The organism is Sphingomonas oleivorans (assembly GCF_003050615.1).
Lineage (GTDB): Bacteria > Pseudomonadota > Alphaproteobacteria > Sphingomonadales > Sphingomonadaceae > Sphingomonas_H > Sphingomonas_H oleivorans.
Genome location: NZ_NWBU01000004.1, coordinates 1,014,976 through 1,065,876 on the forward strand (window position 1 = coordinate 1,014,976; position 50,901 = coordinate 1,065,876).

The following is a 50,901-nucleotide window of genomic DNA, read 5'->3' on the forward strand; positions in this document are numbered from 1 at the left end:
CGGGAATCTTGTCCATCGAAAGCCAGTTGTGCGCGCGATAGTAAAGGTCGGCGGTCAGCCTTTTGGGCAGGCTGTCGGTCATCCGGTTGCGCCGGACGCCATAGACCACCTCATATCCTTCGCGCCATTTGGCGAGCATGTCGCCGATCACCTCGGGCGGGTCCTGCAGGTCCACGTCGATCGGCACGACGGTGCGGCCGCGTACATGGTCGAGGCCCGCCGAAAGTGCTGCCTCCTTGCCGAAATTGCGCGAGAGGGAAAGGCCGCGCACGCGGGCATCGCGCGCATTGGCGGCGCAGATGGCGGCGAGCGTTGCATCTTGGCTGCCATCGTCGATGAACAATATCTCCCAGCTCTCGCCGCCGCCATCCGGCGCGCGCAGCGCATCGAGCACGGCCGAAACGCGCGAGACGAAGGGGCCGATCGCGGCCTCCTCATTCTTCACCGGCACGATCAGGGATAAAGTGAGCGACGCCTCTTCCATAGTCTCTTCAATCGAAAACCCAGACACGGTTCAGCCAAAAGACGATCACCGGCGTCACCGTCGCGATCGGGATCAGCGGCAGCAGCGGCGGCAGATGCAGCAGTCCCGTGATCAGCCACACCCACAGGCTGTTCAGCCCGAAGCTCAGCAACGATACCGCCACGAATTTCCCGCCCGTCCGCGCGACATTGTCGCGCCGGCCATGCCCCCGGAAGCTCCATCGACTGTGCAGCACATAGCCCAGCACAACGGCCACCGCATAGCCCGCCACATTGGCGATCAGCGGCGCCACATGCAGCGCCTGCACCATCGCGGCATAAACCAACGCATAGACGCCCGTGACGAAGCCGCCCGTCAGCCCATAGCGGATGAATTGGGCCAGCATCTCGCGCCGTGCGGCGTTGCCGCCGCCGATCATGTCCGCCATCCGTCCAGCCTTCCGCTTGCCCTTTGCGGCGCACGCCCTAAAGCGCGGGCGGGCTTATGGGAATAGCGTGGGTGAAAAGGCTGTTCGACGATCGCCAGGCGACACATTGGCGGCGCTGGCTCCTTCTCTGCTGGGTGGCGGCCGCCATCTGGATGCTCGTCCAGCGCTGGCCGGGCATAATATGGCTCGCGCTGCCCGATACGGACGACAATGTTCGTCTGGCGCAGGTCCGCGCGCTCATCGCCGGGCAGGGCTGGTATGATCTGCGTCAGTACAAGCTCGATCCGCCGCTCGGCGCCAATATCCACTGGTCGCGCTTGGTCGATCTGCCGATCGCGGCGGTGATGCTCATCGTGAAGCCCTTTTTCGGAGGGCTCGTCGCGCAGAAGGCGGCGGTCGCGGCGGCGCCGGTCATGGTGTTCGGCGCCGCGCTCTACGCGCTGGGGCTGGCGGTGCGCCGGTTGGTGGCACCTTGGGCTTTCCTGCTCGCCGCTGCGATCCTCTTCTGCGGCCAGAATGCCATGAACATGTGGATGCCGCTGCGCATCGATCATCATGGCTGGCAGCTCGCGACCTTGATTCTGATGGTCGCCGGATTGGCCGATCCCAAGCCGTTTCGCGGCGGCATCACCGCGGGCCTCGCCACCGCCGCCTCGCTCGCCATCGGGCTGGAGCTCTTGCCCTATCTCGCGCTCGGCGGCGCGATGACGGCCTTATGGTGGGTGGTCGATCGCGGCCAGGCGGATCGGCTGCGGGGCTATGGCATCGCGCTCGGCGCAGGCAGCGCGATCGGCTTCGCGCTCTTCGCTTCCTATGACAATCGCCAGCTCGTCTGCGATGCGCTGTCGCCCGTCTATTTGTCCGCAACGCTCGCCGGCGGCGCGTTGCTCGTCCTCCTGGCCTCGTTCCGGATCGAGGCGCGCGGCCTCCGCCTCGCCGCCGTGCTTGCCGCCGGCGCGCTGCTCGGCCTCGCCTTCGCGCTCGCCTGGCCGCAATGTCTCGGCCGGCCGGAGCGGCTCACGCCCGAGCTGGAACGGCTCTGGTTCGCCAATGTCCGCGAGGCCAAGCCCGTCTACCAGCATGGCTGGCGCCTGACATTGCAGATCGTGGCGCTGCCCGTGGCGGGCGTGATCGGCAGCCTGGTCGCGCTGTGGCGCGCGCGCGCGACCGATCGGCTGATGCCCTGGGCCGCGGTCACGCTGCTCTGCACTCTCTCCGCCGCGCTGCTCCTGTGGCAGACGCGCGCGGCGCCCGCCGCCCAGCTCCTCGCCGTGCCTGGCGCGACCGCGCTCGGCTGGCTGCTCCTGCCCTGGCTGATGCGCCGTTCGATTCCCATCCGCCTGGCCGCCGCCGTCGCTTTGTTCGTGGCGCTTTCGGGCTCGGTCGCGGATCTCGTCGTCCGCGCCATCCCCGCGCAGCCGGCGAGCAAGTCGCGCAGGGTGATCAATCTCGCCAACCGCCGCTGCCCTACCCTGCCCGCGCTCCGGCCGATCGCGCGCATGCCGGCGACGACGATCCTCACCTTCGTCGATTTCGGGCCGCGCCTGATCGCCGTCACGCATCACAGCGCGATCGCCGGCCCCTATCATCGCAACCAGCAGGCGATCCTCGACGTGCAGCACAGCTTCCGCGCCAAATCGCCGGAGGTCGCGCATGAGGTGATGCGCCGCCATGGCGCAACCCTGCTGCTGCTCTGCCCGGGCATGTCCGAATCGACGCTCTATGCCAGCCAGAATCGCGACGGTTTCTACATGCAGCTTCAGCGCGGGCAGGTGCCGGGCTGGCTGGAAGCCGTGCCGCTCCCCGAAAAATCGCCCTTCAAGCTTTGGAAGCGGATCGACTGACCGTTTCCCGTCGCCCCTGCGAAGGCCCCGCCTGCGCTGGGACGATGGAGAAGGTCTTGAGGAGAAGGTCTTAAACCCCGACGCTCGCCTTGATTCCGTCGATCACGAATTGCGCCGCCAGTGCGGCCAGCAGCACGCCCAATATGCGCGTGATCATCGCCTCCAGCTTCTGCCCCAGCACGCGCATGATCGGCCCGGCCGCGAGCAGCGCCATCGCTGTCAGCATCAGCACCGCGGCGAGCGCCGCCAGCACGATCGCGGTCTCCATCGTGCCATTGCTGCGCGAGGTGAGCAGCATGGTGGTCGCGATCGATCCCGGCCCCGCGATCATCGGGATCGCCATGGGGAAGACGGAGATATCTTCTATCTCGCGCTGTTCCTCGCTCGCCTGCTTGCTGATCTTCTCGGCCCGGTCTTCGCGCTTCTGGGTGCGCTTTTCGAACACCATCTCGAGCGCGATCAGGAACAGCATGATGCCGCCCGCCGTGCGGAACGCGTCCAGGCTGATGCCCAGCGCGCCCAGCAGCGCCTCGCCCGCCAGCGCGAAGATCAGCAATATGCCGGTCGCCACGCCCACCGAGCGCAGCGCCATGGCGCGCCGGTGCACCGCCGATCCGCCGCGCGTCAGGCTGGCGAAGATCGGCGCGCAGCCCGGCGGATCGATCACCACGAACAGGGTGACGAAGGCGGAAAGGAATAATGTGATCACAGATCGGCCGGGGCCGCGAATCCGCTGCGTCGATGCGCCGCCACCAGCGTGTTGCGTAACAGCACCGCAATCGTCATCGGTCCCACGCCGCCCGGCACGGGCGTGATCGCGCCCGCCACGGCTTCGGCTTCGGCGAAATCGACATCGCCCACCAGCCGGCTCTTGCCCGCTTCGCCCGCCACCCGGTTGATGCCGACGTCGATCACGGTGGCGCCCGGCTTCAGCCAGTCGCCTTTCACCATTTCCGGCCGGCCGACCGCCGCCACCACGATATCCGCGCGGCGCACCACCCCGGCCAGGTCGCGGGTGCGCGAATGGGCGATGGTCACGGTGCAATTCTCGGCGAGCAGGAGCTGCGCCATCGGCTTGCCGACGATGTTGGATCGGCCGATCACCACCGCCTCCAGCCCCGAAAGATCGCCCAGCCGGTCCTTCAGCAGCATGATGCAGCCGAGCGGGGTGCAGGGCACGAAGCCCGGCTGCCCCACCGCCAGCCGTCCGGCATTGACGACATGGAATCCGTCGACATCCTTGGCGGGCGAGATCGCCGCGATCACCGCCGCCTCGTCCATATGCGGCGGCAGCGGCAGTTGCACGAGTATGCCGTCGACATGCTCGTCGCGATTGAGCGACTCGATCAGGTCGAGCAGCTCCTCCTGGCGTGCCGTGGCGGGCAGGCGATGCTCGATGCTCTCCATCCCCGCCTCGCGGGTCGCCTTGCCCTTGGAGCGTACATAGACGGCGCTCGCCGGATCCTCGCCCACCAGCACGACGGCCAGCCCGGGCGCACGGCCCGCCTTGGCGACGAAGCCGGGCACGGCCGCCGCGATCCGCCTCCTCAGCGAAGCGGCGAAGGCCTTGCCGTCGATGATGTCAGCGCGCATCGACCGCCTCAGTAGAGCGAGGCGATGAGATTGGGCAGGATGATGCTGCGCACGATCTGGATCAGCAGCAGCACGACCAGCGGGGAGAGGTCCAGCGATCCGAAATCGGGCAGGATGCGGCGGATCGGCCGGTAGAGCGGCTCGGTCATCCGGTCGAGTCCCTGGAGGAACTGGCGGACCAAATCATTGTGGACGTTGATCACGTTGAATGCGACCAGCCAGGAAAGCACCGCCTGGATGATGATGATCCACGACAATACCCGCAGCAGCAGGTCGATGATCTGGAACAGGGCGATCATGCAATTCCCTTCTCGACGATGGCGTCAGCCCTAGCCGAAATGGCGGGGGCGGAACAATGGCGGGCTTCCCTGGGGTTCTCTCCGGTCCTTGGGCCGGCTTCGCCCCGCCGGGCGCGGTACAGGAATTTATCCCAGCCGCACGAGCGTGCCCGCGCCCTGCTTGGTGAATATCTCGATCAGCATCGCATGCGGCACCCGCCCGTCCAGGATCACCGCCGCGTCGACGCCGCCTTCCACCGCATGAACGCAGGTTTCCAGCTTCGGGATCATGCCGCCGCTGATCGTTCCGTCCTCGCGCAGCCGGTCGATCTCGGACGGGGTCAGGTCCGTCATCAGCCGCTTCTGCTTGTCGAGCACGCCCGCCACGTCGGTCAGCAGGAACAGCCGTTCCGCGCCCGTCGCGATCGCCAGCGCGCCCGCCATCGTGTCCGCATTGATATTATAGCTCTGGCCGTCGGGCCCTACGCCGATCGGCGCCACCACCGGGATCATGCCCGCCTTGGAAATCGTGTCCAGCACGCGCGTGTCGATATCGTCGGGCTCGCCGACGAAGCCCAGATCGGTTTCGCGCTGCACCTTGGCGGCGGTGACGAGCCGTCCGTCCTTGCCCGAAATGCCCACCGCCCGGCCGCCCGCCTGGCCGATCCAGGAGACGAGCTCCTTGTTGATCGTGCCGCACAGCACCATCTCGGCTACCTTCATCGTCGCCGCGTCGGTCACGCGCAGGCCATCGACGAAGCGGCTTTCGACCCCCATCGTCTTCAGCATCGCGCCGATCTGCGGGCCGCCGCCATGCACCACCACAGGGTTGATGCCCACCGCCTTCAGCAGCACCACATCCTCGGCGAAATCGCGCGCCAGCTCGGGATCGCCCATCGCATGGCCGCCATATTTCACGACGAAGGTGGATCCCGCATAGCGCTGCAGATAGGGCAGCGCCTCGGTGAGCGTTTCGGCCTTGGCGAGCAGGCGGGGATCGGGGGCATGATCGGTCATGCGCCGCGCCATAACCTGTCGCTGCGCATGCTCAAAACCAAACCTGCAGCATTTTTTGCGCGATAATGCCGATATTCCGGCATCAGCCCGCGCGGATTGGCGGGAAAAGCCTCAGCCTGCCCGGTCGAGCCGCCTTCCCAGCGCGACGAACAGATAGATTAGCGGCGGCACCATCACGGCGGACAGCACGACTTTCGACAGGGCTTGGCCGGGCAGTATCTGCATTACCGGTTCGACGCCATAAAAGGCGATGGTGATGAACAGGCCGGTGTCGACGAGCTGCGATATGATGCTCGCCACCAGCGCGCGCAGCCATAAGAGCCGCCCCTCGCTGCGTTTCATCGCGGTGAAGATCGTCACATTCAATATCTGCGAAATGCCATAGGCGATCATGCCGGCCAGCATCATCCGCGCGGACTGGCCGAGAAGCCCCTCGAAGATCGGCTGCTTTTCGGCCCAGAAGGGGGCGGGCGGCAATGCTATCACCAGCCGGATCAGGATCATCGCGGCGACCAGCGGCACGAATCCGAACAGCACCAGCCGGTTCGCCGTGTCGCGTCCGTGCAGTTCGGCGGTGGCACTCGACGTCACCACCAGCACCAGGAAGGCGAAGATCCCGGCCTCGACCGCCAGGGGGCCCAGCGCCACCAGCTTCACCCCCAGCACGCCCGCAATGCACACCAGACCCCCGTAAAGCGTCGCGAACACGAACAGCGAACGGGGGATTCCGCCGATATTGGCGGCCGGGGATGTGGACATGGAATGAGCGACCTTGGCAGAAGCTGAAGGACCGCTCGTATCAAGCGGGCGCGCCCGGCACTAGCGGCAATATAAATCGTTTCTTTGCCGAAACTGGCCTCGGAAAGGTTTCATAAGCCGTAACGCGATGCTGAACTTTCAGCGCGTCGGAACCGGCTCGTCGCCCGAATAATCATAAAATCCCCGCCCCGTCTTCCGCCCGAGCCAACCCGCCTCGACATATTTCACGAGCAGCGGCGCCGGCCGGAACTTCGGATCGCCGGTCGTGTCGAACAGGACGCGCACGATGCTGAGCATCGTGTCGAGCCCGATGAAGTCGGCAAGCTGGAGCGGCCCCATCGGATGGTTGAGTCCGAGCCGGATCCCGGCATCGATGTCCCCTATATTGGCGACGCCCTCGCCCAGCGCGAAGCAGGCCTCGTTGATCAGCGGCGTCAGGATGCGATTGACGATGAAGCCCGGCGCGTCATTGGCATGCACCACCTGCTTGCCCAGCGCCTGGGCAAATCCCTCCACCATCGCCACCGTCGCGTCGGACGTCGCGAGCCCGCGGATCAGCTCGATCAGCCCCATCAGCGGCACCGGATTGAAGAAATGCACCCCCACGAAGCGGGTCGGATCGGGGGCCGCCTGCGCCAGGCGGGTGATGGGGATGGAGGAGGTGTTGGAGGCGAGAACCGCATCCGCCGCCAGCACTTTGCCTACTTGGCCGAAGATCGCGCGCTTCACCTCCTCTCGCTCGGTCGCCGCCTCGATCACCAGCTCGGCAGGCGCAAAGCCGGCGACGTCGCCGATCGGCTCGATGCGGGCGAGCGCCTGCTCACGCGCATCCGGCTCGAGCTTGCCCTTCTCGACGAGCTTGGCGAGCGCCCTGGCAATGCCGTCCTTGCCCTTGGCGGCGACCTCGATCGAGACGTCGGAGAGGAGGACATGATAGCCCGCCTGCGCGCTCACCTGGGCGATGCCCGCCCCCATCTGGCCCGCGCCGATCACCCCCACGCTCTTCATCGCCACTCTCCCCAGCATCCTCTCGGGCTTGTGATAGGGGCGGGCGCGGAAGGCCGCAATGTCAAGGCGCGGCAGGCTCGACGCGCGCTTCCGCGAGGATCAGCGCGAACAGGCCCTGGGCATCGGTCCATTCGGCAAGCGGCGTCCAGCCGCCGGCGGAGAGGAGCAGGCGGGCGCTGCGCGGATCATATTTATGGCTGTTCTCGCTGTGGATCGTCTCGCCCGCCGCCATGGCGAAGCGTCGGCCGGACACGGCGAAGGCGATATCGCGCATCGCCTCCAGATGCATTTCGATCCGTGCTTCGGCGTCGTTCCAGATGGCGCGATGGCGGAAGGCGTCGACGGGAATGTCGCCGCCCAGCTCGCGATTGATCCGGTGCAGCAGGTTCAGGTTGAAGCGGGCGGTGACGCCGGCGGCATCGTCATAGGCCGGGATCAATATCTCCTCGCTCTTCACCCGATCCATACCGATCAGCAGCATCGCGCCTTGTCCCAGCGTTTCGGCCATGGCGCGCAAAAGGTCCACCGCGGCGCGCGGCGCCATATTGCCGATGGTCGATCCGGGAAAGAAGCCGAGCTTGGGCAGCCTTGCGATCGCCCAGGGCAGCGGGATCGCGCGGAGGAAATCGGCCTCGACCGGCAGGATCGGCAGATCCGGAAAGATCCCTGCTAGGACGGCGGAGGAATCGCGCAGGAATTCGCCCGAAATATCGATCGGCACATAGGCGGCCGGCGCCACCGCCGAAAGCAGGTGCGGCGTCTTGGCAGACGAGCCCGAGCCGAATTCGATCACCGCCCGTCCCGCGCCTGTTATCCGGCCCATCTCCCTGCCATGAGCGGCGAGCAGCGCGGTTTCGGTACGTGTCGGATAATATTCGGGAAGCTCGGTGATCGCCTCGAACAGTTCCGAGCCCGCACGATCATAGAGCCAGCGGGCGGGGATCGCGCGGGGCCGGGCGGCGAGGCCGGCGAGCACATCATCCCGAAAGGAGGCGATGTCGGCGCTGCGGGGCGGCCGGGCGAGATCGAGCAGCATCGTCACAGATCCTTCGCCAGACGAAGCCCGCTGAACTGCCAGCGCTGCCAGGGATGGAAGAAGTTGCGGTAGGATGCGCGCGAATGGCCGCGCGGCGTGGCGCAGCTTGCACCCCTCAGCACGCACTGGCCCGACATGAACTTGCCATTATATTCGCCGACCGCGCCTTCCGCCGGCCGGAAGCCGGGATAGGGCAGGAAAGCGCTGCCGGTCCATTGCCACACATCGCCGAACATCTGGCGAAGCCCGGCGCCGGGCGGGGCCGCGCGCGGACGGACGGGGCCTGCCCTGTCGAGCTGGTTGCCCGATGCGGGATCGATCGCGGCGGCGGCGCTCTCCCATTCCGCTTCGGTCGGCAGCCGCGCCCCGGCCCAGCGGGCATAGGCGTCGGCTTCGTAGAAGCTGATATGCGAGACGGCGGCGGCGGGATGGAGCGGGTGCAGCCCGTCGAGCGCAAATCCCTGCCAACCTCCTTCGTCGTCCTGTCGCCAGTAGAGCGGCGCCTCTATCCGCTCATGCTGCCGCCATGCCCAGCCGTCGGACAGCCAATATTCGGGCCGATGATAGCCGCCATCCTCCATGAACATCCGCCATTCGGCATTGGTGACGAGCCGGTCGGCCAGGGCATGGGGATGCAGCAGCACGGCATGGCGCGGGCCTTCGCAATCGAAGCCGAAGCCCTGGCCGTCATGGCCGATCTCCACCACACCCTCCCGCCCTTTGATCCAGCCGAGCGGCGGGGGCAGGGGGGCGGGCTGCGCGCGGGGATGATCCCAGACGGCGGGCGCCAGCGGATTTTCCGCGAACAGCGCCAATATGTCGGTCAGGATCAGCTCCTGATGCTGCTGCTCATGGTGGATGCCGAGCGTCACCAGATCGCGCGCCGGCTCCGCCAGGCCGGGCAGGGCGGCCAGCAGCGCCGAATCGACATGAGCGCGCCAGGCGAGCAGCTCGTCCAGCCCCGGCCGGGTCAGCATCCCGCGCCGGTCGCGCGCGTGGCGGGCGCCTTCGGCCTCATAATAGCTGTTGAAGAGATAGGCGAAGCGCGCGTCATAGGCGCGATAGCCCGGCACATGATCGCGCAGGACGAAGCTTTCGAAGAACCAGCTCGTATGGGCGAGATGCCATTTGGCCGGCGATGCGTCGGGCATCGGCTGGACGGTGGCGTCGGCGTCGGAAAGCGGCGCCACCAGCGCTTCGCTCAAGCCCCGCGTCGCGCGATAGGATTGTTCGAGCCCATCGTGCCCAGCCGTCGGCAGCGCGCGTGCAGCCATGTTCGTTCCTGTCCCGCTAGCCCCCGGCAGCATGTCAAACCGCCGTCCGTGCAGAAGGTTGCACCGGCGATTCGATCGGGTCCGTGGCCGCGCCGCTCAGCGCGTGGCGCCGGGCTTCCAGAGTATGTCGCCGGCGCCGCCCGCATTGAGCAGCCGGGCGAGGACGAACAGATGGTCCGACAGCCGGTTCACATAGGCCAGCGCCTGGGGATTGAGCGATACCGCCTGCGATGCGGCGACCATCGTCCGCTCCGCGCGGCGCACGATCGCGCGGGCGAGATGGAGATAGGCGGAGGCGGGATGGCCGCCGGGCAGGATGAAGCTGGTGAGCGGGCTCAGCCCCTCGTTCATAATGTCGATGTCATGCTCAAGCCGCTCGACCTGACTCGCTATGATGCGCAGCTCCATTTCGGAGGGCGTGAACTGCTCGCCGGGGGTCGCGAGGTCCGCGCCCAGATCGAACAGCTCATTCTGGATTCGCACGACCATCTCGCGCTCGGGCCCCTCGTGCAGATGGAGGAGCGCGAGGCCCAGCGCCGAATTGGCTTCGTCGACATCGCCGATCGCGGCGATGCGCGGATCGGATTTGGCGACGCGCGATCCATCGACCAGCCCCGTCGTGCCGGCGTCACCCGTGCGGGTGTAGATCTTGTTGAGCTTGACCAAGGGGCTCAGCCGGAGCGGGCGAGCAGCAGGAACAGGATCACGAGAATGATCGCGAGCGCCTGAAACTGGATGCGCCGCCACATCATCCGGTTCTGCCGCTGGCCGGAAAGATTGGGGCCGGTGCCGAGCAGGTCCTTCTCGCTCGTCTTCAGGAAGATCACGATGCCGCGTACCAGCGCAACCAGCGCCGCGATGGCGGCGAGGATGATCAGGACGAGGAGGAAGGTCTGCATCCTTCCAATCTAGGCATTGGCGGATGCAAAGCCAATGGGAAGGACCCCGCGGCGAATATCCGCGACGAGCCGCTGCGGATCGACCCCGGCTTCACGCAGCGCGGCAAGCGTCGGCGCGCCGTCGCGTTTGGCGAGGCGGCGACCATCGGGGCCGGTGAGCAGCGGATGATGATGGTAGCGCGGGGTGGACAGGCCGAGCAGCGCCTGGAGCAGGCGATGCACATGGGTGGCCGCGAACAGGTCCCGCCCGCGCACCACGTCGGTCACGCCCTGCGCCGCATCGTCGATGGTCACGGCGAGATGGTAGGAGGTGGGCGCATCCTTGCGCGCGAGGACTACATCGCCATGCGCCTGCGGATCGGCATCGACCGTTCCGGCAAATGCGTCCTGCCAGCGGAGCGGCCCGGCGCGCGCCACGGCCCGGGCCATGTCGATCCGCCAGGCATGAGGTTCCTGCGCGATGCGCCGCTCCTGCTCCTCCTGCGGCAGCATGCGGCAGGTGCCGGGATAGATCGGCCCGTCCGGCCCCTGGGGAGCGGATGCGCTCGCGGCGATTTCGGCAGCAATCGCGGCGCGGGTGCAGAAGCAGGGATAGAGAAGGCCCTGCCGGTGAAGCGCATCCAATGCCTCGTGATAAGCGGGGAGGCGCGTCGACTGGAGAAGGGGCTCGCCATCCCAATCGAGCCCGATCCAGCGTAAATCCTCAAGGATTCCCATGATATGTTCGTGACGGGCGCGGCCAGGATCGATATCTTCGATGCGCAGCAGGAATCGGCCGCCCGCGCCGCGTGCGAGGTCGTAAGCGCTGAGCGCCGAGAAGGCATGGCCGAGATGCAGCCGGCCGGTCGGGCTCGGGGCGAAGCGGGAAACGATGCCGTCCATCAAAACGGGCCTTGACCGCGAGTCGGCGGCCATGCTGTCATGGCCCCGTCACGCTCTTCGGGCAGGGGCGGGATCGACGGAGACGCGGCCGGTTCGGCATCGCGTTCCGAGTGCGACGGGACCGGGCGGTCGATAAGCTGGACGTGGGCTCCGCAAAGCGGAGGCCTTGGTCGTTCATGTATCATCCCGATCTCATCCGACATCCGGACAGTTGCCCGGCGCTGGTGCTCAACGCCGATTATACGCCGCTCAGCTATTATCCGCTCAGCCTGTGGCCATGGCAGACGGCGGTGAAGGCGGTATTCCTCGAACGGGTCGATATCGTCGATCATTATGAGCGTGAGGTGCGAAGCCCCACCCAGACGATCAAGCTCCCTTCGGTGATTGCGCTGCGCCAATATGTCCGTCCTTCGGAATATCCCGCCTTCACCCGTTTCAACCTGTTCCTGCGTGATCGCTTTCAATGCCAATATTGCGGCTCGCCCCATGATCTGACCTTCGATCATGTCATACCGCGGGCGCAGGGCGGGCGCACCACCTGGGAGAATGTGTCCACCGCCTGCGCGCCATGCAACCTCCGCAAGGGCGGACGCACGCCGAAACAGGCCCATATGACGCTGGCGGAAAGGCCGATCCGCCCGACCAGCTGGCAGTTGCAGGAAAATGGCCGCAGCTTCCCGCCCAACTATCTCCACCAGAGCTGGCGCGACTGGCTCTACTGGGATGTCGAATTGGAGGCTTGAGAAATAGGCTGCATTGCCGCACGACGGAATAATGAATCACGTCCCTCCGATCGCCCAGAATCCCGACATTCGCTTCCTCGGTCGCCTGTTGGGTGACGTGATCCGCGCCTATGACGGGGAGGCGCTGTTCCGGCGGATCGAATATATCCGCTCCTCCTCGGTCGACCGGGCGCGGGGCGTGGCGGGCGCGGACGCGATCGATCCGGGCCTCGATGCCCTGTCGCTGGACGATACGCTCGCCTTCACCCGGGGCTTCATGCTCTTCTCGATGCTCGCCAATCTGGCCGAGGATCGGCAGGGCGTCACGGCCGAGCCGGGGGCCGATGTCGCCGCAGCGCTCGAACGGCTGGAGGCGGAGGGGATCGGCCGCGATCAGGCTCTGGCGCTGCTCGATGGCGCCCTGGTCGTTCCCGTGCTGACCGCGCATCCCACCGAGGTGCGCCGCAAGAGCATGATCGATCATCGCAACAAGATCGCGGAGCTGCTCCGCATGAAGGATCTCGGGCGGGAGGAGACGCCCGAAGGCGATCTGATCGATCAGGCGATCCTGCGCCAGATCGCGCTGCTCTGGCAGACGCGCCCCCTGCGCCGCGAGCGGCTTTATGTCGCCGACGAGGTGGAAACGGCGCTGTCCTATATGCGCGATACCTTCCTGCCCGTGCTGCCGGCGCTCTACGCCCGGTGGGAACGCGCGCTCGGGCGGCGGCCCAGAAGCTTTCTGCGTCCCGGCACCTGGATCGGCGGCGATCGGGACGGCAATCCCAATGTCACGGCGGAATCGCTCCGGCTCGCACTTTCGCGCTCCGCCGAGACGGTGCTCGCCCATTATCTCGAGCAGCTTCATGCGCTGGGCGCCGAGCTGTCCATTTCGACCGAACTCGCCGCGATCACGCCGCAGATCGAGGCGCTGGTCGATACCAGCCATGATGACAGCCCAGCGCGCCGCGACGAGCCCTATCGCCGCGCGATCACCGGCATCTATTCGCGGCTTGCCGCGACCTTCCGTTCCGTTACCGGCAAGTCGCCTGCCCGTCCGCCCTCGACCGAGGCCGAGCCCTATTCAGATCCCGCCACCTTCCGACGGGATCTGGTCGCCCTGGCCCGTGGCCTTGCCTCCGCCGGAGGCGGCGCGCTGGCGTCCGGCGGCGCGCTTGGCCGGCTGATTCGCTCGGTCGAGACGTTCGGCTTCCATCTCGCCACGCTCGATCTGCGCCAAAACGCCGATGTGCATGAGCGTGTCGTGGCCGATCTGCTCAAGGTGGCCGGCGTCGAGGCGGATTATCTTTCCCTCGACGAGGAAGCGCGCGTCGCGCTGCTCCGCCGGGAGCTTGGCGGCGCGCGGCTGCTCGCCAGCCCCTATGCGGATTATGCGGAGGAGACGCTGTCCGAGCTCGCCATTGTGCGGGCGGCGGCGGAGGCCCATGCCAAATATGGCAAGGGTTCGATCACCACCTACATCATCTCCAAGGCGGCGACCGTCTCGGACCTGCTCGAGGTCAATATCCTGCTCAAGGAAGCGGGCCTCTATCATCCGGGCGAGCCGCCCCGCGCCGATATCATGGTCGTGCCGCTGTTCGAAACGATCGGCGATCTCGAGAGCGGCCCGGCCGTTATGACCGAATGGTTCGGCTTGCCCGAGGTCGAGGCCGTGGTTTCCGCGCGCGGCTATCAGGAGGTGATGGTCGGCTATTCGGATTCGAACAAGGATGGCGGCTATCTTACCTCCGTCTGGAGCCTGCATCAGGCCAGCCGGGCGCTGGCACCGGTGTTCGAGAAGGCGGGTGCCGCGATGCAGCTGTTCCACGGCCGTGGCGGCGCGGTGGGCCGGGGTGGCGGCTCCTCCTTCGCGGCGATTCTGGCCCAGCCGCCGGGCACGGTGCAGGGCCGCATCCGCATCACCGAACAGGGCGAGGTGATCGCCGCCAAATATGGCACGCGCGAGGGCGCGGCTGCCAATCTGGAGGCCATGGCATCGGCCACGCTGCTCGCGAGCCTGGAAAATGGCAGCATCGGGCGCGCGGATTATGAGCGTTTCGCCGGCGCGATGCAGTCCATTTCCGACGCGGCCTTCGGAAATTATCGCGAGCTGGTCTATGGCACGGAAGGCTTCCGCACCTTTTTCCGCCAGTTCACGCCGATCGCGGAGATTGCCGATCTCAAGATCGGCTCCCGCCCCGCGTCGCGTACCAAATCGGATCGGATCGAGGATCTTCGGGCGATCCCCTGGGTGTTCAGTTGGGCGCAGGCGCGTGTCATGCTGCCCGGCTGGTATGGCGTCGGCCATGCCTTCAAGACGTTCGGCGATCGCACGCTGTTGAAGGAAATGGCGGAATCCTGGCCCTTCTTCCAGGCGACGCTCGCCAATCTGGAGATGGTGCTTGCCAAGTCCGACATGGCGATCGCGGCGCGCTATCTCGCGCTGGTGGAGGATCAGGCGGCAGGCGAGGCGATTTTCGATCGCATCCGCGCCGGCTGGATGGATGCGCATGATTGCCTGCTGGAGATCACCGGCCAGTCGCGCCTGCTGGAGAAGAATCCCACGCTCGACCAATCGGTCCGGCTGCGCCTGCCCTATATCGAGCCGCTCAACCTGCTCCAGATCGAGCTCATCAAGCGCCATCGCGGCGGCGAAAGCGATCCGCGCGTCCGCGAGGGCATTCAGCTTTCGATCAACGCCATTGCGACGGCGCTTCGGAACAGCGGCTAGGCGCCGCGCCGTCGTGGCGCGGAGCCTAGCGGGACGTCACAGTGGGACGTCACAGTGGGACATGGGCCGCGCGGCGCGCCAGCCAGCCGGCGATGAGCGGCAGGGTCACGCCCGATGCCGCCATCCATACGGGGTGCGGAATGGCGCTGATCGTCACCAGCACGGCCAGCACGACCAGCCCGGCGACAATCCAGCCCGCCAGCCCCCGGCCGGCGATGAAATTGGCGATATAGCCGCCGACAAAAGCGGCCAGCGCCCAGCCGCCGACAACCATCAGCAGCCCTTCGACACGCATCCGCATCGTCAGCTCCGCCACCCCCGCCGCTTCGCCGGCCGGTGGGGTGCTTTCGGCCAGCGGAAAAAGATGATGGGCGCCGATCTCCATCAGCATCACGCATAATATCGCGAATATCAGCCCTATGATCACGCCTGTCATGATCCGCATCGTTTCCTCCCCCGTTGCGGCCCGATGCTAGCATGAATGGAGTCTTGTCGCCGGTCATCGTGACGGGGCGGGACGAGCGTTAGCGGGGCCGGTCGGTCGCGATCAGGCCGATGATGAGATAGGCCAGCAGCATCGCCGGGCCGAAGGCGCAGAGGGTGAGGAGGACGGTGACCAGGCGCACGATCAGCGGATCGAGCCCGGTATAATCGCCGATCCCGGCACATACGCCCATCAGCCTGGCATCGGATTTGTTGAGGCGGAACTGCTTGGCGGACATAGCTGGTTTCCTTCCCGAAAGGCAGGTCAGAGGATCGCGACGATGTGGACAAGCTCGACCTCGGCCGCTTTGGCCGGCTGGGGCTTGGCGATCGCGGCATTGGCGGGCGCGACCGCAGCGCCGATGCAAATGGTGCTGAAGGCCAGCGCGGCCGCAAGCGACAGCATGACCCGCTGAAGGTCGGAAAGTCCGAAGTTGGACATGGCGTAACTCCCTGTTCTCGATTGCCGCATTGATTGCAGCCTTGACGCCGGGAGTTAAGCAGGGTCCGTGCCAAATCGGCTGACCCTTCGGGAATGTTGGGAATTTTTGAGTTAGATCGCTTGGCCTACTTCATTCTGTTGCCAAGAGGAGGGAATGTGCGCCAATTTATGGCGTAGACTGCTAGCGTGGCCCGTGGCGCAGTTCGATCAGCTCACGATTGTGCGAAACGATATGAGTATCGAGATCCTCGGGCTCGCCCAAGGATTGGAACCAGGCCTGATAGAGGGCCGCGAGCAGCATCGGGAAAGCGCGCGGCCACAGGCCATGATGATCGCCCGCCAGATTGGTTGGCCAGCCATGATGGCTGATGCGGATGCCGCCCGATCCGGCGACAAGGCGCGTGCGACCCCAGCCAAGCTGTCCCCAGATCATATTGGCCTGCGCTTCGAGCGCAGCGAGCGTGTTCGGCCGATCCAGCGGATGCGCCAGGGCGATGCGCTTGCCGAGCGCGCCGAGAAAGGCGCGTGCCTGCTCTTCGCTGGCGACTTGGGCAAGCTCCTCGAGCAGGGCGACGAGGATCGGGCCGCCCGGCGCGGGCGATGCGGCGCCGGGAAGCGGCATGCGGGCTTCCACTTGATCGTCCGGCATGGCGTCCTCGGGATCCGCCGGATCCGCAGCGCGGTTCATCTCGTCCCGCCGGCCGCCAATGCTCGACAGGATCACCTCGTCTCTCCAAGCGCCTGCCGCAGCCTGATCATCGCCTGCCCCTCGCTATATTGGCCGAAGGTGTTCAGCCTGAGATCGCCGCCGATGCTCGTGCCCATGCTCAGGCGATACCAGGCGGCACCCTGTAGAGCGATGCCGAAGCCGTTTTTGTTCCGCTCCGCATAGCGCGCCAATATGTTGGCATTGCCACGATTCTGCGCGTCGAGCTGGCTCTGGAGCCCCGGCTGAGTGGGGAAGACGGGTGCCGCATCCTGCCGGAAGGTCTGGAATCCCGGCGTCGCGCTGAGATCGAGGCTGAGCGGGCCGGACAGGCTCTTGAACCGCACGGGAAAGCCAATGCTGATATAGCTTTGCGGGCTGAAATAGCCGCCATGGCCGAAGGAGAAGAAATTCTGATTCTTGTCGAAACGTTGGAAATGGACGTTCAGGCCCGTGGTCACTGAGCCGGTATCGTTGCGCCAGGCCGTGAGATAGCCGCCGACATTCGCCTGGACGCTGCTGTTATCGGGCACGTTCGTGCCATTGTAGCGATAATAGGCGCCATCGACATAGAAGCCGGCGCCTTCGCCCCGATCATAGGAGAAGGAAAGGCCGCCGCCGGTTTTTTCCACCCGGCCCCAGAAATTATTGGTGACGGGATCGTTGGTGCCGGCATAGGCGACGACGCTTTCGGCCACCGGGCGCCTTTCCAGCCAGAGGCGCACCTCCGTTTCCGGGCTGGGCTTGGGGGACCAGCGCACGCCGCCCTGGAAATCGGTATTGCCGAAGCCGATCGGCGTGGTGCCGACGTCCAGCGCGAAATTCCCGGTCTCATAGGCGAGGCGGACGATCGCGCCGGATTCGCGCTGCGAACGGGCGGGCGCCAGATCCGGCGGATAATCGCCGGCGACGGCATCCGCCTGTCGCTGCGGGTTATTGCCGAACCGCCGCAGGCCCTCGCCCGAAGGCGTTCCGGCATTGATCGTGAGCGGCGACACGCTGAGCTCGACACGGCCTGGGCCGAAGCCCGTCGAGACGGCAGCGGTGGCGCCGGCTTCGTCGAGCTGGCTCAGCCCGCCTTCCCCCGAACGCGTGCGGAAATTGGCCGAGACATCCACACGGGGCGCCGAATTCTGGGCTAGCGCGGCGATTTCGGCATTGATCCGGTCCATTTCCGGATCTCCGCTGCTGACGGGATTACGGCTCGGGCTGGCAGCCTGGGCCTGCGGCGCAGCCCAGCCGGGCGCATAGCCATAAGGCGCCGCCTGCCCCGCATAAGCGGGCGGGGCGCCGGCCTGCGGAGCCGCATAGGGCGCGGGCGGATAGGCGGGAGCCTGCTGCGCATCGGCCTGGGGATAATAAGGCGATGGATAGGCTGATTGCGGATATGTCGCCTGCGGATAGGGCGCGGGAGCCGGCTGCTGATAGCCTTGGGGGTAGCCCGCCTGCGGATAGGCATATTGCGGCGGCGCCTGCTGATAGCTTTGCGGATAATTAGGCTGCGGCGTCTGTGCGTAGGGCTGCGCCGGCTGCTGATAGCCCTGCGGGTAGGAATAGCCGCCATAGCCGGGCTGCGCGGCATAGCCCGGCTGACCATAGGGCGCAGGCGCTTGCGAGGGTTGGGGATAGGCTGCCTGCGGATAGCCGGGCTGGGCATAGACCTGCTGCTGCGGATAGGTCGATGTCGCGGGCTGCTGATAGCTGGGCGAGGTGACGCGCCGCTTCGCCGCGGCCGGGCGATAGGTCGCCTTGGGGAAGGGATTCGGATCCTGCGCCATCGTCGCGGCCGGATAAGGCGCGGCGGGATAGGCCTGTTGCGCCGGTACCGGATATTGCGGCGCGGGCTGGGGATAGGCTTGCGTCGGATAGGCCATGGGCGGCGCGCCATAGCCGGGCTGCGCATATTGCCCCTGTGCCTGGGGGGCGGGGGCATAGATGCCGGGTGCGAACGGATTCTGGGCGGCGGCCATCTGATAGGCAGCCGCCGGGGCAGGCGCCTGCTCCACCACGGGCGGCGGATAGGCAGCGAAGACGGTCATCCCTGGGCCCCCTGATCTAGCGACATCCCCCCGTATATACCGGGTGTGGAAGAGGGCGTGATAGGCGCGGGAAAAAATTGCGGAAGCTGAGTGGGGGCCGCGCCTCCCGGCCGTGATGGCAGCGCGAAGGGGTTTAAGGTCGTAGCCGGCGGCGCTGTCCGTGCGAAGGGATTGGTAGGGGAGAATAGCCCGCTCGCTGCCACGCTGGTTTCCCGTGCCCGCAATTCGCGTGCGCGCTTCAGATAGCGCAGTGCCGCTCCCTTCTTGCCCCGTGCCTGCTCCATGCGCGCGGCGGCGAGATAGACGTCTGGCGCCGCCGGGGCGAGGCGAAGCGCCGTTCCGATCGCCTGGGCGGCGCGGTCATGATCGCCGATCGCATTTGATGCGTCGCTGAGCCCAATCAGCGTGCCGACATCGTTCGGCCGCTGCTGGAGCAGCATGCCATAGACCTGGGCAGCCTGCCCATTGAGATTGCCGCTCTGATAGAGGCGGGCGAGCGAGGCGAGGATATCGATATCGCCCGGTGCACTGGCCCAGGCCGCCTGCAGCACTTCGAAAGCCGTCGCATAATCGCCCGCCAGCCGCATCCTATCCCCTTGCGAGGCGCCGAGCAGCGCGCTCAGCCGGGCGATGCTGCGATTATCGAGCGGATTCTGCCGGGCCTCCATCGCGAGCCGCTGAATGAGCGAGGCGGCCATCCCGTCCTGCCCGCTCTTGCCGAGCACGACGATGATGCCCTGATAGTTGTCGGGCCCGCCGAGCGGCTGGAGCAGCGCCTGTTGCACGACGCCGAGCGCGGTAGGCACATCGCCGAATGTGTAGAGCGTATCCGCGACCGCGCCTTGGGCGACCAGCGGAAGCGGCTGGGCCGCCAGTTGGCGCAGGCCGTTGATCCCTTCGGCCGTCCGCCCCCGCGCCTGGAGCGCCCGGGCCTGCGCGATCGCGTCATTGGCATGGAGTTCGATCAGGAAGGCGTTCATCGGCGGCGTGCGCTGCGCAGGCGGGATAAGCGTCATCAGGGCCCTGGCATCGCGCCCACGACCGACCTGCGCCGCGAACAGCGCCGCCGCATAGAGGCCATCGGGCGCGGTCGCGCGGCTGAGCGGCGCCATCAGGGCATCCGCGGCCGGGCCGCGGCCCTGGGCAAGCAGGAAGCGCGCATAATCGTAGCGCAGCCAGGGATCGGACGCACCGGCGATGAGCGCGGACTGGAACAGGCGTTCGGCGCCGGCAATATCGCCTGCCGCGACGGCCTGCATCGCCTGGATCCGCATGGCTCTGCCTTGAAGCTCGGCGACGGAGGCGGCGCCCGCCATACCCGCCTCGCCGGCGATGGAGCGATATATTTGCTGCGCTTCGGCATAGCGCCCCTGCCGGGCGAATATGTCGCCCAGCAAGTTGCGGGCGAGGCTGTCCTGCTGCGCATCATTCGGTGCGAGCGCGCGGGTGAGCGTCTCGGCATCCTGCAGTCGCCCCTGGTCGCGTGCGGTCTGCGCCGTCCGCAACTGGCCGTAGAAGGTCGCCGCCTGAAGCGCATCGGACCATTTGCCCGCCGACCCGCCGCGCGAGGCCCGGGTCAGCAAGGTGCGCGCTTCGGTGAATTGGCCGCTGCGCAGGCGCACGAGGCCCAGCCCGCCCAGCGCATCGCTGTCATTCGGATCGATGCGCAGCGCCGCCTGGAAATGGCGTTGCGCAAGGTCGAGCTTGCCATCCTCGAGCGCGGCGAAGCCGGCGACGCGCGCCTGGCCGGCACGGTCCGCCGTCTGCGCGGGCGTGGCGGCGGCACGGGCCTGTTTGGGGATGTTGGCGCGGGGTGCGGCGGGGGACGCCACCTGCGCCTGCCGGGGAGGGGAGGAGGAGGCTGCAGGCGCCTCGCTCGCAGCCAGCGCCCGCCGGGCGGCTTCATTGTTCGGATCGATCGCGAGGACGCGGCGCAGCGCCTGTTGCGCGCGATCGTTGCGCCCCCGCGCCTTCCAGAATTCCGCCTGCCGCAGCAGCGCGGCGATGCCGGCGGAGACTTGCGCCAGCGCGGGCGGCGGGCTGGCGAGCGGCGCGGTCGCCAGCAGCGCGGCGATCAGCACCCTATGAAGCGCATTTTCCAGCAGGGGCAATCGCGCGATCATCAATCCTGCGTCCGCGCGAGCCGTCGGCGCTCCTGGCTCTTCAGGAAGCCATAGGCCGGGATCGAGATCATGAGCGCAGCCAGCACCGCGCCCAAGCCCATTAGCAAGGGATGGCGGCTCAGCCAGAAGCCGATGCGCGTCCAGAAGGGCAACTCGCCTACCCAATAGCCTGGCATCACGTTGAAGCTGGCCATGCCGTCGGGCGAGCGGACCGAAAGATCGCCCCGTACCTGTGCATTGAGCTTGGGATTTTTGAGGGCGTAGACCAGATCCGGCAGCTCTGCCGGCGTCGTGCCGAGCACCGCCACCACCGAATGCGATGCATCATAGGGGGAACGGAATCCGCTGAAGCCAGCGAAGCTCTGGCCGCGCACCAGGAACTGGTTGACCCCGTCAATCTCGTCCTGCGGCGTGGAGGACAGCCAGCCGAACAGCCGGTCGATCAGGCTGTTTGCCGCGACGTTCAGCCGGCCATTGTCCAGCCTGAGCGGTGCCTGCCGGAATAGCGGCGAAATCGCGACGAGGTCGATCGGTCCGATGGCCAATATGTCCTTGTCCGAAAGCTGCCGCGGCTCGGGCGCGCGCATCAGCGTCACGCCGGTCGTCGGCACGCCGGTGGAATCGCCGAAGCGGCCCATCAGCGCCAGAAACGCCTCGATCCCCGGCAGGCCCGCCTGGGACGGAAGGATGACGGCGGTGTCGCTCAGGTCCGCACGCCGGGTGAAGGGAAATCCGGCATTGGCGAAATAGGAAAGATTGGGCAGGCGAGCATAATGCCAGGCGCCGGTCGCATCGATGCGGCTGTCGGGATCGATCGCCACGCGCACGTCGGTCGGAATGGTGCCGGCGCAGGCGCGTTTATCGGCAAGCTGCAGGTCATAAAGGAAGGTCAGCCTGTTCTGGCCGAACAGCGCATAGGTGGGCAGCAGCGCCTGTCCGTTCGATATGTGCGAGGTCGTGCTCTCCGCCTTGCCGAGCAGCCGATCCCATAATGTCGGCCCTTCGAGCGGATAGGTCTTCAGATATTGGCCGTTGAGCGACAGATCGAGCCGGGAGACGCCGCGATCGAGCCAGGGCGCGGTCGGATAGCGGTAGCGCAGATGGAGCTTCGCGCCTTCGCTGGGCCAGAAGAACAGGTCCGGCGCGACGCGGAAATTGGTGGTGAGCGCGCCCGGCGGCAGGCCGGCGCCCTGCAGCGTCTCGGGATCGGTAAGCTCGCCGAGCGCGACCGGCCGGTCGGTACGCAGCCAGCGCGGCGCCGAATAGAGCGGCCGCGGCGCGATCCGGACATTTTCGACCGCGACGGACTGTCCGCCAAATGCGCGCGATCCGGTCGTCAGCGCGGCGGCCGCCCGTTTGAGCTCGGCGCTGTTGGTGCCCGTCACGACGAGCAGCATGCCGAGCGGATCGCGGGGATTGGGCAGGAGCGCCAGGCCCGGCCCCGAAATAGTGAGCGGAATCCCGGCTATGGATTTCCCGGCCAGCGCGAAGACCACCGCATTGCCGCGCGGCAGTGCGCCGATCAGCGGCTTGAACGTCGCGCCGCGATAGCTGGCGAGCGCGCCGAACCAGGAGGCGACCGTGCCTGCCGCCTCCAGCTCGCCTTCGGACGGGGCCCCGGCAAAGACGAACGGCAGGATCAGCCGCGCGGCGGACAGCCTGTCGAAAAAGGGCAGCGGAAGCTGCGCCAGATCGGGCTTGGTCGGCAGCCGTTGCAACGTCACGTCCATATAGGAACGGCTGTTGCTGACATTGGCCCAGAGCGAACTGTGCAGCGGATCTTCGCAGTCACGCGTATAATGGGCGAGGAAGCGCAGGTTCAGCCGGTTGTCGCCCGGCACGATCAGCGCCGGATCGATCGGCATGGTGACGGTCACGCCATTGGCCCTGTCGCGCGTCAGCTCCATCGAGCGGACGACCTCGCCATTGACCAGCACGACCATCCGGCTGAGCTCGGGGATGAGCAAGGGCGAATAAGCGAAGTTGAGCGTCAGCCGCGCCTCGGTCGCGACCTCGTCGCGCCGCAGGCCGAAAGGTATGCCGACCTCGCCCCGCACGGTGGCGAGACGGATCGGGCTTTCCACGCCGAAATCCTTGAGCGTCGCCCGGATCCGGCGCACGCCGTTCGTCGCGGATTGCGTCGGCGGCGCGGCCGTGACGGATCGCGCCCCACCGCCGGCGCCGGCAAACGCGCCCTGGATATTCTGTGCCTCGGCGCGGCCCGCGCCCAGCAGGACCAGCATCGCGCCGGCCAAACCGATCGCGAGCAGCGATGCGACGCTGTCGCGCAGCTTGGGCGCATGGCGGCGCGGCCTGGCCTTGGCGATCGTCGACCCGCCCGCTCTCACCACGTCCCATAGCGAGCGGAGGCTATTGTCGGGCTTCGCCTGCGCTTCCTCTTGGTTCGGCTGCCACGCATCGGCGCGCGTCATCAGCGCATCGACCATGCCGCGCTGCTGCTCCGGGGTGAGCTCACCGAAGCTCACGCGGGCGTCGGGTCCGTTGATCGCGACCGTCTTCACCGGCAAGGAGACGCGGTCATAACCCGTGGCCAGCGTTACATCGGTGATTTCTCTGGCCTTTGTGTCGAATTCCTTGTTCAGTCGGATGGCGAGGCCACCCGTCGAGATGTTCACCGTGCGCCCGTCGGCGACATGCCCGTCCGCGAAATAGACCGTCACCGGAAGCGCGCGTTCGACGCGGACATCCTGGCGGACCTGCCTCGATTCCCGCGCGACGGCGATCGCCGCCGTCAGGATCAGCAGGCTGAACACCGTCCATGCCGTGTTGAGCAGGAGCGTGCCCGTCTCCGCGTCATAGCCGCCGGGAAACAGCAGCTTGACGATGCCGATGAACAGGCCGAGCGCGAGCAGGCAGGCAGTGAAGACATGCGGCTTGACGCTGTTCATGTCGAAATGGTCCCGCTCGAGCAGCCCGCCCTTGTCCGTCACGTTGAATTTGCCTTTGCGTGGATTGAAGAGGGGGATCACCGTCGGCTTGACCAGATGGAAGCAGAGGATCGTCTCGTAGATCTCGCTCCAGAACATCCGCCTTTCGCCCCCCTGGACGCGGATGGCGGAGCGCAGAGAATTGAAAAGATGGGGCACGGCATAGGCGAAGATCATCACCGCCGGCGCATGAATGATGTTGTAGCCGAACAGGAGATAGGCCAGCGGCGATGTCAGGAAGGCGATGCGCGGCAGCGAAAACTGGAAATGCAGCATCGCGTTCAGGTAACAGAGCCGCTGCATGAGCGTCAGGCCGGGCCCGAACAGCGGATTGTCGATCCGCAATATCTGCGTCATGCCGCGTGCCCAGCGCGCGCGCTGGCCGATATGGAGCGCGAGCCGCTCGGTTGCCAGGCCGGCCGCGAGCCGCACGTTGATATAGGCGGTATCCCATCCCTTGCGCTGCAATTTGAGCGCGGTGTGGGCGTCCTCGGTCACGGTCTCGCCCGCGAAGCCTTGGGTTTCGAGCAGCGCCTCGCGCCGGATCACCGCGCAGGAACCGCAGAAGAAGGTCGCGTTCCACAGGTCGTTGCCGCTCTGCACCGTGCCGTAGAACAGGTCGCCTTCGCCCGGCAGGTCGTCGATCATGGCCAGGTTGCGTTGAACCGGATCGGGCGAATAGAAATGATGCGGCGTCTGCAGGATCGCCAGCCTGGGCTGGCGCTGGAACCAGCCCATGGTGAGCTGCAGGAAGGCGCGGGTCGGGATATGATCGGCGTCGAACACGCAGATGAAGTCGCCGCGCGTCTGCTTCAGCGCATTGTTCAGATTGCCCGCCTTGGCATGCAGATTGTCGGCGCGCGTAATATATTCGCAGCCGACCATCCTGGCGAATGCCTTGAATTCGGCGCGGCGTCCGTCGTCGAGCAGATAGACCTTGAAGCGGTCCCGGGGGTAATCCATCGCCAGCGCCGCGAAGACCGTATTGCGCACGATCGACAGCGATTCATTGTAGGTCGGGATATAGATGTCCACGGTCGGCAGGTCGCGATCGCTGCCGCTGAGCTCCACCACCGGGCGGCGCAATGGCCAGCCGGTCTGCAGGAAGCCGAGCACCAATATCACCCAGGCATAGAATTCGGCGAGATAGAGACCGATGCCGAGCAGGCCGCCGACGAACGATTCGAATTCGAGCGTCTGCGTCGTGCGCCAGTAAAGATAGCGTGTGGAGGCGAGGAAGGAGAGGACGAAGATCATCACCGTCGCCCGGCGCGATTTCCACCGGCCGGCGATGAGCGAAGCGAGGATCACGGTGATGCCGAACATCCATTGCTGCCGCAGGTCCAGCGGCGTCACGATGACGAACATCGCCGCCGATGCGAGCGGCAGCCCGGCGAGGATCAGGAAAAGACCGGCGATCCTGGTCTGCACCCCCTCTTTTCCCATGTCAGCTGGCCGTCTCCTGCGCGGATCGCTCTATGTCGAGCGATGCCGCCACCCGGTCGGCAAGACCCGTGAGGTCGAGCGCGGCCGCGCTGGCCGGTGCATGGTCATGGACGGGCATTAGCATCGCCAGCGCCTCGTTGACCGCTTCGTCCCGACGGATGACGGCCACCAGATCCTCTCCGGCCGCTGCGCCCAGCAGGCGGTGGAATTCCCGCGCGACCGAGCGGCGTTCGTCAAGCATGTTGAGCACATAATGGATCCGCGCTTCGTCGGCTCCGGCCGGCGCGGATCGCAGCAGCGACGGCAGCAGGGCGGCCGAGCCGGCATCGGCTGCCAGCACGCACAGCCGGATGAGGCAGCGGCCCGCCAGCGCGTCGAGCGTCGCCTGATCCCCGGACGGAATGTCCGCGATCATAAGCATATCGTCGACCCTCTCGTCGGTGAGCATTTCGTCGATCCGCGCGATCAGCCGATCCCGCCCATGGCCCTGGGCGCGGGACCAGATCTCGACGCCGGACGGCTGTTGACGCTGGCCACGCTCCAGATGCAGCGCCAGGCTTTCATAGGGGCTGAAATCGATCGCGACGATCGGTCGCCCGCCCCGGGCGAGCCAGGCTGCGAGATTCGCGGCCACGGTCGTGCAGCCGACGCCACCTTTGGGCGAATGGACGATCAGCAGCGGCATCAGCGCTTGCTCGAATAGCTCGCCAGAAGCGCGCCCAGATCCTGCGCGGCGGAGGGCGCGGGCGGGCTGGCCTGCGGGGTGGCCGCGCCATAGCCGGTGAACAATGTCCGGCTGGCCGGCAAAGGGGCGGCCATCGCCGGCCGCGGCGCTGCATCGGGCTCGCCATGCCAGGGATTTGATGGGGCCGGGGAAGGGGCCGCGATCAGCCGATGGACCAGATCCAGCAGGGGCCAGGCATAATCAGTCCCGGAGGAGGGCGCATCGAATTCGCGATAGGCGAAATCAGCCTGATCGAGCTTTGCCAGCAAGCTCCTTGTGTCGTCGCGCACTGCCAATGTTCTCTCTCCCCCTCGTCACATCAGCGTCTTGGTCGTAAACCATAATCCTGCCGCTTGCACGCCTTTCCGGGGCGATGTGCAGTTGATGATCGGTTTGTTCTTTGCCGTAGCGCCGCGAAATTTCGTTCTGCTGGCCGGTCAGTTCTTGCCGCTGTTGAATGGACTGGATCCGGCCGAGATTATCGGCCTTCCTGTGCGTGATTCGGTGCCGATCCCCAGCCAGAAGATAAGGCCAGCGTACAGTCTTCGCGCCCGGCAAGAGGATTTGGCCTCTATGCTGGCGCGCCATGCGCATCATCATTTTCTGGAAAATTGGAGCGGGCGAAGGGATTCGAACCCTCGACCCCAACCTTGGCAAGGTTGTGCTCTACCCCTGAGCTACGCCCGCTCTGGCGTCCCGTCCGGTTATGTCCCCGGCGGTGAGGCGCGGCTAATAGCGGGGATGATCTGACTCGGCAAGCGACATTTTCACCTTTCATGAGACCGTGCTGGCGCCGGTTGAAATGTCCCCGCGATAGCGGCTGGCAGGCGCTGCGGCGCGACATGGCGTTTTGCAAGCGGCGCGCCGGCATCCTAAGAGCGCCGGCATGAGCGATCTCAGAGATCAGCCCTATCGAGGCCATTTTCAGGGCGGTGAGCATCGCTTCGCCCTGCGCGTCTATTATGAGGATACGGACGCCGGCGGCGTCGTCTATCATGCAAGCTATCTGCGCTTCATGGAGCGGGCGCGATCGGACATGCTCGATGTGGCGGGAGTCGATCAGCGCGCGGCGCTGGACGGCGGGCTCGGCCAATATGTCGTGGCCGAGGCGGCGATCCGCTATCTTCGGCCCGCTCGCTTGCATGATGCGCTGCTTGTCGCCAGCCGAATGACAAAAATCGGTGGCGCTTCGTGCGTCATTCATCAGAGAGTCATACGGGACTCGGAGTTACTGGCCGAAGCGGACATTACCGTGGCCTTCCTCGCGCCCGATGGACGGCCCCGGCGGCAGCCGCGCGCATGGGCCGAGATTTTCGAGCGGCTGAAAGGGGAAAGCTGACCGCATGGAGGGTGTCACTATTGCCGTAAACGGGGCGTCCCTGTCGCCGCTGACCTTGTTTCTCCAGGCGGACATTGTCGTGAAGGCGGTGATGATCGGGCTCGTCCTGGCGAGCGTTTGGACTTGGTCCGTCATTCTCGGCCACGGTTTCCGGATCAGGCGGATCGCCCGGAACAACGAGGCGTTCGAGCGCGATTTCTGGAAGGCCGAGGATATAGACAGGGTCTATGACGGCCCGGGCCGCGCCGATCTGCCCAGCGCGAAGGTATTTTCGGCCGGCGTCGCCGAATGGCGCCGCTCGACCGGCGGCAAGCGGGTCGATCGCGAAGGCACGCGCGCACGCCTGTCCACGGCCATGTCCGCAGCGGTCGCGGCCGAAATGGACCGGCTGTCCGATCGGCTCAATATCCTCGCCACCATCGGCAGCGTCGGGCCCTTCGTTGGCCTGTTCGGCACGGTGTGGGGCATCATGCGGGCCTTCACCGATATCGCCGCCTCGCAAAATACCAGCCTGGGCGTGGTGGCGCCGGGCATTGCGGAGGCGCTGTTCGCCACCGCGCTCGGCCTGTTCGCCGCCATCCCGGCCGTGATCGCCTATAATCGGCTGACGCATAGGCTGAACCTGATGGAAGCGCGGCTCAACCGCTTCGCCGACGGCTTCCACTCGACGCTCAGCCGCGCGCTGGAAAGCGAGGCCTGATGGGCCCGCTATCGTCCCGGGGCGGCGGCGGCCGGCGCGCGCCGATGGCGGACATCAATGTGACGCCGCTGGTGGACGTCATGCTGGTGCTGCTGATCATCTTCATGGTGACGGCGCCGTTGCTGGTGGCCGGCGTGCCGGTGAACCTGCCGGATAGCCGGGCGGGCGCGCTGGAGCAGGAGCAGAAGCCCATCCAGATTTCGCTCGACAGCGCGGGCACGATCTTCCTCGACGATGCGGAAATATCGCAGGCGGCGTTTCCGGCCCGGCTGCAGCAGATTGCGGCGGGCCGCAAGCCGGAGGATAGCCCGCAAATCTTCCTGCGCGCCGATCGGGAGCTGGATTATGGCCGGGTGATGGCCGTGATGGGCGAGCTCAACCATGCCGGCCTCAACAAGGTGGCACTCGTCACAGTGGGCGGGGAGGACATGGCGGGCGGCGCGGTGGCCGGACTGGCGGCGGCCGGCGGCCGATGATGCGCGCGGATCGCGACGATGGATAAGGCCGAACGCATCGGGCTCGGCGTCGCGGCCGCGGGCCATATTCTGCTGTTCGCGGTGCTGTCGCTGGGTCTGTTCACCAGGCCGAAGCCGGTGCCTTCGCTGAGCGATCCGATGGACGTGCAGCTTGTCGACAATATCGGCCTGCGGTCGGCCATGCCTCAGGCGGCGGTCGAGCCGCCCGCGCCTTCCGTCGCGCCGGATCCGGGGCCGCCGGCCGACGCCGCGCCGCCCGAGCCGGTTCCCACGCCGCCCGCGCCCGAACCAACCCCTCCGCCGCCTGCGCCCAAGGCGGAGCCAAAGCCGGCTCCGGCACCGAAGCCGGTCGCGAAGCCGGCGCCTGAAAAGGCGAAGCCGGCCCCGGCGAAGCCCGCGCCCGAAAAGGCGGAGGCGCCGGCAAAGCCCGCCGCATCCAAATCCCGCCTGTCGGCCGATATTGTGAAGGGATTGCGCGATCCGGCGCCCGCGCGCGGCAATGGCAGCGATGCCAAGTCGGACAAGCCCAGGGCAACGGGATCGCGGCTGGGCAAGGATTTTCTAAAAGGCATCTCATCCGCCTCCGAAGGCAAGGCGGCCACGCCGCCGGCCGCGACGATCAGTGCGACCGCCATGGCTGGGCTTTCGGCCGCAATCCAGCGCCAGATCCAGCCCTGCGCCGACAAGAGATCGAGCCCCGGCCCCGGATCAGAGCGGATCACCTCGGTGCTCAGGCTGCGTTTTCGCAAGGATGGCGCGCTTGCCGCGGTTCCGCAGGTGACGCGTCAGATGGGCGTAGATGCCGACAATCAGCGCTATGCCCAGCGGGTAGGCGAGCTGGCGGTGGGAATCGTGCAGGAATGTTCTCCGCTGGATCTTCCAGCCGATCTTTATGATGTCGGAAATGGTCAGGGCTGGAACGACATATTGTTTCGGTACAGGCTGCCTGGATGATGCGGCCGAACATGGATGGAGAATATATGGTCGGGAGCGGCAGGATGCGCTGGGCCGCAGCTTTTCTGGGAGCGGTGATCGCATTCGCCGCGCCCGTGCATGCCCAGATCGAGGTGGATGTGGTCGGCGGCATATCCGCGCCGATGCCGATTGCGATCCCTGTCATGCCGACGCCCGCGCAGGCCGGCACTCCGGCCGGCGATACGGGCTCGCTGGGCGCGCGCGTGGCGGAGGTGATCACCAACGACCTTCGGAACTCGGGCCTGTTCAGGCCGCTCGCCGAGAGCGCGCTGCGCCCGGTGACCTTTCCGCAGGTGACCGCGCCCGATTTCGCGGGATGGGGCACGACCGGCGCGCAGGCGCTGGTGCAGGGCTTCGTCCAGGCCAATGGCGACGGGACCCTGACCGTCGGCTGCTATCTTTACGACGTGTTCGCGCGGAGCGAGCTCACCCGGCAGGGTTTCGTGGTGCGGCCGGCGGATTGGCGGCGGGCCGCGCATAAATGTTCGGACACCGTCTATACCCGCCTATCCGGCGAGGGGCCCTATTTCGACAGCCAGATCGTCTATGTCTCGGAAACGGGCCCCAAGCAGCATCGCACCAAGCGGCTGGCGATCATGGACCAGGATGGCGCCAATCACCGCTTCATCACCAACGGCCAGTCGATCGTGCTGACGCCGCGCTTCGCGCCCAATCAGCAGACGCTGGTCTTCATGTCGTTCGAAAATGATCGGCCGCGCGTCTATGTCTATGATGTCGGCTCGGGGCGGAAGCGGCTGGTGGTCGATCAGCCGAACATGACCTTCGCGCCGCGCTTCTCGCCCGACGGGCGCTACATCGTCTTTTCCATGGCGGTGAACGGCAATACCGACATCTATCGCGTGCCAGCCTCCGGCGGCGGGGCGACCCGGCTGACCAGCTCGCCGGGCATCGACACGGCGGCCAGCTATTCGCCCGACGGATCCAAGATCGTGTTCGAGAGCGACCGTTCGGGCGGGCAGCAGCTCTATGTGATGAACGCCGACGGATCGAACCAGCAGCGTATCAGCTTCGGTGGCGGCCGCTATGCGACCCCGGTGTGGAGCCCGCGCGGCGATCTGATCGCCTTCACCAGGATCGGCGGCGGATTCGCCGTCGGGATCATGTCGCCGGACGGATCGGGCGAGAAGATCCTCACCAACGGCTGGCAGGATGAGGGGCCGAGCTGGTCCCCCAACGGCCGGGTGATCATGTTCTTCAGGACGGCGCAGGGATCGGGCAAGGCCGATCTCTGGTCGGTGGACCTGACCGGCGTCAACGAGCGCCGGGTTCCTACCCCGCTCGATGGGTCAGATCCCGCCTGGGGGCCCCTGCGTCCATAAGAGTTGTCGTCCGTAAGAGTTGCATCGCGCCAACCATTTAAAAGGGAGAAATATATGGCCAACACCACCGCCAAGCTGCTGCTGACCGCGGCGCTGATCGCGACCGCGGCATGTTCGAAGAAGAAGCCCGCGGAACTTCCGCCCCCGCCGCCGCAGGAGACGACGGCGCCGGAGCCCGCGCCGGAGGGCCAGACCGGCGAGGTCGGTACCACGGTGCTGCCCGGATCGCGGGCGGATTTCGTGCAGCAGGCGGGATCGGACACGGTGCATTTCGCGACCGACAGCCATGATGTGGACGCCGAGGCGCAGGCCATTCTCGCCAAGCAGGCCGAGTGGCTGCAGCGCTATCCCAATGTGGCGGTGACGGTCGAAGGCCATGCCGACGAGCGCGGTACCCGCGAATATAATCTCGCGCTGGGCGAGCGGCGCGCCAATGCGGCGAAGGACTTCCTCGTCAACAATGGCGTTGCGGCATCGCGCATCTCGGTCATCAGCTATGGCAAGGAACGGCCGGTGGCGATCGGATCGGACGAGGCCGCCTGGGCGCAGAATCGCCGCGCGGTGACGGTGGTGCCGATCGGCGGTTGAGATCCACCCATCCCTAGCGGGGCATTGCCCGGCCTTCTGATCTGATATAATTCTGATATCAGATTAACGGGAGGCCGGGATGAGTGACATGAGGACGGCGGCGGGACAGATGCTGTCCGTCAGCCGGGAGCGGCCGACGGCGAGCGCGGACGGACTGACACTGCTGGGCGCAGCGGCGCTGCTGCTGGTGCTGGGCGTGACGATGATCGCGCGGCTGGCGGGCGATGAGGGCGGGCTGGGCGAAGCCATGATGGCCTTTGCCTGCATCGCTGGCATCGTCTTCATCGTCCCCGGCTTCTACATGCTGCAGCCTAATCAGGCGGCGGCGATCATGCTGTTCGGCGCCTATCGCGGCACCGACCGGACGACGGGGTTGCGCTGGGTGCTGCCCTGGCTGATCCGCCGGACCATATCGCTGCGCGCCAACAACATCATTTCCGAGCGGCTGAAGGTGAACGATCTTCGCGGCAACCCGATCGAGATCGCGGCGCAGGTGGTATGGCGCGTGACGGACACGGCGCAGGCGTTGTTCGACGTGGACGATTATAAGGCGTTCGTCCGCGTGCAGATCGAAAGCGCGGTGCGATCGATCGGCTCGCGTTACGCCTATGACGATATCGAGCATCAGGAAGTGACGCTGCGCGGCAATCATGAGGTGGTGAACCGCGAGCTGCGCGCCGAGTTGATCGCGCGGCTGGCGGTGGCGGGAATCATAGTGGACGAATGCGGGCTGACGCATCTGGCCTATGCTCCCGAGATTGCCGGCGCGATGCTCCGCCGCCAGCAGGCCGAGGCGGTGATCGCGGCGCGGCAGAAGCTGGTCGAGGGCGCGGTGGGCATGGTCGAGACCGCGCTCGACATGCTGAGCGCCAAGAATGTCGTTGAGCTGGACGATGAGCGGCGCGCGGCGATGGTCTCCAACCTGATGGTCGTGCTCTGCGCCGAACGCGACACCCAGCCGGTGGTGAACGCGGGCACGCTCTATTCATGACGTCATGACCGCATCGCCGCCCAGGAAAGCCTATGTGCTGCGCATCGAGCCCGAGCTGTTCGCGGCGATCGAGCGGATGGCGGCGGCCGAGCTGCGCAGCGTTAACGGCCAGATCGAATGCCTGCTGCGCGAGGCGCTGGCGCGGCGCGGCGTGAAGCTGGAGACGGCCACGAAAAGGCCACGCGGGCGGCCGCCGAAAAGCGAGCGGGAAGAGTGAGCGGGATTAGCTGAATATATCGTCACCCTGCCATCGCAGGGGCGATGAGCGATCCCCATCCGGCGAGCGCCAGCAGGCTGTATCGAAAATCTATCTTCATCATGCCCCTGCCGCGCAGATTATCGGCAGGTGGGGCGGACGCACGGGGGGCGGAATTTTCCCGCCCCGGATCAGCCTTCTTCGCCCGCCAGGACGAAATCGCGCAGCGCGCGGGCGTCGTGGAGGGCGTTGTGGGGGACGCGGCTGTTGCGCGCGGTGCTGAAGCCCGGGCTGCGGCGGAATTCGAAGCGGATATTGCCGACATCGACGATCTCCGCCGGGCCGGTGAGCAGCAGCCGGCAGAAGAGCGCGATATCCTCCGGCCAGTCGGCGACGATCAGCGGATCGCGGTCTGCGCCCAGATAGGCGGCGAGCTCATGCGCGGCGGCAACCGCATCGAGCCGGTTGTCGAGCGCATCCGGCACATTGTGCAGATAGGGCACGACATGGGTCGCGACCCAGGGATCGATGAGGTCGGGAAGCGGCAGGGCGACATAATATTCCTGGTCGCCAAATTCGGGCACAAGCGCGAGGCTGAGCAGATCGCCGCCGAAGCCATTGAATTCCGTATCGAGAAAATAGCGCATCAGCCGGCCGTTCCGGCCGTGCGCGGGGGATGGGTGACCTCCGGATGATCGCCGTCGAGCGCCTCGTCGAGCAGCCGGGCGAGGCGCAGGCCGCCCTTCACCACCACTTCGCGCACGATCGGGATCAGCTTCTGCGTGGTCGCTTCGTCCATCGTTACGCGCTCGGCGGGCGCGGGGCCGCAGGGATCGGCGATCAGCGTCGCATAGGCATGGTCGCGCGCCAGGCCCCAGCTTTCGCGGCTCCAATCCTCGATCGTGCCGGCGGCAAGCTTCGCGCGATCGGCGGGCGGCACGGCGGCGAGGAGGGCGGTCGCCCCGCCCGGCGGGGTGGAGATTGCGCGATCGGCAAGAAGCCCGTCCCAGACGCTGTGCAGATTGGTGCGGCCGGCGATCACGCCATAGGCGGCCTTCACCCGATTGCCGCCGAGATCGGCATGGTCGCCGGCATGGAGCGGCATGTGCAGATCGCCGACGAAATGGACGAGGAAGGCGAGCGCCTGCACCCGATCGCGCATGGGAAGCTTGCGGTCGGCGAGCATGCGCTGCGCGCGCGCGATCTGGGCCGAGACGCAATTGCCGTCCGGGCAGGCGGCCTTCACATCGAACGGCTTGCAGATGTTCACATTCTGATAGTGCCAGTTGAAGGCATAGCTGAAGCGATCGCCCAAGGGCTTGATGCAATCGGGCCAGACGCTCGCCTGCTCGATGGTGCGCGCAGGGCATGTCGGGGTTTCGAGCAGTTTCTGGTGGCTGAGCAGCCGCTCTATCTCGGCGCGGGTGCGGGGCTGCACTTGGAGCTTCGCGATGGTGGCGACGGTTTCATGGCCATATTCCCACCAGGCGGCGGCGGGGCTGGCGGCGAGGATGAGCGCGCACAGCGCGGCGAGCAGCGAGGGGATACGGATCATGGGTCGCATCCTTAGCGCGGCTTTCGGTGGAGTCGAACGATCCCGTCGCCCCTGCGAAACAGGGGCGACGGGATGGGTGCGTTTATTCGTCGCCGTAGATGGCGACTTCGGGCGGCGAATCGTGGGTGGCGATGCCGCGATACATGCCGGCGGTGTTGAAAGCCCAGCCGCCCGAGCCGTCCGGCGAGACGACGATCACGCCGCCAAGGCCACCGAGCGCGCCAAGCTCCTCGATCAGCGCATCGGCGGCGGCATCGATCCGCTCGCCACCGATGCGCATGCGCGCGGCGATCTCATGGCCGGCGGCGAGGCGGATGAAATATTCGCCCGTGCCGGTGCAGGAGATGGCGCAGGCGCGGTTGTCGGCATAGGTGCCGGCGCCGATCAGCGGCGAATCACCGATCCGGCCCCAGCGCTTGGCGGTGAGCCCGCCGGTCGAGGTGGCGGCTGCGACATTGCCGGCCATGTCGACTGCGACCGCGCCGACCGTGCCATATTTCATGGCGCTGTCGAAGCCGGTGCCGGCCTTGAGCTCATCGAGCTGGCGACGGCGTTCGGCCGTGGCGAACCATGAGGGGTTGGCCTGTTCCAGCCCATATTCGCGCGCAAAGGCGTCCGCGCCGGCGCCCGAGAGGAGGACATGATCGCTCTCCCGCATCACGGTGCGTGCGAGGCTGACGGGATTTCGGGTGGTGGTGACGCCGGATACGGCGCCCGCTTCGAGCGTCGCGCCGTCCATGATCGCGGCGTCGAGCTCGATCGCGGCATCCCAGGTGAAGACCGAGCCGCGGCCGGCGTTGAACAGGGGGTCATCCTCCAGCACGCGCACCGCAGCCTCGACCGCGTCGAGCGCGGTGCCGCCGCTGCGCAGATGCGCAGCACCCGCCTCCAGCGCGGCGGCGAGGCCGGCGCGGGCGGCGGCCTCGTGCTGCGCGGCAGGGGAATCGCGCAGGAAGGTACCGGCGCCGCCATGGACGACGATCGTCCAGCGCTGCTCAGCGGGATCGGACTGGGACATTATCTGGGCTCCTGGGGCTGTCGGGCGCGGGCTTTAGCCGAGATGCCCCCTTGCGATCCAGCGGCAGGCCGATCAGCGGGCGCAGCCAGCGGATGCGGCGGCCGGCCAGATAAAAGAGCGTGCAGCCGCTGAGCGTGGCCGAGACGAGGATCAGGAATTCGGCGAGATCGCCATAGTCGCGATGAATGAGCCACCAGCCGACCAGCACGATGATCGTCTGATGGATGATGTAGAAGGGGAAGACCGCTTCGTTGAGGAGGCTGCGCCAGCGATGGTCGCAATCGAGATGGCGCTGGGCGAGGCCGAGCAAGCCGATGATCGCCGTCCAGGTGGACAGGACGAGCGCGCCGCGATTGACATTGGCCCGCATGTCGCCGTCGAGCGGCAGCCCGGGATAGCCGAGATGATCCCAGACGGTGCCGGCATAGCCGATGAGCGCCACGGCCAATGCGGGCTTCCAGAAGCGCAGGATCGACGGCCAGAGCGATTCGGCGCGGGCGAGGCCGAAGCCGAACAGGAAGGCCGGGAAATAGACGAGATGGCCGGGCAGGTCGGTGGGCAGATGGTTTGACGGCATCTGCCCCGGCAGCAGGACGAGCCGGACCAGCCCCTGCCACAGCATCGGCAGCAGAAGCAGCCGCCAGCCGGTGAAGATCCGCGCGAAGCCGGCCTGCGCCTGGTCCTGCCAGCTGCGCGGCAGGATCGTGGCGAACAGCGCCAGGACGAGCGAATAGGCCCAGATATAGGCGACGAACCAGAGATGGCCGAGCAGCGGCGTGGCGATCCCGTCCGATCCGTCGAAATCGAAATAATCGTGCAGCCAGAAATGGAGGAAGCCATGGGCGTAGCCGAGCTTGTAGCTTGCCTCGACCCAGGGCTGGGGCGCCACCACGAGCGCCGCGCCGAACAGCAGCGGCAGGCCCAGCCGGAGGCTGCGCGAGCGGGCGAAGCCGAGCGGTCCGCCCGCCCGCGCCAGCACCGCGCGCGCGGCATAGCCCGAGACGAGGAACAGCAGCGACATGCGCCAGGGATTGGTGAGGAACAGGAAATAGACGACCCCTTCCACCGGCCGGGCCGAGCTCACATGCCAGTCCCAGGGGCTGAGATAGAGGCCGATATGGAAGAGGATGAGCAGCAGGAAGGCGCCGATGCGGAGCCAATCCAGCCCATAATGCCGCCGGATGGCGGGTGCGTCGCGATTAAGAGGAATGATGTCCGCTCCTGGCCTGTCTTTATGCGGCAACGGCTTTTCGGCTATAGGGTTGCCCATGTCCATCAGACCTTGGCGCGACATTTCGCGACGCACATCCCGGCAGATCATGGTGGGGAATGTCCCCGTGGGCGGCGGTGCCCCCGTCACCGTGCAGACCATGACCAACACGCCGACGCCCGATATTCGTGGCACGATCGACCAGATAAGGCGATGCGAGGATGTGGGCGCGGACATCATCCGCGTCTCCTGCCCGGACGAGGAATCGACCGCGGCGCTCAAGCAGATCGTGCGCGCGGCGCGCGTGCCGATCGTGGCGGACATCCATTTCCATTATAAGCGCGCGCTGGAGGCGGCGGATGCGGGGGCGGCCTGCCTGCGCATCAATCCGGGCAATATCGGCAGTGAGACGCGCGTCGCCGAGGTGGTGCGCGCGGCCAAGGCCAATGGCTGCGCGATCCGCATCGGCGTCAATGCCGGCAGCTTGGAGAAGGATCTGCTCGAAAAATATGGCGAGCCCTGCCCCGAGGCGCTGGTGGAAAGCGCGCTCGACCATATCAAGCTGCTGCAGGATCAGGATTTCCACGAATATAAGGTGGCGGTGAAGGCGTCCGACATATTCCTCGCCGTGGCGGCCTATTCGCAGCTTGCCGATGCAGTGGATTGCCCGCTGCATCTGGGCATCACCGAGGCAGGCGGGCTGATCGGGGGCACGGTCAAATCCTCGATCGGCATCGGCAGCCTGCTCTGGGCGGGGATCGGCGATACGATCCGCGTGTCGCTTTCGGCCGAGCCCGAGGAGGAGGTGCGCGTCGGCTTCGAGATATTGAAGGGGCTGGGAATCCGGCATCGCGGCGTGCGCGTCATTTCCTGCCCGAGCTGCGCGCGGCAGGGATTCGACGTAATCCGCACCGTGCAGACGCTGGAGGAAAGGCTCGCCCATATCGCGACGCCTCTGTCGCTTTCGGTGCTGGGCTGCGTGGTGAACGGGCCGGGCGAGGCGCGCGAGACCGATATCGGGCTCACCGGCGGCGGCAATGGCAAGCATATGGTCTATCTGTCGGGCGTCACCGATCATACGGTGCAGGATGCCGACATGGTCGATCATATCGTCAGGCTGGTCGAGGCCAAGGCAGCCGAGATCGAGGCGGCGAAGCAGACGGCCCAGGCAGCGGAATGAGCATCGTCATAAGGCGCGCGGCGCCGGGCGATGCGGCCGAACTGCTGCGTCTGATCAAGGCGCTGGCCCGATATGAACGCGAGCCGGATGCGGTGAAGGCGACGGAGGAGTCGCTTGGGCAGACGCTGTTCGGAGAGAATCCGCAGGTCTTCGCCCATATCGTCGAGATGGACGGCCGGGTGCGCGGAATCGCCCTCTGGTTTCTGACTTATTCGACCTGGACGGGACGGCCGAGCCTCTATCTGGAGGATCTGTTCGTCGAGGAGGAGGCGCGCGGCACGGGCGCGGGCCGGGCGCTGTTCCGGGTGCTGGCGCAGGAGGCGAAGGCGCGCGGCTGCGCGCGGATCGACTGGGCGGTGCTCGACTGGAACGAGCCGGCGCGCGGCTTCTATCGCAGCATGGGCGGCTTCCATTCGGAAGGGTGGCAGCCCTGGCGGATGGAGGGCGAGGCGCTGGAGCGGCTGGCGGAATAGGTTTTTCGGCCTGATCGACATCCCGGCTCTGGCCGGGATGTCGGCCCTCTCCAAGCCCCCTCCCGCTTGCGGGAGAGGGCTTGAAGGCGAATTACTTCTTCGGCGCCAGCAGGGCGTCGAGCGTGCTCGGGCCCTTGCCGATGCGTTCGAGCTTCGGATAGCGCAGGCCTTCCGTCCAGTTGATCGCTATGTCGCGATAGAGATCGTCCTGCTCGACGAGCAGATGGATCGGCTGCTTGCTGGTCTTGGCGGCCTTGATCGCGGATTTGAGCGTGTCGTCCGAATAAGAGCGGCCGTCGACCGCGACCAAGGTGGAGCCGACGGTGATGCCGGCATTGAAGGCCGGGCCATCCCACACTACGCCGGTGGCCATCGCCTCGCTGTTGACGACGAGCCCGAGCGAATAGCTGAGATCGACGACGTCGCGCGATGCCTCGCTGCGCTCCCAATAGTTGGTCGGCTCCTCGACATAGGTGAGGCGATATCCGCCGCGCGCGAGCCAATCGAGCGGTGCGCGATCGCGCACATCGTAGAGGCGGGCCTTGAGGAAGCTCGCCCAGTCATAGGGCTCGACCTTGTTGAGCGTCGCGACCACATCGTCGAACGTGTAGGTGAGCTGGCCCCAGTCGCGATCGTTTACGCCGAAAAAGGCGCGGGCGAAATCGTCGAGCGAGCGCTTGCCGCCCGAACGTTCGCGGATCAGGCTGTCGACATCGAGCCAGACGAGCTGGCCCTCGACATAATAATCCTCCGAGCGCTGCCAGCTCGTCCAGGGCTTGGGCCGGCGCTGCGAGATGGTCGGATCATTGGTGGTGTCGATCAGCGGGCGCCATTGGCGGCCGGGGCGCGTGTCATAGAGCGCCGCGTCCATGGCGAGGCTGGCCAGCGCATCCTCCTTCGGCACAAGGCCCGAGCGGGCGGCGAGCACATTGCCCCAGAATTGCGTCTGCCCTTCATAGACCCAGAGCAGGCTGTCGCGCATCGGCATGCGATAGTCCGGCGTCCAGAGATCCGCGCCGCGGCGATATTTGCCGTTCCAGCTATGCGTATATTCGTGGGGCAGAAGATCGCGATCGACGACGCTCGCGTCCCAATCGGTGAAATATTCGGGATCGACGCCATTTTCGGACGAGCGCTGATGCTCGAGCCCGATGCCGCCCTGATTGTCGGACAGGGCGAAGAGGAAGTCGTAATGATCATAATGCTGCGCGCCGAACAGCTTGATCGCCTGCGTCGCGAGATTGCGGTGGAGCGCGAGCTGCTCTGGCGTGGCGGCGAGCTGCTCGGGCTTGTCGGCGAAGATGTTGAGGCGGACGCCCGGCGCCAGCTGCTCGACGCGGTTATAGCGGCCTGCGAAGATGGGGCTGTCGACCAGCGTCTCATAGCTTACTTGCTTGTAGCGCACCGTATCGCCGGCGGGGCCGTCCGTTTCGAGCGCGGTCGCGGATTTCCAGCCCTTGGGATAAATGACGCTCGCCTCCACCGGGATGCGGCGGACGAAATAGCCGGCCGGATAGAGGGTGACGGCGTTCCACTGGAGATTGAGCATGTCCGGCGTCATCACCGTGCGGCCCTGATTGCCGGAGGTGGGCGAGAGGAACTGGAAGCTAACCTCCAGTGAGGTCACGCCCTGCGGCACATCGATGGTGAAGGCATAGACATCGACCGGATCGCGCATCCAGCGCAGGGGCTGGCCGTTCGCCTTGACGACGAGGCCGGCGAGCTTGTCGATCGCGCCCGACGGGCTGTGATTGCCCGGCAGCCATTTGGGATAGAGCAGCGTGAGCGGGCCGGGGCCGGAGACGGGAATCGTCTGCGTCGTGCGGAAAATGCCGCGGGCGACGTCGCTCGCATCGACGGCGATCTTGATCACGCCGGGATAGTCGATGTCGCGCGCGGGCGGGATCGAATCGACGATGGCGACGGGCTGGGGCGCGCTGTTCGCGACTGTCTGGGCGAAGGCAGCCGGACTGGCGGCGAGAAGAAGGGCGAGGAAAAGCGGCTTGGCGCGCATGGAAACCCCTTTGGTAATTTTGTTGCGTGCTGGTTGCACCACTCGTCCGCTGCCGTCCAGCCTGACGCGTCGAGCAATTCCGTCATTCCCGTGCGGGGCTACGATTCTGGCGTTTAAAATAAGGAGGAACGCTCTATCGCTGCCTCCGGACAATCGGGGGCGTGCGATGGCGTGGGTGTGGTTGATCCTTGGCGGCTGTTTCGAGGTAGGCTTCACCACCTGCCTGCGTTTCGTCGAGGGCTTTCGCAACCTGCCCTGGACGATCGGCTTCCTTGTCTCGGTCGGCCTGTCGATGGGGCTGCTGGAGGTGGCGTCGCGATCGATCCCGATGGGCACGGCCTATGCCGTGTGGGGTGGAATCGGCGCGCTCGGCACGGTGATCGTGGGCATGATCTGGTTCGGCGAGCCGGTGAATCCGCTGCGGCTGGCGCTGATCCTGGGGCTTGTGGGATGTATCGCGGGGCTGAAGCTGGTCGGCGGGGCGCATTGAGATGAGGATCGATCCGGGGCTGCTCGACTGGCTGAACGAAGCGCTGGCGCCGTTCGGGCCGGTGACCGCGCGCGCGATGATGGGCGGATCGACGCTCTATTGCGACGGAACATTGTTCGCGATCGCGGACGGCGATGCGCTCTGGTTCAAGGCGGATGGAGAGAGCGATCCCGTCTGGGACGCGGCGGGATGCGAACGGACGAGCTTCACCGGCAAGGATGGGCGGACCGTCTCGATGAACTATCGCCAGGCCCCGTCCGACGTCTATGACGATACCGACGCGCTGCAGCATTGGGCGGCGCTGGCGATCGAGGCGAGCCGGCGCGCGGCCGTCAGGCGGCCACGAGGCCGAGCCGCTCGCGCCGCATCCAGCGATTGACCATCAGCAGGGCGACCACCGAAAGGCCCGTGGCGAGGCCCGTCCAGATGCCGACCCCACCCCAGCCATAGCGGAAGGCGAGGACATAGCCGGTGCTGAGCCCGATGCCCCAATAGCCGATCGCGGCATAGGCCATCGGCACCGTCGTATCGTGCAGCCCGCGCAGCATGCCTGCGCCCACCACCTGCGCGCCATCGACGATCTGGAACAAGGCGGCGACCGCGAGGAAGGCGATGGCGAGCGCCACCACCTGCCCATTGGCGGGATCATGCCCGTCCACGAACAGATCGACGAGCAACGCGGGGACGGACAGCATCAGGAGCGCCGTCAGGCACATGAAGCCTTCGCCAAGGAAGAAGGCGGTCCAGCCGGCACGGCGGACTCCCTCTGCATCCCGCCGGCCATGAGCGAGCCCGACCCGGACCGTGACCGCCTGGGCGAGGCCGAGCGGCACCATGAAGGTGAGCGAGGCGATCTGGAGGGCGATGGCATGGGCGGCGAGCGAGGGCGTGTCGATCAGCCCCATCAGGAAGACGGCGGCGTTGAAGATCGTCACTTCGAGCGCGAGCGTGACCGCGATCGGCAGGCCAAGGCGCCAGATGACGGCGAAGCGCGCCCAGTCCGCCCGCCAGAAATGGCCGAACAGGCGATAGCGGCGGAAGCGGGGGTGGCGGGTGACGACCAGCGCCATGCCGAGGAACATCAGCAGGCTCGACGTAGCACTGCCGAGTCCCGCGCCGAGCAGGCCGAGCCGAGGCAGGCCGAAAGCGCCGAAGATCAGGCCATAGTTCAACAGGCCGTTCACCAGCACGGCCGCGCCGCCGATGATGAGCGACCAGATCGGCTTTTCGAGCGCGGAGACGAAGGAGCGCAGGATCAGGAAGAACAGGAAGGGCAGCAGCCCCCATTGCAGCGCATGGACGAAGCGCGCGGCATCGGCGGCGAGCGCGGGCTCCTGCCCGAAGGCGAGCAGAATCGGCTCGGCCTGCCACATGATGAGCCAGCAAGGCATTGCGATGGCGACCGCCGCCCACATCGCCTGCCGCACCGTGCGCCGCACGTCGCGCACCGAATGACGGAAACGGCCGAGTTCGCGCGCCATCAGCGGAGCGGCGGCGGTGACGAGGCCGGTGCCGAAGATCAGGCAGGCATGGTAGAGATTGACCCCGAGCGCGCCTGCCGCGAGCGTGCGCGGGCCGACCCGGCCGAGCAGCACCACATCGGTCGCATGGATCAGCGCCTGGGCGATGTTGGTGAGGATCAGCGGATAAGCGAGCGCGATCGTGGCGCGGGCTTCGGCGAGCCAGGGAGCGAGGCGGGCGGACATGGCGGCTTCGTTTAGCTGCTGGAATATTTCGTTCCAGCGAAAGAAGGCTCAGCGTTGCGGCCGGAGGAAGGGCGCGATGTCTGCGCCCGCCTCGATCGAATCGATGAAGCCCGGCTCGATGCGCGCGCGGCTTGCCTGCTCATAAGCATGGCCCAGCGCGAGCAGCGTGGCTTCGGACCAGGCCGGGCCGATGAAGCTCAGCCCCACCGGCAGGCCGCGCACCGCGCCCATCGGCACGGTGAGATGCGGATAGCCCGAGACGGCGGCGAGGCTGCCCGCGCCGCCGCTGCCGCCGCTGCGATCGCCATTGACCGAATCGATCGGGAAGGCCGGCGTGGCGGTGGGGCCGATCAGCGCCACGACCTTGTTGTCGGCGAGCAGCCGGTCGAGCCCCTCGGCGGCGAGGCGGCGCGAGGTTTCGCGTGCCTGCAGATAGGCGGGATCGGAAAGGCCCTTCGTCGTTTCGGCCTGGAGGAAGCTTTCCTGCGCGAAAAGCGGCATCTCCGCCGGCGCATTGGCGGCGTTGAAGGCGATGATGTCCGCCAGCGTGCGGCTTTTCACCGCAGGCGGGGTGGTGGCGAGATAGGCGTTGAGGTCTGCCTTGAGCTCGGTGCGGAGGACGGTGAATTCCGCGTCGCCGATCGCGCGGCGGTCGATACCCGATTCGCTTATGTCGACGAGGATCGCGCCGGCAGCGCGCAGCTGGGCGAGCGCCCGCTCGAATAGCGCATCCGTGGCGGGCGAGAAGCCGGTGGCGAAGCGCATCACGCCGATGCGCTGGCCGCGCAGTGCATCGGGGCGGAGCGCCGCGACATAATCGGCGCGATGTGCATCGGCCTGGGCGGTGGCGGGATCGGCGGGATCGCTGCCGGCGATGGCGGAAAGGATCAGCGCGGCATCGCGCACCGTGCGCGTCATCGGGCCGGGCGTGTCCTGGCTATGGCTGATCGGCACGATATGCGTGCGGCTGACAAGGCCGACGGTGGGTTTCAGGCCGACTATGCCCGTCATCGCCGCGGGGCAGCTGATCGATCCATCCGTTTCCGTGCCGATCGCGGCGGGGACCATGCCGGCCGCGACCGCCGCCGCGCTGCCCGAGCTCGATCCGCAGGGGCTGCGATCGAGCGCGTGGGGATTGCGGACCTGTCCGCCGATCGCGCTCCAGCCCGAGATCGATCTGGACGAGCGGATATTGGCCCATTCGCTGAGGCTGGCCTTGCCGACGATCACCGCGCCCGCCGCGCGCAGCCGCGCCACCAGCGGCGCATCCCGCCCGGTGACATTGTCGTGGAGCGCGAGGCTGCCGGCAGTGGTGGGGAGGCTGTCCGCCGTCTCGATATTGTCCTTCACGAGAAGGGGCATGCCGAACAGCGGTCCGCGCGCGCGGCGCTGGCGATCGAGCGCCCGGGCTTGTGCCACGGCGTCGGGATCGATGGCGGTGACGGCGTTGAGCCTGGGGTTCAGCGCCTCGATGCGCGCGATGGCGGCGAGCGTCGCCTGTTCGGCGGGGCCGGGCTGGCGCGTGGCGGCGGAGGTGGTGAAGAAGGCGGCGGTCAGGAGCAGGATGTGTATGGCGCAAGCTTTGGGAGCTGGCCGCGCCAATTGAACAGCGCCATTCCAGTCATGACCGGAATGGCGCTGCACTATTTCAGCTCAGATTGGACGCGGTCTTGCCGTTGGCGTCCTTATAGGCCTGGATAGCCTCGATGATGATCTGCTTGGCCTCGCTCGCATCGCCCCAGCTGCCGATGCGGACCCACTTCTTGGCTTCGAGATCCTTATAGTGGGTGAAGAAATGCTCGATCTGCTGCATCACGATCTCGGGCAGATCGGTGCTTTCATTGACCTTGGTATAATAAGGGAAGGTGCCGTCGATCGGCACGGTCAGCAGCTTTTCGTCGCCACCGGCCTCGTCCTCCAGCTTCAACACGGCGATCGGGCGCACGCGCACGACCGAGCCGGGGATGAAGGGCGATCGGGCGACCACCAGCGCATCGAGCGGATCCCCGTCCGGCGACAGCGTATGCGGCACGAAACCGTAATTGGCCGGATAGCGCATCGGCGTGTGCAGGATGCGATCGACGAAGAGCGCGCCCGACTTCTTGTCGAACTCGTACTTCACCGGCTCGCCGCCGACGGGCACCTCGATGATGACGTTCAGACTGTGCGGCGGATCATCGCCGATGGGGATGAGCTCTATGTTCATGGGAAGGATTGATAATGGTGCAGCGCATTACAAGGCAAGGTGGGCGTTTAACAAAATTCCACCATATTCCTTCATTCTGAAACAATCGGCGCACGGATGGGCGCATCCTGCAAAAGCGTTCCCCCTGCGGCGCGAAATGCATTAGAGGCGCGCGCGATGAGCAGGATCGAGACCCCCAAGGCGATACGTGGCACCCAGGACATGCTGGGAGATGCGTCGCGCCGCTTTCACCATGTTGCCGCGACTTTCGAGCGGGTGCGCCGCCTCTACGGCTTTTCGCGCATCGAGGTGCCCGTGTTCGAGGCGACGGCGGTGTTCGCGCGCTCGCTGGGCGAGACGACCGACGTGGTTTCCAAGGAAATGTACACGTTCGAGGATCGCGGCGGCGATTCGCTGACGCTCCGGCCCGAATTCACCGCCGGGATCGCGCGCGCCTATCTGACCGAGGGCTGGCAGCAGCATGCGCCGCTGAAGGTGGCGACGCATGGGCCGCTATTCCGCTACGAACGGCCGCAAAAGGGCCGCTTCCGCCAGTTTCACCAGCTCGATGCCGAGGTGATCGGCGCGGCCGAGCCGGCGGCGGACGTGGAGCTGCTGGTCCTGGCCGACCAGTTGCTGCGCGAGCTGGGCGTGGCGGATGGCGTGACGCTGCAGCTCAACACGCTGGGCGATGCAGAAACGCGCGACGCCTGGCGCACCGCGCTGGTCGCCCATTTCGAGGCCAATCGCGACGCGCTTTCGGAAGAGAGCCTGGACCGGCTCGGTCGCAATCCGCTGCGCATCCTGGACAGCAAGGATCCGCGTGACCGGCCGGTGGCGGACGCAGCCCCCGCGATCGACAATTTCATGTCGACCGAGGCGGGCGCATTCTTCGAGGCGGTGACGCGCGGGCTCGACGCGGCGGGCGTCGCCTGGACGCGCAACAGCCGGCTGGTGCGCGGGCTCGATTATTATCGCCACACCGCCTTTGAATTCGTCACCGATCGGCTGGGCGCGCAGGGCACGGTGCTGGGCGGCGGGCGCTATGATGGGCTGATCGAGGCGCTCGGCGGGCCGCACACGCCCGCGGTCGGCTGGGCGGCGGGAATCGAACGGCTGGCGATGCTGGTCGATGCGCCGGCGGAAGAGCAGGTGACCGTCGCGGTGGTGCCGATGGGGGCTGCGGCCGAAGCGGCGGCGGCGGGCCTGATCGCGACGCTGCGCCGTGCAGGGATAGCCAGCAACATGGCCTATAAGGGCAATATGAAGCGGCGCATGCAGAAGGCCGACGACTGGGGCGCGCGCTATGCCGTGATCCTGGGCGAGGACGAGCTGGCGCGCGGCGAGGCGGGGCTGAAGGATCTGCGCGCGGGCACGCAGCGCCAGCTGCCGATCGACGCGCTCGCGGAGGCGATCGGCCGATGAGCGTGAGCATCCCGGCGAGCCGTATCGCGCAGATCGAGGCGCGGCGCGACGAGCTGCAGGCGGCGATGGCGCGCGGCGATCTGGCAGCCGACCAGTTCGTCAAGCTTTCCAAGGATTATGCCGAGCTGGAGCCGGTGGCGGCGGCGGCGAGCGAGGTGCGCCGGCTGCGTGCCGAGTTGGGCGTGCTGACCGATCTGATCGGGGAGGATGGCGGCGATCCGGAGCTGAAGGCGATGGCCGCCGAGGAAATTTCCGAGATTCGCGACCGGCTGGCGGCGGCGGATCGTACGCTGGCGCTGAAATTGCTGCCCAAGGATGCGGCCGACGAGCGTTCCGCCATCCTCGAGATCCGCGCGGGCACGGGCGGCGACGAGGCGGCCTTGTTCGCGGGTGATCTGCTGCGCATGTATCAGCGCTATGCCGAGGAGCGCGGCTGGCGGGTCGAGCTGATGTCCGCCAGCCCGGCGGAGCTCGGCGGATATAAGGAAGCGGTCGTCTCCGTCACCGGCCAGGGCGTGTTCGCGCGGCTGAAGTTCGAGAGCGGGGTGCATCGCGTGCAGCGCGTGCCCGTGACCGAAAGCGGCGGGCGGATCCATACGTCGGCCGCGACCGTAGCGGTGCTGCCCGAGGCGGAGGAAGTCGACGTCCAGATCGACGAAAAGGATCTGCGCATCGATATCTTCCGCTCGTCGGGCCCGGGCGGGCAATCGGTCAACACCACCGATTCGGCGGTGCGCATCACCCATTTGCCCAGCGGCCTCGTCGTCAGCCAGCAGGATGAGAAGTCGCAGCACAAGAATAAGGCCAAGGCGATGAAGGTGCTGCGCGCCCGGCTCTATGAGCTGGAGCGCGAGCGGCTGCACAGCCAGCGGGCGGGCGCGCGCAAATCAATGGTGGGTTCAGGCGACAGGTCCGAACGTATCCGCACCTATAATTTTCCGCAGGGCCGCGTGACCGACCATCGCATCAATCTGACGCTGCATCGTTTGCCCGAGATTCTCGAGGGCGGCGGGCTCGACGAGCTGATCGCCGCGTTGATCGCGGAGGATGAGGCGGCGCGGCTGGCGCAGCTCGATGGCTGACGTCCTGTCGCTGCCGACGGTGCGGTGACGATCGGGCCGCTGCTGGCGATGCTCGCCGCTGCCGCCGCCACGCCCGCCGGCCCGCCGGGCCCGGTCGAGACGCTGCGCCAGGTGGTGGTCGAGGCGATCCGCAACTGCCCCAAGGCGGCGGAGGGCGAGATAGTGGTCTGTTCGCGCGACAGGGGATTGGCGGAAGGCTATCGCCTGCCCAAGATTCCCGAACGCTATGATTATGAGGGCAGCCGCGAAAGCGCCTCGGCCGAGCGGCGGCGGCGGATGCGCGGCGGCGAGGCGGGCATCGGTTCCTGCTCCGCCGTCGGCGCGGGTGGCGCCAGCGGCTGCACCCTCAAGAGCCTGGAGGAGGGCCAATGACCAGGGCACAGGCAATCGGCACGGCCGCGGCGCGGCTTGCCGGGACAAGCGGGACGCCGCGGCTCGATGCCGAGCTGTTGATGGCGCATGCGCTGGGGATCGGGCGCGAGGCGCTGCTGCTCGGGCGCATGGGCGATCCCGTGCCGGCGGGCTATGAGGCGCTGGTCGAGCGACGGCTCGCGCATGAGCCGCTCGCCTATATCACCGGCATGCGCGCCTTCTGGACGATCGAGCTGGCGGTGAGCCCCGCCGTGCTGATTCCCCGGCCGGACAGCGAGACGCTGATCGAGGCGGCGGTGGCGCATTTCGGCGTACGCGGGCCGAGGACGGTGCTCGATCTGGGCACGGGATCGGGCGCGCTGCTGCTGGCGGCGCTCGATCAATGGCCGGAGGCGACGGGCGTGGGCGTAGACCGTTCGGAAGATGCGCTCGCGGTCGCCGCCGGCAATGCCGAGCGGCTGGGCCTTTCCGGCCGCGCCCGTTTTCGCCGGGGCGACTGGGCGGAGGGGATTGCCGCGCGCTTCGACCTGATCCTGTGCAATCCGCCCTATATCGAGACGATGGCGGCGCTGCCCCGCGACGTGGCGGAGCATGAGCCGGCTGGCGCGCTCTTCGCCGGGGCGGACGGGCTCGACGAGTATCGCCGGCTGGCGCCCGAGATCGGCCGGCTGATCGAGACGGGCGGCATCGCCTGCATCGAAATCGGCGCGAATCAGGCGGATGCGGTCGTGGCGCTCATCGAAGAACAAGGGCTGTCGACCGAGGTGCGGCAGGATCTGGCCAAGCGCGACCGCTGTATCGTCGCCCGGCGCTGATCCTCTTTCCATATATTGTTATATTGGCGCCTGGCATATTCCCGGCAGGGGGCGGCCGACCTCCCGACATATTCTGCTTGGAATTCGCCGCGGGGGTCACTACATGGGTGGCACGGTACGGGGGCACATTCAGCGTTATCGGCTTTAGGCCTCCCGTCGCCGACCTCCAATGGCTGTGCCGCCGATCTTCGCGGCGGTTCCGACGTGCGGTGGGCGCGGACGGCATGATTTGCCGGCCAGCTCCGGCCCGGTCATTTGCCCGGAGGCGGTCGTGCGCCATCGTAACGGGCTCCGACGACGGGCTCGTGCAGAGATCCCCGGGGCGGTCCCGGGATGGGAGTGGTGAGCAGATACCACCAGTGACGAGGACAATCGGACGTTGATGAACAATCGTCAGAACGGCCGCCGTCGCGGCCGGGGCGGCGCGCAGCCGCGTAACGGACAGGCCGGCGGCCCGGATCGCGGCAACCGGCTGGACAATCGGGCGCGGGGCAATGCCAACCAGCTTCACGAGAAATATAAGGCTCTCGCCCGCGATGCGCAGATGCAGGGCGACCGGGTAAACACCGAATATTATCTCCAGTTCGCGGATCATTATTTTCGCGTGCTGAATGAGAACCGTGCCCGTTTCGAGGAACAGCGGCCGCGCCGCGACGATTATCAGGGCGAGCGCGACTATCAGGGTCGCGACGACTTCGCCGAGCGCGAGGACGAGCAGCTCGCTTATGGCGAGGAGGGCGAGCCGGTTGGCGAGGCCGAGGAGAACGCCCAGGAGGAGCCGCGTTTCGAGCGCCGCATCCGGCAGCCGCGCGAAGGCCGCGGTGCCCGCCACCAGGCGGTCGAGCGTGCCGCGCCCGACATGCCGGTGCAGGCCGGGGCCGGGGACGACTCCGCCGCTCAGCAGGGCCCGAGCGAGGTGCCGGTCGAAGCGCCGCCCCCCGCGCGCCGCACCCGCCGCCGTGCGCAAAATGGCGCGGCGGCCGAGGCAGCGCCCGCCGATGCGGCCGCCGAGCGGATCGAGATCGACCGGCTGCCGCCGTCCTTCTCGGCCGAGCCGCGTCTGGACGCGCCGTCCGCCGATGATGGCGAGCCGGCCGAGCCGGTCGAGGAAAAGCCGCGCCGCCGCGTCCGCCGGCCGCGCAGCGACGCGGCGGTGGCCGACGCCTGAGGCGCGGCGTCGCTTGATTGAAGGAAAAAGGGCGGCACCGGCTTCGGTGGTCGCCCTTTTTTATCCGCTTTTCTACCCGCGCGGGATCGGGCGTGGCCGCTTGGCTTCGTCGAGCGCGACGAAGGTGTAGAGCCCGCTCGTCACCTTCACGTCGCGCGTGCCGCGATCGCGCGTGGCGATCACCTCGATGCGGATCGCCACGCTGGTGTGGCCGATCCGCTCGACATCGGCATAGATGGAAATGATGTCGCGCGGCAGGATCGGCGCGATGAACTGCATCGTATCGACCGCCACCGTCGCGACCGGCCCCTGCGCCACGCGCGCGGCGACGATGCCGCCGGCAATATCCATCTGCGCCAGCACCCAGCCGCCGAAGATATGGCCGTTGGCGTTGATGTCCGCCGGCATCGGCACCACCCGGAGCGTCGGATCGCGCCGGCCCTGCCCGGTGACGTCGGGCCGCACCGTCATGGATCGCGATCCATGAAGCGATCGGCCTCCTCGTCATGGCCGGTGCCCGCGCTCAGGAAGACGAGCCCCATCAGCGCTCCGCCGAGCAGTATCGTGAGGCCCACGCCGGCGGTCGTCGCGATCGCCATATGGAGCGGCAGCGGCCCGCGCGCATCCAGCCATAGCAGCGCCAGCACCACGCCGAGCCCGGCGGCGAGCGCCGTCCACCGCATCATGCGGCGATAGCGCGCCCAGGCGAAGGCGGCCCGATCGGGATCGTCCAGTCCGGGCTTGCGGTCGGTCATGCCCTTCCATTTGGCTCGCGGACATGGGATCATCAAGGCTGCGCCGGCGCCAAGACCGGCGGCAGGAGAAGTGAGCCCAGGAAGACAGGAGGTCGGCATGACCATAGGCGCAATAGTCGAGCGCCGCCGCAAGGACGATATCGTTACAGTCGGCAGGGAGACGGCAGTCCGGGATGTGGTCGCGCTGCTGGCGCGAAGGCGGATCGGCGCCGTCCCCGTGATGGACGGTGGCCGGGTGATCGGTATCATGTCCGAACGCGACGTGATCTACGGCCTGCAGCGGGACGGAGCGGCGCTGCTCGACCGGCCCGTCGAGCAGGTGATGACCGCGCCCGCGATCGCGGCGCCGCGCGAAATGTCCCTATTCTCCGCATTGGCCCTGATGACGGAGCGGCGCATCCGCCATCTGCCGGTGGTGGAGGATGGCCGGATGGTCGGCTTCGTCTCGATCGGCGACATCGTGAAGATGCGCATCGACCGGATCGAGCAGGAGGCCGATGCGATGCGGGATTATATCCAGTCGAGCTGATCGGAGCGTGACGTCGCGTCGCGTGAAGCGGCGACGCGGCGCATGCGCGAATCTGATTCGAACGGAAGAATCAGCCAAGATCAGCATCTTGGCCGAAGCGATTCGACCCTGATTCGGTGTGCTCGCCCGATTCCGAGCCGGATCGGAGCAGGCTATCGAAATTTTGATATGCATCAGAAACCCAGAGAAACAGGGGGGTTTCGGTGCCTTCCGGAAGGGCCTGAAACAAAATTGCAAGAAGGCTGTTGACGGGCACGGCCGCCGCTCATAGAAGCCCCCTTGTCAGCGGCGCCGGGCCACTTCGGACCGGCACCGAGGCTTCACGAGATCGGTAACGCGATCACCCCGACCAAGAAAACGGGGAGTGAGGCCGTTTGGCTCTTTCTCATTGTAGGATTTGATGAAGGGACATGTGGGCGGCGGCTCCGGGTCTCATGGGCTTCGAGGCCATGGGTAT

Annotated in this window: 54 protein-coding genes and 1 tRNA gene (1 of these 55 only partly in view); 21 read left to right on the top strand and 34 right to left on the bottom strand. The window is 66.8% G+C overall.

From position 1 onward, the window contains the following. A protein-coding gene (locus CLG96_RS05080; protein ID WP_107966689.1) for a glycosyltransferase family 2 protein crosses the window boundary here: on the bottom strand, positions 1-484 show its start. Its footprint begins 497 nt before the window's first position; only the first 484 of its 981 coding nucleotides appear in the window; the start codon lies at positions 482-484; its stop codon lies off the left edge, out of view. Positions 485-491: 7 nt separating this feature from the next. Beyond that, positions 492-911, bottom strand: a complete 420-nt coding sequence (locus CLG96_RS05085) for a GtrA family protein (RefSeq protein ID WP_243395614.1) — start codon at positions 909-911, stop codon at positions 492-494. A 71-nt stretch (positions 912-982) separates the two neighbouring features. On the opposite strand from CLG96_RS05085, the gene CLG96_RS05090 reads away from it, so the two are divergent. Further along, a complete protein-coding gene (locus CLG96_RS05090) occupies positions 983-2,755 on the top strand; it encodes an AcrB/AcrD/AcrF family protein (protein WP_243395615.1) in 1,773 nt (590 codons plus the stop codon). 70 nt (positions 2,756-2,825) lie between these two features. Here the strand turns inward: CLG96_RS05090 and CLG96_RS05095 are convergent, their stop codons facing one another. The 11 genes from CLG96_RS05095 to gluQRS all read right to left on the bottom strand — a co-directional run bounded on the left by CLG96_RS05095 (position 2,826) and on the right by gluQRS (position 11,501). Continuing rightward, a complete protein-coding gene (locus CLG96_RS05095) occupies positions 2,826-3,464 on the bottom strand; it encodes a MarC family protein (RefSeq protein WP_107966692.1) in 639 nt (212 codons plus the stop codon). Further along, positions 3,461-4,348, bottom strand: a complete 888-nt coding sequence (gene folD / locus CLG96_RS05100) for a bifunctional methylenetetrahydrofolate dehydrogenase/methenyltetrahydrofolate cyclohydrolase FolD (RefSeq protein ID WP_107966693.1) — start codon at positions 4,346-4,348, stop codon at positions 3,461-3,463. Before folD ends, CLG96_RS05095 begins: the two co-directional genes overlap by 4 nt. 8 nt (positions 4,349-4,356) lie before the next feature. Then, the gene (locus CLG96_RS05105) at positions 4,357-4,647 is read right to left on the bottom strand and encodes a YggT family protein (RefSeq protein WP_107966694.1); all 291 of its coding nucleotides are present in this window, start codon (positions 4,645-4,647) and stop codon (positions 4,357-4,359) included. 126 nt (positions 4,648-4,773) lie between these two features. Continuing rightward, the gene (gene argB / locus CLG96_RS05110) at positions 4,774-5,643 is read right to left on the bottom strand and encodes an acetylglutamate kinase (RefSeq protein ID WP_107966861.1); all 870 of its coding nucleotides are present in this window, start codon (positions 5,641-5,643) and stop codon (positions 4,774-4,776) included. A gap of 111 nt (positions 5,644-5,754) precedes the next feature. Beyond that, complete coding sequence (locus tag CLG96_RS05115) at positions 5,755-6,402, bottom strand: queuosine precursor transporter (RefSeq protein WP_107966695.1); 648 nt, start codon at positions 6,400-6,402, stop codon at positions 5,755-5,757. A 138-nt stretch (positions 6,403-6,540) separates the two neighbouring features. Further along, positions 6,541-7,410 (bottom strand): 3-hydroxybutyryl-CoA dehydrogenase, encoded by an 870-nt coding sequence (locus CLG96_RS05120; RefSeq protein WP_107966696.1) that lies wholly within the window; start codon positions 7,408-7,410, stop codon positions 6,541-6,543. Between the two features lie 61 nt (positions 7,411-7,471). Continuing rightward, positions 7,472-8,446 (bottom strand): L-histidine N(alpha)-methyltransferase, encoded by a 975-nt coding sequence (egtD, locus tag CLG96_RS05125; RefSeq protein ID WP_107966697.1) that lies wholly within the window; start codon positions 8,444-8,446, stop codon positions 7,472-7,474. Between the two features lie 2 nt (positions 8,447-8,448). Next, positions 8,449-9,720 carry an ergothioneine biosynthesis protein EgtB gene (egtB, locus tag CLG96_RS05130; protein WP_107966698.1) on the bottom strand — a complete coding sequence of 424 codons (1,272 nt, stop codon included), beginning with the start codon at positions 9,718-9,720 and terminating at the stop codon, positions 8,449-8,451. A 96-nt stretch (positions 9,721-9,816) separates the two neighbouring features. Next, positions 9,817-10,386, bottom strand: a complete 570-nt coding sequence (locus CLG96_RS05135) for a cob(I)yrinic acid a,c-diamide adenosyltransferase (protein ID WP_107966699.1) — start codon at positions 10,384-10,386, stop codon at positions 9,817-9,819. A 5-nt stretch (positions 10,387-10,391) separates the two neighbouring features. Continuing rightward, entirely contained in the window at positions 10,392-10,619 is a 228-nt protein-coding gene (locus tag CLG96_RS05140) for an HIG1 domain-containing protein (RefSeq protein WP_107966700.1), read from the bottom strand. A 9-nt stretch (positions 10,620-10,628) separates the two neighbouring features. Next, a complete protein-coding gene (gene gluQRS, locus CLG96_RS05145; protein WP_107966701.1) occupies positions 10,629-11,501 on the bottom strand; it encodes a tRNA glutamyl-Q(34) synthetase GluQRS in 873 nt (290 codons plus the stop codon). A 176-nt stretch (positions 11,502-11,677) separates the two neighbouring features. On the opposite strand from gluQRS, the gene CLG96_RS05150 reads away from it, so the two are divergent. Both CLG96_RS05150 and ppc read left to right on the top strand, forming a co-directional pair. Further along, positions 11,678-12,244: an HNH endonuclease gene (locus CLG96_RS05150; protein WP_107966702.1), complete on the top strand. Its 567-nt coding sequence runs from the start codon at positions 11,678-11,680 to the stop codon at positions 12,242-12,244. Positions 12,245-12,275: 31 nt separating this feature from the next. Then, positions 12,276-14,951: a phosphoenolpyruvate carboxylase gene (ppc, locus tag CLG96_RS05155; RefSeq protein ID WP_107966703.1), complete on the top strand. Its 2,676-nt coding sequence runs from the start codon at positions 12,276-12,278 to the stop codon at positions 14,949-14,951. Positions 14,952-15,000: 49 nt separating this feature from the next. On the opposite strand, the gene CLG96_RS05160 is transcribed toward ppc, so the two are convergent. From CLG96_RS05160 to CLG96_RS05205, 10 genes are all read right to left on the bottom strand, one after another. Next, positions 15,001-15,387: a hypothetical protein gene (locus CLG96_RS05160; protein WP_133175343.1), complete on the bottom strand. Its 387-nt coding sequence runs from the start codon at positions 15,385-15,387 to the stop codon at positions 15,001-15,003. An 88-nt stretch (positions 15,388-15,475) separates the two neighbouring features. Beyond that, positions 15,476-15,673 carry a PspC domain-containing protein gene (locus tag CLG96_RS05165; protein WP_107966705.1) on the bottom strand — a complete coding sequence of 66 codons (198 nt, stop codon included), beginning with the start codon at positions 15,671-15,673 and terminating at the stop codon, positions 15,476-15,478. Positions 15,674-15,699: 26 nt separating this feature from the next. Beyond that, the gene (locus tag CLG96_RS18630; RefSeq protein ID WP_165799533.1) at positions 15,700-15,876 is read right to left on the bottom strand and encodes a hypothetical protein; all 177 of its coding nucleotides are present in this window, start codon (positions 15,874-15,876) and stop codon (positions 15,700-15,702) included. Between the two features lie 181 nt (positions 15,877-16,057). Continuing rightward, positions 16,058-16,600, bottom strand: coding sequence for a cellulose biosynthesis protein BcsD (gene bcsD, locus CLG96_RS05170; RefSeq protein WP_107966706.1), 543 nt, complete (start codon positions 16,598-16,600; stop codon positions 16,058-16,060). Further along, a complete protein-coding gene (locus CLG96_RS05175) occupies positions 16,597-18,621 on the bottom strand; it encodes a cellulose synthase subunit BcsC-related outer membrane protein (protein ID WP_107966707.1) in 2,025 nt (674 codons plus the stop codon). The genes bcsD and CLG96_RS05175 overlap by 4 nt, the downstream gene beginning before the upstream one ends. Next, the gene (locus CLG96_RS05180) at positions 18,618-20,744 is read right to left on the bottom strand and encodes a tetratricopeptide repeat protein (RefSeq protein ID WP_107966708.1); all 2,127 of its coding nucleotides are present in this window, start codon (positions 20,742-20,744) and stop codon (positions 18,618-18,620) included. The genes CLG96_RS05175 and CLG96_RS05180 overlap by 4 nt, the downstream gene beginning before the upstream one ends. Next, positions 20,744-25,123, bottom strand: coding sequence for a UDP-forming cellulose synthase catalytic subunit (gene bcsA / locus CLG96_RS05185; protein WP_243395616.1), 4,380 nt, complete (start codon positions 25,121-25,123; stop codon positions 20,744-20,746). The genes CLG96_RS05180 and bcsA overlap by 1 nt, the downstream gene beginning before the upstream one ends. 16 nt (positions 25,124-25,139) lie before the next feature. Further along, entirely contained in the window at positions 25,140-25,823 is a 684-nt protein-coding gene (locus CLG96_RS05190; protein WP_107966710.1) for a cellulose synthase operon protein YhjQ/BcsQ, read from the bottom strand. Next, positions 25,823-26,158, bottom strand: coding sequence for a hypothetical protein (locus CLG96_RS05195; protein WP_165799534.1), 336 nt, complete (start codon positions 26,156-26,158; stop codon positions 25,823-25,825). The genes CLG96_RS05190 and CLG96_RS05195 overlap by 1 nt, the downstream gene beginning before the upstream one ends. A gap of 316 nt (positions 26,159-26,474) precedes the next feature. Further along, positions 26,475-26,549, bottom strand: a tRNA-Gly gene (locus tag CLG96_RS05205). Between the two features lie 199 nt (positions 26,550-26,748). On the opposite strand from CLG96_RS05205, the gene CLG96_RS05210 reads away from it, so the two are divergent. The 8 genes from CLG96_RS05210 (at position 26,749) to CLG96_RS05245 (ending at position 32,488) form a co-directional block, all read left to right on the top strand. Further along, entirely contained in the window at positions 26,749-27,201 is a 453-nt protein-coding gene (locus CLG96_RS05210; protein ID WP_107966713.1) for a YbgC/FadM family acyl-CoA thioesterase, read from the top strand. 4 nt (positions 27,202-27,205) lie between these two features. After that, complete coding sequence (gene tolQ, locus CLG96_RS05215; protein WP_107966714.1) at positions 27,206-27,901, top strand: protein TolQ; 696 nt, start codon at positions 27,206-27,208, stop codon at positions 27,899-27,901. A gap of 44 nt (positions 27,902-27,945) precedes the next feature. Further along, positions 27,946-28,377: a protein TolR gene (gene tolR, locus CLG96_RS05220; RefSeq protein ID WP_243395617.1), complete on the top strand. Its 432-nt coding sequence runs from the start codon at positions 27,946-27,948 to the stop codon at positions 28,375-28,377. A gap of 18 nt (positions 28,378-28,395) precedes the next feature. Beyond that, positions 28,396-29,331 (top strand): cell envelope biogenesis protein TolA, encoded by a 936-nt coding sequence (locus CLG96_RS05225; protein WP_107966716.1) that lies wholly within the window; start codon positions 28,396-28,398, stop codon positions 29,329-29,331. Positions 29,332-29,375: 44 nt separating this feature from the next. Beyond that, positions 29,376-30,692 carry a Tol-Pal system beta propeller repeat protein TolB gene (gene tolB / locus CLG96_RS05230; protein WP_207796582.1) on the top strand — a complete coding sequence of 439 codons (1,317 nt, stop codon included), beginning with the start codon at positions 29,376-29,378 and terminating at the stop codon, positions 30,690-30,692. Between the two features lie 54 nt (positions 30,693-30,746). Beyond that, positions 30,747-31,280: a peptidoglycan-associated lipoprotein Pal gene (pal, locus tag CLG96_RS05235; protein WP_107966717.1), complete on the top strand. Its 534-nt coding sequence runs from the start codon at positions 30,747-30,749 to the stop codon at positions 31,278-31,280. A 79-nt stretch (positions 31,281-31,359) separates the two neighbouring features. Continuing rightward, a complete protein-coding gene (locus CLG96_RS05240) occupies positions 31,360-32,271 on the top strand; it encodes an SPFH domain-containing protein (RefSeq protein WP_243395618.1) in 912 nt (303 codons plus the stop codon). Between the two features lie 4 nt (positions 32,272-32,275). After that, positions 32,276-32,488: a type II toxin-antitoxin system antitoxin gene (locus tag CLG96_RS05245; protein WP_107966719.1), complete on the top strand. Its 213-nt coding sequence runs from the start codon at positions 32,276-32,278 to the stop codon at positions 32,486-32,488. Between the two features lie 170 nt (positions 32,489-32,658). On the opposite strand, the gene CLG96_RS05250 is transcribed toward CLG96_RS05245, so the two are convergent. The 4 genes from CLG96_RS05250 to CLG96_RS05265 form a co-directional block, all read right to left on the bottom strand. Next, a complete protein-coding gene (locus CLG96_RS05250; protein ID WP_107966720.1) occupies positions 32,659-33,114 on the bottom strand; it encodes a hypothetical protein in 456 nt (151 codons plus the stop codon). Further along, positions 33,114-34,022 (bottom strand): S1/P1 nuclease, encoded by a 909-nt coding sequence (locus tag CLG96_RS05255; protein ID WP_107966721.1) that lies wholly within the window; start codon positions 34,020-34,022, stop codon positions 33,114-33,116. Before CLG96_RS05255 ends, CLG96_RS05250 begins: the two co-directional genes overlap by 1 nt. Before the next feature lie 82 nt (positions 34,023-34,104). Continuing rightward, positions 34,105-35,040, bottom strand: a complete 936-nt coding sequence (locus CLG96_RS05260; RefSeq protein ID WP_107966722.1) for an isoaspartyl peptidase/L-asparaginase family protein — start codon at positions 35,038-35,040, stop codon at positions 34,105-34,107. Beyond that, entirely contained in the window at positions 35,018-36,310 is a 1,293-nt protein-coding gene (locus CLG96_RS05265; protein WP_243395619.1) for an acyltransferase family protein, read from the bottom strand. The genes CLG96_RS05260 and CLG96_RS05265 overlap by 23 nt, the downstream gene beginning before the upstream one ends. On the opposite strand from CLG96_RS05265, the gene ispG reads away from it, so the two are divergent. Beyond that, positions 36,309-37,430: a flavodoxin-dependent (E)-4-hydroxy-3-methylbut-2-enyl-diphosphate synthase gene (gene ispG, locus CLG96_RS05270; protein ID WP_107966723.1), complete on the top strand. Its 1,122-nt coding sequence runs from the start codon at positions 36,309-36,311 to the stop codon at positions 37,428-37,430. The two genes, CLG96_RS05265 and ispG, sit on opposite strands and share 2 nt — an antisense overlap. Continuing rightward, positions 37,427-37,903, top strand: coding sequence for a GNAT family N-acetyltransferase (locus tag CLG96_RS05275; RefSeq protein ID WP_107966724.1), 477 nt, complete (start codon positions 37,427-37,429; stop codon positions 37,901-37,903). The genes ispG and CLG96_RS05275 overlap by 4 nt, the downstream gene beginning before the upstream one ends. A 91-nt stretch (positions 37,904-37,994) precedes the next feature. On the opposite strand, the gene CLG96_RS05280 is transcribed toward CLG96_RS05275, so the two are convergent. Beyond that, positions 37,995-39,917, bottom strand: a complete 1,923-nt coding sequence (locus tag CLG96_RS05280) for a M61 family metallopeptidase (protein ID WP_107966725.1) — start codon at positions 39,915-39,917, stop codon at positions 37,995-37,997. Positions 39,918-40,083: 166 nt separating this feature from the next. On the opposite strand from CLG96_RS05280, the gene CLG96_RS05285 reads away from it, so the two are divergent. Together CLG96_RS05285 and CLG96_RS05290 are read left to right on the top strand one after the other, a co-directional pair. Continuing rightward, on the top strand, positions 40,084-40,407 hold the full coding sequence (locus CLG96_RS05285; RefSeq protein WP_107966726.1) for a DMT family transporter: 324 nt from the start codon (positions 40,084-40,086) through the stop codon (positions 40,405-40,407). A 1-nt stretch (position 40,408) separates the two neighbouring features. Next, entirely contained in the window at positions 40,409-40,786 is a 378-nt protein-coding gene (locus CLG96_RS05290; RefSeq protein ID WP_107966727.1) for a TfoX/Sxy family protein, read from the top strand. Here CLG96_RS05290 and CLG96_RS05295 read toward each other — a convergent pair. The 3 genes from CLG96_RS05295 to ppa are packed head-to-tail and all read right to left on the bottom strand — an operon-like array spanning position 40,740 to position 44,319. After that, positions 40,740-42,113 (bottom strand): MATE family efflux transporter, encoded by a 1,374-nt coding sequence (locus CLG96_RS05295; RefSeq protein ID WP_107966728.1) that lies wholly within the window; start codon positions 42,111-42,113, stop codon positions 40,740-40,742. The genes CLG96_RS05290 and CLG96_RS05295 overlap by 47 nt on opposite strands. Before the next feature lie 48 nt (positions 42,114-42,161). Then, positions 42,162-43,715: an amidase gene (locus CLG96_RS05300; protein WP_165799535.1), complete on the bottom strand. Its 1,554-nt coding sequence runs from the start codon at positions 43,713-43,715 to the stop codon at positions 42,162-42,164. A 46-nt stretch (positions 43,716-43,761) separates the two neighbouring features. Then, complete coding sequence (ppa, locus tag CLG96_RS05305) at positions 43,762-44,319, bottom strand: inorganic diphosphatase (RefSeq protein ID WP_107966729.1); 558 nt, start codon at positions 44,317-44,319, stop codon at positions 43,762-43,764. 156 nt (positions 44,320-44,475) lie between these two features. On the opposite strand from ppa, the gene hisS reads away from it, so the two are divergent. From hisS to CLG96_RS05330, 5 genes are all read left to right on the top strand, one after another. Continuing rightward, positions 44,476-45,723: a histidine--tRNA ligase gene (hisS, locus tag CLG96_RS05310; RefSeq protein WP_107966730.1), complete on the top strand. Its 1,248-nt coding sequence runs from the start codon at positions 44,476-44,478 to the stop codon at positions 45,721-45,723. Next, positions 45,720-46,805: a peptide chain release factor 1 gene (prfA, locus tag CLG96_RS05315; RefSeq protein ID WP_107966731.1), complete on the top strand. Its 1,086-nt coding sequence runs from the start codon at positions 45,720-45,722 to the stop codon at positions 46,803-46,805. The genes hisS and prfA overlap by 4 nt, the downstream gene beginning before the upstream one ends. Before the next feature lie 24 nt (positions 46,806-46,829). After that, a complete protein-coding gene (locus tag CLG96_RS05320; protein WP_243395620.1) occupies positions 46,830-47,177 on the top strand; it encodes a hypothetical protein in 348 nt (115 codons plus the stop codon). Next, complete coding sequence (gene prmC, locus CLG96_RS05325) at positions 47,174-47,992, top strand: peptide chain release factor N(5)-glutamine methyltransferase (RefSeq protein WP_107966732.1); 819 nt, start codon at positions 47,174-47,176, stop codon at positions 47,990-47,992. Before CLG96_RS05320 ends, prmC begins: the two co-directional genes overlap by 4 nt. Positions 47,993-48,374: 382 nt before the next feature. Continuing rightward, positions 48,375-49,160 (top strand): DUF4167 domain-containing protein, encoded by a 786-nt coding sequence (locus tag CLG96_RS05330; protein ID WP_243395621.1) that lies wholly within the window; start codon positions 48,375-48,377, stop codon positions 49,158-49,160. A gap of 72 nt (positions 49,161-49,232) precedes the next feature. Here the strand turns inward: CLG96_RS05330 and CLG96_RS05335 are convergent, their stop codons facing one another. Next, positions 49,233-49,631, bottom strand: coding sequence for an acyl-CoA thioesterase (locus CLG96_RS05335; protein WP_107966734.1), 399 nt, complete (start codon positions 49,629-49,631; stop codon positions 49,233-49,235). Beyond that, positions 49,628-49,915 (bottom strand): hypothetical protein, encoded by a 288-nt coding sequence (locus CLG96_RS05340; protein WP_107966735.1) that lies wholly within the window; start codon positions 49,913-49,915, stop codon positions 49,628-49,630. The genes CLG96_RS05335 and CLG96_RS05340 overlap by 4 nt, the downstream gene beginning before the upstream one ends. A 97-nt stretch (positions 49,916-50,012) precedes the next feature. On the opposite strand from CLG96_RS05340, the gene CLG96_RS05345 reads away from it, so the two are divergent. After that, positions 50,013-50,444, top strand: a complete 432-nt coding sequence (locus CLG96_RS05345) for a CBS domain-containing protein (RefSeq protein ID WP_107966736.1) — start codon at positions 50,013-50,015, stop codon at positions 50,442-50,444. Positions 50,445-50,514: 70 nt separating this feature from the next. Here the strand turns inward: CLG96_RS05345 and CLG96_RS18455 are convergent, their stop codons facing one another. Next, entirely contained in the window at positions 50,515-50,700 is a 186-nt protein-coding gene (locus tag CLG96_RS18455; RefSeq protein WP_133175345.1) for a hypothetical protein, read from the bottom strand. Positions 50,701-50,901 lie beyond the last annotated feature (201 nt).

Coding starts and splice junctions, on each gene's coding strand:
- CLG96_RS05085 (WP_243395614.1), bottom strand. CDS start 911: ATGGCGGACATGATCGGCGGCGGCAACGCCGCACGGCGCGAGATGCTG.
- folD (WP_107966693.1), bottom strand. CDS start 4,348: ATGCGCGCTGACATCATCGACGGCAAGGCCTTCGCCGCTTCGCTGAGG.
- CLG96_RS05105 (WP_107966694.1), bottom strand. CDS start 4,647: ATGATCGCCCTGTTCCAGATCATCGACCTGCTGCTGCGGGTATTGTCG.
- argB (WP_107966861.1), bottom strand. CDS start 5,643: ATGACCGATCATGCCCCCGATCCCCGCCTGCTCGCCAAGGCCGAAACG.
- CLG96_RS05115 (WP_107966695.1), bottom strand. CDS start 6,402: ATGTCCACATCCCCGGCCGCCAATATCGGCGGAATCCCCCGTTCGCTG.
- CLG96_RS05120 (WP_107966696.1), bottom strand. CDS start 7,410: ATGAAGAGCGTGGGGGTGATCGGCGCGGGCCAGATGGGGGCGGGCATC.
- egtD (WP_107966697.1), bottom strand. CDS start 8,446: ATGCTGCTCGATCTCGCCCGGCCGCCCCGCAGCGCCGACATCGCCTCC.
- egtB (WP_107966698.1), bottom strand. CDS start 9,720: ATGGCTGCACGCGCGCTGCCGACGGCTGGGCACGATGGGCTCGAACAA.
- CLG96_RS05140 (WP_107966700.1), bottom strand. CDS start 10,619: ATGCAGACCTTCCTCCTCGTCCTGATCATCCTCGCCGCCATCGCGGCG.
- gluQRS (WP_107966701.1), bottom strand. CDS start 11,501: ATGGACGGCATCGTTTCCCGCTTCGCCCCGAGCCCGACCGGCCGGCTG.
- CLG96_RS05150 (WP_107966702.1), top strand. CDS start 11,678: ATGTATCATCCCGATCTCATCCGACATCCGGACAGTTGCCCGGCGCTG.
- ppc (WP_107966703.1), top strand. CDS start 12,276: ATGAATCACGTCCCTCCGATCGCCCAGAATCCCGACATTCGCTTCCTC.
- CLG96_RS05160 (WP_133175343.1), bottom strand. CDS start 15,387: ATGACAGGCGTGATCATAGGGCTGATATTCGCGATATTATGCGTGATG.
- CLG96_RS05165 (WP_107966705.1), bottom strand. CDS start 15,673: ATGTCCGCCAAGCAGTTCCGCCTCAACAAATCCGATGCCAGGCTGATG.
- CLG96_RS18630 (WP_165799533.1), bottom strand. CDS start 15,876: ATGTCCAACTTCGGACTTTCCGACCTTCAGCGGGTCATGCTGTCGCTT.
- CLG96_RS05175 (WP_107966707.1), bottom strand. CDS start 18,621: ATGACCGTCTTCGCTGCCTATCCGCCGCCCGTGGTGGAGCAGGCGCCT.
- CLG96_RS05180 (WP_107966708.1), bottom strand. CDS start 20,744: ATGATCGCGCGATTGCCCCTGCTGGAAAATGCGCTTCATAGGGTGCTG.
- CLG96_RS05190 (WP_107966710.1), bottom strand. CDS start 25,823: ATGCCGCTGCTGATCGTCCATTCGCCCAAAGGTGGCGTCGGCTGCACG.
- CLG96_RS05210 (WP_107966713.1), top strand. CDS start 26,749: ATGAGCGATCTCAGAGATCAGCCCTATCGAGGCCATTTTCAGGGCGGT.
- tolQ (WP_107966714.1), top strand. CDS start 27,206: ATGGAGGGTGTCACTATTGCCGTAAACGGGGCGTCCCTGTCGCCGCTG.
- tolR (WP_243395617.1), top strand. CDS start 27,946: ATGGCGGACATCAATGTGACGCCGCTGGTGGACGTCATGCTGGTGCTG.
- CLG96_RS05225 (WP_107966716.1), top strand. CDS start 28,396: ATGGATAAGGCCGAACGCATCGGGCTCGGCGTCGCGGCCGCGGGCCAT.
- tolB (WP_207796582.1), top strand. CDS start 29,376: ATGCGCTGGGCCGCAGCTTTTCTGGGAGCGGTGATCGCATTCGCCGCG.
- pal (WP_107966717.1), top strand. CDS start 30,747: ATGGCCAACACCACCGCCAAGCTGCTGCTGACCGCGGCGCTGATCGCG.
- CLG96_RS05240 (WP_243395618.1), top strand. CDS start 31,360: ATGAGTGACATGAGGACGGCGGCGGGACAGATGCTGTCCGTCAGCCGG.
- CLG96_RS05245 (WP_107966719.1), top strand. CDS start 32,276: ATGACCGCATCGCCGCCCAGGAAAGCCTATGTGCTGCGCATCGAGCCC.
- CLG96_RS05250 (WP_107966720.1), bottom strand. CDS start 33,114: ATGCGCTATTTTCTCGATACGGAATTCAATGGCTTCGGCGGCGATCTG.
- CLG96_RS05255 (WP_107966721.1), bottom strand. CDS start 34,022: ATGATCCGTATCCCCTCGCTGCTCGCCGCGCTGTGCGCGCTCATCCTC.
- CLG96_RS05260 (WP_107966722.1), bottom strand. CDS start 35,040: ATGTCCCAGTCCGATCCCGCTGAGCAGCGCTGGACGATCGTCGTCCAT.
- ispG (WP_107966723.1), top strand. CDS start 36,309: ATGTCCATCAGACCTTGGCGCGACATTTCGCGACGCACATCCCGGCAG.
- CLG96_RS05265 (WP_243395619.1), bottom strand. CDS start 36,310: ATGGGCAACCCTATAGCCGAAAAGCCGTTGCCGCATAAAGACAGGCCA.
- CLG96_RS05275 (WP_107966724.1), top strand. CDS start 37,427: ATGAGCATCGTCATAAGGCGCGCGGCGCCGGGCGATGCGGCCGAACTG.
- CLG96_RS05280 (WP_107966725.1), bottom strand. CDS start 39,917: ATGCGCGCCAAGCCGCTTTTCCTCGCCCTTCTTCTCGCCGCCAGTCCG.
- CLG96_RS05285 (WP_107966726.1), top strand. CDS start 40,084: ATGGCGTGGGTGTGGTTGATCCTTGGCGGCTGTTTCGAGGTAGGCTTC.
- CLG96_RS05290 (WP_107966727.1), top strand. CDS start 40,409: ATGAGGATCGATCCGGGGCTGCTCGACTGGCTGAACGAAGCGCTGGCG.
- CLG96_RS05295 (WP_107966728.1), bottom strand. CDS start 42,113: ATGTCCGCCCGCCTCGCTCCCTGGCTCGCCGAAGCCCGCGCCACGATC.
- ppa (WP_107966729.1), bottom strand. CDS start 44,319: ATGAACATAGAGCTCATCCCCATCGGCGATGATCCGCCGCACAGTCTG.
- hisS (WP_107966730.1), top strand. CDS start 44,476: ATGAGCAGGATCGAGACCCCCAAGGCGATACGTGGCACCCAGGACATG.
- prfA (WP_107966731.1), top strand. CDS start 45,720: ATGAGCGTGAGCATCCCGGCGAGCCGTATCGCGCAGATCGAGGCGCGG.
- prmC (WP_107966732.1), top strand. CDS start 47,174: ATGACCAGGGCACAGGCAATCGGCACGGCCGCGGCGCGGCTTGCCGGG.
- CLG96_RS05330 (WP_243395621.1), top strand. CDS start 48,375: ATGAACAATCGTCAGAACGGCCGCCGTCGCGGCCGGGGCGGCGCGCAG.
- CLG96_RS05335 (WP_107966734.1), bottom strand. CDS start 49,631: ATGACGGTGCGGCCCGACGTCACCGGGCAGGGCCGGCGCGATCCGACG.
- CLG96_RS05340 (WP_107966735.1), bottom strand. CDS start 49,915: ATGACCGACCGCAAGCCCGGACTGGACGATCCCGATCGGGCCGCCTTC.
- CLG96_RS05345 (WP_107966736.1), top strand. CDS start 50,013: ATGACCATAGGCGCAATAGTCGAGCGCCGCCGCAAGGACGATATCGTT.